Origin of the sequence: Rossellomorea sp. GCM10028870, assembly GCF_042666755.1 — a bacterium.
Classification (GTDB): Bacteria; Bacillota; Bacilli; order Bacillales; family Bacillaceae_B; genus Rossellomorea.
Map to the genome: position 1 here is coordinate 575,044 of NZ_JBHTGN010000001.1, position 56,653 is coordinate 631,696.

Consider the following 56,653-nt stretch of genomic DNA (forward strand, 5'->3'; position numbering starts at 1 on the left):
ATTTTCTGAGTGAATGACCCAGGAAGGAAGAGGACACCTTAAAGTAGATAGCGAACACTTGAAACGGATTATTTGCATCACCACACTATTCTTGTTAGATTGAAATAGAGTGCGAGAAATAGTTTTTGAAAAACGGATCAACTGGAGTTTCCTACATAATGTTGATAGTTTAAAAAGAAAAAACCAGTATTCTATAAATGAAAGGATGTTAATGGCATGTCTCAAGAAATTGGTGTTATCGGTTTAGCCGTAATGGGTAAAAACTTAGCTTGGAATATTGAGAGCAGAGGGTACTCTGTTTCTGTATATAATCGTTCCCGTAAAAAAACGGATGAAATGATAAGCGAATCTAAAGGAAAGAATGTCGTTCCTACATATACGATTGAAGAATTCGTTAATTCTCTAGAAAAACCTAGAAAAATCCTCTTGATGGTGAAAGCAGGAAATCCAACTGATGCAACCATTGAACAATTAAAGCCGTTCCTGGAAAAAGGGGACATTCTGATTGACGGAGGAAATACGTTCTTCGGAGATACGCGCCGCCGCAATCACGAATTAAGCGAATTAGGCATTCACTTTATCGGAACGGGTGTCTCCGGTGGAGAAGAAGGTGCACTTACTGGTCCTTCTATCATGCCTGGTGGACAGAAGGAAGCGTACGAACTTGTCGCTCCCATCTTGAAAGACATTGCAGCGAAAGTCGATGGAGACCCTTGTACGACGTATATAGGTCCTGATGGCGCGGGTCACTATGTGAAAATGGTGCACAACGGCATCGAATACGGAGATATGCAGTTGATCGCTGAGTCCTACTTCCTGATGAAAAATGTCCTTGGCTTAAGTGCCGAGGAACTGCATGAAGTGTTTGCCGACTGGAATAAAGGTGAACTTGATAGTTATCTCATCGAAATCACAGCAGATATCTTCACGAAGAAAGATGAGGAAACAGGAAAGCCGATGGTCGATGTCATCCTGGACAAAGCAGGACAAAAGGGTACAGGCAAATGGACAAGCCAGAGTGCGTTAGACCTTGGTGTGTCCTTACCGATTATCACCGAGTCTGTCTTTGCCCGTTTCATTTCAGCCATTAAAGATGAACGTGTGAAAGCAAGCAAAATGCTAAAAGGACCTGACACGAAACCATTCCAAGGCGATAAAAAAGCATTGGTTGAATCCATCCGTAAAGCTCTTTACATGAGCAAAATATGTTCCTATGCTCAAGGATTTGCGCAAATGCGCTCTGCATCTGATGAGTACAAATGGGATCTTCAATACGGGGATATCGCAATGATTTTCCGCGGAGGTTGCATCATCCGTGCTCAATTCCTGCAAAAGATCAAAGAAGCTTATGACCGTGAATCAAATCTTTCAAACCTTCTATTAGATCCTTATTTTAAAGAGATCGTAGAAAGTTACCAATATGCACTTCGCGAAGTCATCAGCGCAGCCGTCCAAAATGGTGTACCGGTACCTGGCTTCTCTGCGGCACTGTCTTACTACGATAGCTACCGTACAGAAACACTGCCTGCAAACCTGATCCAGGCTCAGCGAGATTACTTCGGTGCCCATACGTACGAGCGCGTGGACAAAGAAGGTACTTTCCATACTGAGTGGATGAAATAATCGAATAAGTATAGCCCCTTTCCTATTAGGAGAGGGGTTTTTATTTTGAAAGGATATATATTAAAACAAATAATAATCATTTATCGGAATTTCATCGTATGAGATAGATATGGTATGTTACCATAATATTACATAAGTAAAGCAGTTAAGGAGTGGTTTTCAGTGCCTACCATTGAAATAAGAAGACCAGGAATAGAAGATCAGGAAGAACTGAATCAATTTTTTTCTACAGTCATAAAGCATACCTTTTACAGTGAAGGGATATCGGAAATGGTTGATGACATTGAAAATGAAATTGCAAGCAAAAAACGTTATTTAAAGAGTGACTTGGAAAGCAATGGGAAGGATCGGTACTTTCTAATCGCTTCGGAAAAGGGTGGAACCGACATTATGGGAACCATTGAATACGGTCCTGCCAGTGAACTGATTCGCACCTGTACAGATGGAGCACTGAATGAGATATATGAAGTCGGAACGGTGTTTGTGCATCCCGATTATCAAGGACGCGGGGTAGGGACATTACTATTAAACGTCATGTTCCTTACTTTTCTAAACAGGGGAATCCAGGAATTCTGTTTGGATAGCGGATACGCCCTTGCACAGAAAATATGGAAGGGGAAATTTGGTGAACCTGACTATTGGCTGAAGGATTATTGGGGTATCGGGTCTGATCATATGATATGGAAGAAATCGATGAATGATGTTTCTATCAACTTTAAATGGTGAGCTTACTAGAGCCAGAACAAACTTTAATAGAACGATGGGGGTTACGGTTACGATGAAACCACAAATGATCAACATGCAAAAGCGTATGAAAGAGTATGGTGTAACGGGATTAAGCATGGCAGTCATTGAGGGTGGCTCCATCAGTAGCACGGTATGCTGCGGTATACTGGAAGCAGGAACGGATATACGGGTGGAAAGTGATTCCATTTTCAGTGCTTGTTCAATTAGTAAATTTCTAACCTCGATGTTGGTGATGACATTGACGGAACAAGGCATTCTGGATTTAGATGAGGATGTGAATAATGTGCTAACATCCTGGAAGGTCCCTTTACATGAATATAATGGAAACGTTACCTTAAGACATTTACTTAGTCACCAATCGGGGATAGTCGATCCTGAAGGAAGCTTCAACGAACTTAATTCGAAGTTTGGTACTCCGACGATGGTTAACCTGTTAGAAGGGAAATCCCCTTATTGTAAGGTCCCTATTGAAGTGAAATATGCCCCTGAAAGGGACTTTCACTATTCTGATGCAGGCTTCTGTATCATACAACTGTTGATAGAAGATGTCACTGGGAACCCTTTTTACGAAGTTATGAGCGAACATCTTTTTCATCCATTACATATGAAAAATAGCACATTTGATCCTTCATCTCAAAATGCCTCTTGTGGTCATATGAGTGATGGAGAAGTAGTGGAAGGCAAATATCCAATCTATCCGTATCCTGCTGCTTCCGGACTGTGGACAACCCCAACAGATCTAGCACTTGTAGTGGTAGAACTCATGCATGCGTTAAAAGGGGAAAGCAAACTCAGGCTTTCGTCAAGTAAAGCAGCTGAAATGATCCATTCACAAGGCGGTAAGGAATGGACCGGACTAGGGGTCTTCCTGGATCAAAACGACAAGGGAATCGAAATATCATCACTTGGCTGGGGCGTTGGTTTTCAATGCATGGTGGTGGCCTATCCTCAATTGGAAAGTGCTTTGGTCATCATGACCAATACAGACTTAGGTGTTCATCAATTAAAAGGGATCATTGGGGACGTGTACAAGGCTTATTATTTTTATATGAGTGACTAGAGCACAAGGATTTACAAAGGAAACATTAAGAAACTATATATCTAAGATAAAAGAGAATCTATAGATTGAGTTTAAACTATGAATTGGAGGTCCATTCATGACAAGATTAGTCATCATGACCGTCGGTAAAACCCATAGCGGAAAAACAACCTTTGCCAAGAGTCTGGAAGAACAATTGTTGAATTCCGTTGTAATCGACCAGGATAATCATGCTGAATTCATCAACACCTTTTATAGGAGCCTGCTTCCAATGGAAGGACCAAATGCGCTCAAATATGCCATCAGTCAAACGATTGTGGATTATGCCATGAATGAGACATCACACCATCTCATTCTTTGTAATTCGAATCTGAGCCGCAGTGGACGGTTGAAGCTGTTGGAGCATTTCAATCAGAAGGGATTGATTACGATCCTCGTCCATTTGGATATCGCCGAACGGGTTCTTCAAGCCAGAGTAGCAAACAGTGAGCGGAGTACAACCATCTTCAGGAACGCTACTACTTTTGAAGAAGTGCTGAACCGTCAGCAGACTGACTGTTACTTCAAGGATGTAGCGGCACCTGTTGAAGGGGAAGCCGATCATTTATTTGTCATCACACATTCGGATGAAGTCCAGAATGTCATTGGGAAGATTATTAATGTTTCTTATAGTATATGAGTTTTGAATTAACAATTTAATAAGAATGCTATGTGTAAAGTGTGATTTCGCAGAGAAAATAGGCATACTTCTTAACAAATCAAAAAAAACGACTCCCTAGTATACTAGGGAGTCATTTTCGGATTTCAGCCAATCAATTCATCAAATAACAACACACGTGCAGGTGACGCATCGGTGTTTTCGATTTTAAGTGGAGCGGCAACCATGAAGTATTGGCCTGCTTCAATGTCTTTCAGTTGAAGTCCCTCCATGATGATAACGCCGCTTCCCATTAAGCTGCGGTGAGTGGGGTGGCCTTCCTGTGCTCTTTCAATACCCAGAGCGTCGATTCCAACACCTGAGATTTTCTTGTCTGCAAGGTGCGCTGCTGCATCTTCTGCCACATAAATGAATTCAAAGTTGAATTCGGTATCCCATGAATTCTTCGTTTTGAAGAGAATGAAGTCATTTTCTTCAATATCTAATTCTTCGATATCTTTAAGACTGATTTTCTCATCGACCTTTGTTAAATCAAAAACTTTTACAGGACGAACGAGCTGTTCGATATCGATGGTTTCGATTGTTTCACCGTCGTTGATCATGTGAAGTGGAGCATCAACATGTGTTCCTGTATGAACATCCATTGAGATGCGGGACTCTGTTACATGACCATTCGTATTTGTGTCGATGGTAGGTTGTTTTTCCGGTTTGTTCTTATAAACCGGCATTCCGTTAAAGATTGGAGCTGTTACATCATAAATTTTCATTGTTTCCACACCTTCCTTAGCATTGGTCTACGTCTAGATTCGCAATTGGCCACCAGTAGAAGCCATCTTTAGCCAGCAGGTTGTCGGCTGCTTTCGGACCCATTGATCCTGCTTCGTAGTTCGGGAATTCTCCATCACGCGTTTGTTCCCATACTTCAGAGATCTTATCGACGAATGCCCAGGACAGCTTTACTTCATCCCAATGAGTGAAGTTGGTTGCATCCCCGCGCAGGCAATCGAATAGAAGCTTTTCGTATGCTTCCGGCGTGTTCATCCCGTCTACACTGGTGTTGGCAAAGTTTAGTTTTACTGGAGTCGTTTCAATGTTTTGTCCGGATTTTTTCACGTTTAGGTGCAGAGTAATTCCTTCTTCAGGCTGAATGTGAATCACCAATAAATTCGGTGCCAGTGGCTTGTCCGGATTGTAATACAGGTTCATTGGAATATCTTTGAATTGAATGACGATTTTCGTTGACTTTGTTTCCATTCTCTTTCCTGTGCGGATATAGAACGGAACCCCAGCCCAACGGAAGTTATCGATCATCAGTTTTCCTGCAACATAAGTCTCGGTATTGGATTGATCATCAACGTTGTCTGCTTCGCGATAACCTGGCAGATCCTGATTACCGGTTGTTCCAGAACCATATTGACCTCGAACGAAATAATCTTTCACTTCTTCATGTTCAAACGGACGCAGGGATCGTAATACACGGACTTTCTCGCTGCGGATTTCGTCTGTCGTCAATTTGATCGGAGGCTCCATGGCAAGTAAAGCAACCATTTGAAGCAGATGGTTTTGAACCATATCGCGGAGAGCCCCACTTTTTTCGTAATAGCGTCCACGATCTTCAACACCCAGCTCTTCGGAGGAAGTGACCTGGATGTTAGAGATGTAACGATTATTCCATAGGGGTTCAAACATCGCATTGGCGAAACGGATGACTTCGATGTTCTGAACCATTTCTTTCCCAAGATAGTGGTCGATACGGTAAATTTGGTCCTCAGAGAATGATTCCCTGATTTGGCTGTTCAGTTTTTCGGCTGAAGGGAGGTCGTGACCGAATGGTTTTTCAATGACAAGTCGCTGGAAACCTTTTGTATCGGTTACACCTTGATTCTTCAGCTGTTCTGTAATCGTACCGAAGAATTCAGGAGCCATCGCTAAGTAGAAAATGCGATTCCCTTCTAGTTCATACGTTTCATCCAGCTCATCAGAAAGATTCTTCAACGCTTTGTAAGAATCGCTGTTTGAAACATCATTCGGCTGATAGTAGAAATGAGAGACGAACTCATCTATGTTTTCGTTGCTGCCTAACGCTTTATGTACCGATGTTTTTACATGTTCCTGAAACTCTTCATTCGACCATTCACGTCGAGCTACCCCTACAACGGCAAAACGCTTTGAGATTTTCCCTTTACGGAACAAGTGATAAAGAGATGGATAAAGCTTTCTTTTTGCTAAATCACCAGTCGCCCCAAAAATCGTAATGAGAGATGATGGTGTAGTTGAATTATTCAATGTCATGACCTCACTTTATCTTGTTGCTAGCATTTTTAATGTATGTCTTCTTATTTAATATCCTATACAATTACTTAATTTTAAAGACTTATGGTTCAATTAGCAAATTATATGCTGATGACTTTTCTGATGGGAGAAATGAAAGCGTTTTATGAACAAACATCTTCGTCATTATGTTGGCTTTAATTCTCATTCTTATAACCCAATTGTTTAACTGAGCATAATAATCCCCCATTCTCTTGGGAAGGAAAAGGTAAATAAGCGTAGGATGTGCTAAAATAAAGGCAGCATAGCTCATTTTAGGAGTGAATAAGTTGGAACTATTATTTTTAGGAACTGGGGCAGGAGTACCCGCTAAACTCCGAAATGTAACCAGTATTGCTTTGAAATTATTAGAAGAACGCGGTGCGGTCTGGCTTTTTGATTGTGGGGAAGCAACGCAGCATCAAATTTTACATACTAGCTTGAAACCAAGAAGAATAGAGAAGATTTTCATCACCCACTTACACGGGGATCATATTTATGGGTTGCCAGGATTATTAGGCAGCCGCTCCTTTCAAGGTGGAGAGTCCCGGCTTACGGTGTATGGACCCAAGGGAATCAAGGAGTATATCCACGTGTCTCTATCAGTCAGCCGGACGCATCTACTATATCCCCTTGAAGTGATCGAGATCGAAGAAGGGACCGTCTTTGAAGATGAAGGATTTTTCGTAGAGGCGAAGGAGCTGGATCATGCCTTGCCTACCTTCGGATACCGTGTGGTTGAAAAAGATAAACCGGGTGTTCTTCAAGTTGATCAATTAAAGGAAAGAGGTATTCAACCTGGACCCGTCTACAGGCAATTGAAATTGGGTGAATCCGTCAAGCTGGAAGACGGCACTGAACTTAATGGAGAGGACTTTCTTGGACCTTCGATTCCAGGACGGGTTGTCACGATTCTTGGAGACACCAGGGTTTGTTCGAGTGCTGTCGATTTAGGAAGGTCAGCAGATGTACTCATTCATGAAGCGACCTTCAATCGTGATCAGGAGGAAATGGCCCGTGAGTATTTCCATTCGACGACAAAGCAAGCAGCAGAGACAGCTTCAGATGCAGGGGCTAAATTGCTGTTTTTAACCCATATTTCCTCTCGATATGCAAAAGAGTCATGGGAAGAGTTGGAGAGGGAAGCAAGGGACGTGTTTCCCGATACGTATATAGCCAGGGATTTTATGGAATATGTCATACCTTTAAAGAAGTAGGGGGGGGGAAGGGATGAAGACGATTTATATCGTACGTCACGCGAAAGCGGAAGGGCAGCCGTTTCATGCGCCTTTAACGGAAACAGGGGAAAATCAAGCGAACCAACTGGCTGCTTTTTTAAAAAAACGAACCATTCAAGCGATTTATTCCAGTCCTTTTGTGAGAGCCATTGAAACAATCGCTCCCTTTGCAAGTCAGTCGGGACTAACCATAAAGGAAGATGAACGTTTAGGAGAAAGAATATTAAGTGATCAGGATCTTCCTGATTGGATGGAAAAATTAAAAGACAGTTTTGAGGATTTTTCCCTTGCGTTACCAGGCGGAGAGTCGAATGATCAGGCAACGGAGAGAGCAAGGTCATTTATAGAAGACGTTTTAGAAAAAGAAGAAGATCATGTTGTTTGCGTGAGTCATGGAAACTTAACCACGCTGCTTTTGAGGTTGTTTGATGAGAAATACGGATATGATGAGCTGTTCGCCCTTTCCAATCCTGATGTGTATGTAGTAAAAGTCGAAGAAGACGGGGCAATTGTTCAACGGATCTGGGAGTAAGTTCATAGAGGAAAAGGGGAGTACGAATGAAGGAAATCACATTTGAGCATATCTATAATCCAGGACATGAAATAGGAGAGAATGATCTCTATAAACATATTCATTTTCCAGAAATGTTAACAAGGTATGATAGTAATTTTCTTGAATTCAAAAAACATCCAACGTTGGCTGAATTTAAAGAGGCTGCTCACTTTTTAAGAGAATTTCATCAATCAAAGGGGCAAAAGCATGTGAAATTTTATTTTCCCCAGGATACAAAACTAACAGAGGAATTAATGGATTATTTTACACGTGAAGGATATGAATCAGGATTTAATGAACTATACAGTATAGAAACTGGTCAATTTCCTTCTATAGACGATAATTCTGATATTGAAGTGAAAGCGGTGACCGACAGTGAATTGGATGCGTACCTGGCATTTCAATATAGTCAGGATTTAGAGTATGGTGAAGCCTTTGCAAATCAAAAGGTCGACATGCATAAGAGGAATTTCCAAAATCCCCGTTTGATGCAGCTCCTCGCTTTCTATAAGGGGACCCCGGCAGGATCCGTGGATGTGATCATTGAAGATCATACAGCAGAAATCGATGGACTGATGGTTCATGAATCGTTTCAAAAAAAGGGGATAGGTGCAAGGCTTCAACAATTTGTGATGAAGCAATTCCCTGATAAGACCGTGATATTGGTAGCGGATGGGGAAGATACACCGAGATTGATGTATCAAAAACAAAACTACCGTTATTTAGGGTTCAGGTATGAGGTCCAAAAAGTGTATGAATAGAAAAGAGAGTTGCATGCCCGGCGGCATGCAACTCTCTTATTAAGTCTGACAAAACATTTCTTACCAGCCGCGATCATACTGCTTAGGCGCCTCAATCTCAACACCCAACTCTTTGGCTGCCGTTCTTGCCCAGTATGGGTCACGAAGCAATTCACGAGCAAGTAAGACGAGGTCAGCACGCTCGTTTTGCAGAATTTCTTCGGCTTGTATACCTGTTGTAATCAGTCCGACTGCACCTGTATCGATCTTCGCTTCTTTTTTTATGGTCTCGGCAAGTTTCACCTGATAGCCCGGGAACACTGGAATTCGCGCAGGTACAAGAGCACCGGAGCTTACGTCGATTAAATCGACTCCTTGTTCTTTCATCCATTGGGCGAACACAACATAGTCTTCTACGTCCAATCCTTCTTCATGATAATCTTTGGCAGAAACACGAACAAGGAGAGGTCCGTCCCACACTTGTTGAATTCCATCAATGACTTCATGAAGGAAGCGGTAGCGGTTTTCTGCTGATCCGCCGTATTCGTCGGTACGTTTATTGGATAGCGGAGACAGGAATTCGTTGATGAGGTATCCATGTGCCCCATGAATTTCAATCACATCAAATCCCGCTTTCTTCGCTCTTTCTGCACCTTTGATGAATGCCGTTATGGTCTTTTTAATATCATTCGCCGTCATTTCAACGGGCGTTTTCATCTCTTCATTAAATGGAATCGCAGATGGGGCAAGGATGTCTCCTTCAAGGACGGCTTTTCTTCCTGCGTGAGCAAGCTGGATGCCGGTCTTTGCGCCCTGTTCCTTAATCAGGCCCACTAACTCTTTTAATCCTTCGATATGTTCGTCATCCCAAATCCCTAAATCTTGGGGGGAGATTCTTCCTTGGGGCGTGACAGCTGTAGCTTCCTGAATGATGAGCCCGACGCCACCCACTGCACGGCTTGTATAGTGAGTACGATGCCAGTTTTCGACTTTTCCATCTTCGTTATGGGAAGAATACATGCACATAGGTGCCATTACAATTCGATTCTTCAGTTCTACATCTTTAAGCGAATATGGTTGAAATAGCTTTGCGTTCATTTTAATCACCTTCCATGACGTGGTATTTATTTCGGGTTGCTAAATAGTGCTACACATGAATTATAACAACACCTTTTTTGTTCGGAAAGAAATGTGCTTTACTTCCTTTTTCGCTTCAGTTCCTTAAACGAATAAACTGTTCCACGCCATTCGATTCCGCCTCGTTTATAGGTTAATAACGTAGCTCGTCCGATATAATAGATAAATAACATGGCGGTGAAAGGTAACGCAAGAAAAAGGAGGGGAGACTCCTTCGTCATTTGCTTTATTACCTTTAAATACGTGATGCCAATGAGAAGCAGTATCAACATACTCACGATTCGAATGGCCGGCTCCATTGAAAAAATTGTGAAGAAAGGGAGCACAGTAGAGGAGAAGACCCCAAACATGGCAAACAAAACGAGAAGCATGGAATAATGCAGACCCGCAAATGTGTTTTTTTCCAATCCGTTGAAGGCTTCCTTCAAGGAACGATACCATTCCACTTCTAGAGAATTAAGGGCGATGAGGAAGAACTGCTTTTTATGGTGTTTCTTTAGCTGGACCCCTAGTTGCAGATCATCATCGGGCATATGCTTAATCTCCTCGTGAGTACCGATCTCCTCATAAGCCGATCGTGTGATGAGATTGAAGGCGCCGATGCCCATCCCTACCTTAGAAGAGGGATCGTTTGCTTTCCAAGGTCTCTTATAAAAAGAAAAACCGAATAAGAAAAAAGCAACGAAGCTTTTTAACCAGAAGGATTGTGATTTAATATGTGGAGCCAGTGTCAGGTGATCCAGCTTCTGTGTTCGAAGCAGGGACACTGCTTTTGTCAGGATACTCGGATCGTTAAATATGACGTCGGCATCTGTGAAAAGGATGAGTTCTCCTTCTGATACCTGATACCCTTTATATAATGCCTGATTTTTCCCTAGCCATCCCTTTTCAAGTGAGTCGATATGAACTACGCTGATTCGCCTATCCATTTCGGCTAATTCTTCGAGTCTTTCCGTAGTCCCGTCCGTTGAACGATCATTGACGAGTATCCATTGGATCTGTTGATAATCCTGCTGCAGCTGAGATAGAATGCTGTCTGTAATCGTTTCTTCTTCATTTCTAGCTGGAACAATCACGGATAGGAGTGGTCCATTACTTGTTCTATGGGAAAGCTCATCAATGGAAGAGATGGTAGATACACCCCTCCACACAGCCATCCCGATAAAAATCCAGACAATAAGAACAGCGCATAGTAGAAGTAGTAGGAGGATCATTTGTCGACCTTCTTTTTTGCTTTGATTTTATCAATGAATAATGAAAATTGCGAATCATGGTGGGTTATAGCTTAGGACTGCTTCTTTAATTCTTTACCAAGTACCTCAGAACGGTTTTTCGCTGAAGAGACACATTGGAAAAACGCCTCTCTTACCTGATGGTCTTCCAATTTAGTGATCCCTGCCTCAGTCGTTCCACCTGGACTGGTCACGTTTCTCCTTAATTCCCGGGCTTCCAATCCGGATTCTTCCAGCATCGCACTTGCCCCTGCAATCGTTTGGTTAACGAGGCTTTTTGCGAGTTCCTCCTGCAAACCTAACTCTACTGCCGCATTCTTAAGTAATTCCGCGACATAGTAGATATAAGCAGGACCGCTGCCTGATAGGGCCGTTATAAGGTCTAATTGTTCTTCCGCTACTTCCACTGCTGTTCCGACGGATTGAAATAGTGTTGTCGTCCATTCTTTCTGGGAGTCAGAAAGGTTCCGGTTGAACGATACTGCCGTAGCTGATTTTCCCATGGCAGCACTCGTATTGGGCATGGCTCTTGCAATGGCTCCGTTAAAGGTGAGTTTGTCGCTAATATGTTCCATGGTGATCCCTGCTAAAACTGAAATGACCATCGTATTCCTTGAAAGGTGGGTCTTAATAGAATCTGCAGCCTCATGAAAGTCTTTTGGTTTCATGGCCAGAATGACGACGTCGTATGGTGAATCATGTTCTACATGACGCACACCGAATTCGTGCACGATTTCGTTTAATCGCTCTTGGTTGGCCCGATTGGTAACATGCACTTTTTCATTCTTCAGGACCCCTGATTTCAGTGCTCCACTCATTAGAGCGTAAGCCATCGATCCTGCTCCAATAAACAATGTCTTCATTCGTTCATTCCTCCTCCATTTTTGAAAAAAAACAGACCCTCTCATCCATAAAGGACGAAAGGGTCTGCTTCCGTGGTACCACCTTGTTTTGTTCATTCCAATGGACGAAATGAACACACTTCACTTCCATGTAACGCTGGAAAAACGTTCTGCTTTAAGACGCTCAAAAGGCAGGTTCACAAATAGAGGGGATGACGGTGCCTTTCAGCCGGTGGGCACCGATCTCTGACATCATCTATTCATTACTAGTCTTTATCATCGCTTTTTCTTTTAGTGTTATGTAAAATGATTTACCGATAGTAAACGTATATTATAGGTGATTATCATAGAAAGATAGCTTATTTGTCAAGTGTTTATTTCAGTCTATTCAATCATTTTAAAAATGACATTTGTTAGGAAAAAATGTACACTATTAAATGAAGAGTCATTCATTTTCTATTAACGTAAGAGTAATGAATTTCTAGACGGGAAGGGCACGTCGGTCCGATCTTCGCTGCCTCCCCTTTTTATTATGAAGAATGTGGTGAAAATATGACAACCTTAGTGAATAATATCGCAAAAATTACGCTGTCCACTCCTTTTGCCGTAGGGGATGTGAATGTTTATTTAGTGAAAGGGGATGCCTTGACCTTAGTGGATGCAGGGCCTCTTACAGAATCGGCCTGGGTACAGCTGACCGAGCAATTGTCCCTTTTGGGGTATACACCTCAAGATATTGATCAAATCGTTTTGACCCATCATCATCCGGATCATGCCGGCTTACTTGATCGGTTCTCTCCCTCTGTTAAAATTTTTGGGCACAAGTATAACAAGTTTTGGCTGCATCGTGATGACTATTTTCATGAAGTGTATGATCGCTTTTTCCTTCAATTGGGGATCGAATCGGGATTACCTCAAGAGTATCTCCAGTCAATTCATAAATTTAAGAGTCCTTTGAAATTTATGGGGAATCGAAAATTAGATAATGAAATAAGAGAAGGGGACGCCATTCCTGGAATGGAAGATTGGACGATCATTGAAACGTTAGGACATGCTCAGAGTCACTTATCCTTTTACCGGGAGAGGGATGGTGTTTTGATAGCCGGAGATCATATACTCGCGACTATTTCCCCTAATCCGTTAATTGAACCACCGTTTGAAGGGGAAACCGAGCGTTCAAAGCCATTGCTGCAATACAATGATTCCTTGAAAAAGTTATTGGATATTCCCATTTCCCTTGCCTACACAGGTCATGGGGACAATATTAAGGATGTTCACGGGTTAATTCCGAGGCGATTAGGGAAACAGGATGAAAGAGCACGGGGTGTTCTGGAAATGATCAATGGTAACCGGCTGACCGTATTCGACATATGTAAGACATTATTCCCTTCCGTATATCGAAAAGAACTTGGTCTGACACTATCTGAAACAATCGGACAATTAGACTACCTGGAATCCCTTCACTACATAAAGAAAGAAATGGATGATGGAATCTATCATTATTTTACCTAGAAAGATGTGACGATAAATGAACAGTAGAATAAAAGGAAAAACCATTGTGATTACCGGTGCCTCTGGAGGAATCGGAGAACAAATGGCCATCAAAGTTGCAGAAAACGGCGGAAATCTTGCCTTGATTGCACGCCGTGTCCATTTGCTTGAAGCATTAAAAGAGAGGCTTATAACCGAATACAATTGTAAGGTGGAAGTGTATCCGTTAAATGTAACGGATTACGACGAAATCCCCCGTACATTCCAGGCCATCCTGAAAGACTTTGGCCCGATCCATGCATTGATCAATAACGCAGGGTATGGAATATTCCAGGAAGCACATGAAACATCATTTCAGGATGTGAAGGGAATGATGGACGTGAATGTTCTTGGACTCATGGCATGTACGGGAGAAGTCCTTCCCTATATGCGTGAACAAGGTTCTGGTCATATCATTAACATTGCCTCTCAGGCAGGTAAGTTCGCTTCACCAAAGTCGAGTGCGTACTCTGCCTCTAAGCATGCTGTGTTAGGATATACAAATAGCCTGAGAATGGAAGCCAAAAGATACGGGGTAAAGGTGACAGCGGTTAATCCTGGGCCGATTGCCACAGATTTTTTCTCCATTGCCGATGAATCCGGGACGTATGTGAAGAATGTAGAAAAGTTTATGCTTGATCCTGCATACGTCGCTCAAAAAGTCGTGGAAGCCCTTTTTACCAATAGGAGGGAAATCAATTTGCCACGATGGATGAATATGGGGAGCGTCATTTATCAACTATTCCCATCTTTTGTCGAAAAAGTAGGAAATAACCTTTTCTTCAAAAAATAGTGAAACCAAACTATACTCTCATTCGTCTAATCTAATAAGGGGGGAGTCTATGAAGAAGTGTTTGCCTGTTCTGATCATTTGTTTCTGTTTTCTATTTACCGGTTGTGGTCCTTCAACATCTGTAAGTACATCTCAAGCCAGCGCAAATTTCATAGGCTTTGTCACCCAGCTTGAAAGCGATCAAGTGCTTATTAATGATGTTTGGTTTTCTTTCAATGACCAAACCCTCATGAAGACAGACAAAGATAAAAAACTACATAAAGATGACATAGAGATAGGCAAAAAAGTGAGTGTGACGTTTGATGGTGAGCTCCAGGAGTCCTACCCCCGAAGAGCTTCTGCAGATCAATTGGTTTTTCTGACGGATCAACAAAGTAAAACCGAGGGTAGTGCGGTCAGATTAGTCATGAAAGATCCCCGGTTTTCACAGGTGGTCATCCAATCCGTTGAAAAAAATCCCACCGGCTTATATTCATTACGATTCAAAGATCTTTCCATCGACAGAGATGTCCATGTCATTGTGAATGTGGACAATAACCGGGTGATTGTGCCCATACATACATCTACAAAATGACAAAGAAGAAAGCATTGGTTTATAGACCAATGCTTTCTTCTTTGTGATCAAATGTTTTTATTTTCCCCAGCTGATCCAGGATCGCTATCGTTACGAGAGACGGATTCTCCATGTAAATGCGCTGACCTTTCGTATGTTCAAATTGTTAAAACGTCTTGTCAATCATCTTCATGATCCATTCTTCATATTTTCACCTCACCTTGAGGTTATACCGGACAAAATAAGGGTATGCATCATGGAGCGGGAAATATTTATGATTTTCTAGCCTAAACGGCTAGAATTTTTGTTTCGGAGGAAAACTATGACTATTGTTGGAAAAAGGATGTGGATGTATGATAGGGATTCTTTTGGCCCTGATCCCCGCAGTAGCATGGGGAAGTCTTGTGTTTGTAAGTGTAAAACTTGGAGGGAATGCTTATAGCCAAACGGTTGGAATTACCATTGGTTCCTTGCTGTTTGCCATAGGCATTTTCTTCATCAAATCACCGGAATTGACGTTATTTGTGTGGGGGATCGGCTTCATTTCAGGCGTCTTCTGGGCAGTCGGTCAAGTCAATCAGTTAGCGAGTGTAAAGTTCATCGGAGTTGCGAAAACCGTTCCGATTTCAACGGGAATGCAGCTGATTGGAACGACTCTTTTCGGCGTTCTAGTGTTTAAAGAATGGAAAACAACAGAGACGATCCTCCTCGGAAGCGGGGCCGTTTTAGCTCTTATTATTGGTGTTGTATTAACCTCATTCACTCAAAAATCCGAGGGTGATGATCAATCTCAGCTTAAAAAGGGTTTACTAACTTTATTGCTATCCAGCTGTGGATACATAGCCTATGTCGTCATTTTAAGATGGTTTGATATTGACGGCTGGGAAGCCATTTTACCACAGGCGATTGGAATGTTTATTGGGGCGGTTGTCATTACTTTCAGGCATAGGCCCTTTACAAAATATACTATACGCAATATTTTAACCGGTCTTATGTGGGCAACGGGGAATCTGGGATTGCTTCTGGCTCTTCCACGGATCGGAGTGGCTACAAGCTTTTCCCTATCTCAAACGGGAATCGTGATTTCTACTCTTGGAGGTTTGTTTTTCTTAGGTGAAAAGAAATCCAAAAAGCAAATCCTTCTCGTCATTGCAGGGTGTGTTCTTATCATTATCGGCGGTGTTCTATTAGGCTTTACGAAAGATTAAGGAGGAATGGATATGTATTCAGATCTGACAGGTAAGGTTGTCATTATAACCGGAGCTGCTACAGGTATAGGAAAGGCGATTGCTAAACGATTTGCCAGTGAAGGCTGCAAAGTGGTCATTAATTATTTCAAAGAAGATGAAAATCCGGAAGAACTAGTGAGGGAAATCGAAGAAGCAGGGGGAACAGCCTCCATTATTCAAGGTGATGTGTCAAAAGAAGCAGACGTTCAGGGCTTTGTCCATTTTGCGCACGACACGTATGGCCGTCTTGATATCTACGTGAATAATGCGGGAATCGAAAATGAAGTTCCGTCTGAAAACCTGCCTATTGAAGATTGGCAAAGGGTCATCAACACGAACTTAACAGGTACATTTCTCGGATGCCGTGAAGCTGCGAAATACATGCTCGATCATAACATCAAAGGATCGATCATCAATGTTTCTTCTGTTCATGAAATCATTCCGTGGCCTCACTTTGCGCACTATGCAGCCAGTAAGGGTGGGGTGAAATTATTAATGGAAAGTCTTGCGTTAGAATTCGCACCCGATGGAATCCGGGTAAACAATATTGCTCCCGGGGCCATTGACACTCCCATCAATGCCGAGAAATTTTCTGATCCTGAAAAGAAAAAAGGAGTGGAGAAACTCATTCCAATGGGCTATATCGGGGAACCCGAACAGGTGGCTTCCTGCGCAGCTTTTCTAGCCTCGGATCAGGCAAGCTACGTCACCGGAACGACACTCATCGCCGATGGGGGCATGACGAAATATCCAGGATTCCAAGCCGGGAGAGGTTGATGGGAAAATGGCCAAAATCACACGTTGATTTTGGCTTTTCTTATTTTTGGCAGAGTAAGTATTCTTAATCGACTATGGTGATAATCGGTGGTTTCTCTAAGTATTTCATGAAGTTCGGAACATCGTCTCCAACCGCTTTCCATTCTTCAGAATTAAACGCTTCTTTCATATCTGCTTTGTTTTCAAATTCGATCTCCGTTATTAAGTAGAGTGACAAATCCGTATTTTGATTGGATAACACCCGCTGTACATTCGCATTTTTTACATGAGGAACCTTTCCAGCTATCGGCATATGGGTGTTGAAGTAATATTCCTCGAACCCTTCCTGATCCTTTGGCTTTTCATACATCACAATCACTTTCGCCATGTTACTCCTCCTCGCCCTGACAATTTGTGTTCATTTGAATTTTAGCAATTATAGGAAAATGCGACTATGAATTTCATAACAAAAATATCGACAGAATTTGACTTTGGTGTGACCCTGATTGCTTGTCGCCCCAGGGCGAGCCCCTTCCGCTTTTCTTGATCCAGCTGCAGGGCTTAGAGGCTCGAGGTCATAAGTCAAACATACCAAAAAGGCAAAGAGCGCCTTTCCGGTATGTTCGCCTTATGCTTGTCGGTCCTGCTCAAGCCGCCTCCGGTTTTCTTGTTATTCTCTCCATTTCCATTTATTTAAGTTGAAAGGGAACGTATATTCGGTTAGAATCATAGATATACTATATGAGAACGTTTGTTCTATTTTAGGTAAAATGGAGGACGAGGATATGACTGTCGATTACAGTGTGCTGCCACACCACAAGATTCTGTGCATCGATATGAAGAGCTTTTATGCTAGCTGTTCGGCTGTCATGCTGGGTCTTGATCCCCTTGAATGCCATTTGGCTGTAGTAGGGGATAGGGACCGCCAAGGAAGTATTGTGTTAGCGGCATCACCCAGGTTGAAGAAGGACTTTGGGATCAAAACGGGCTCGCGGATGTTTGAAATCCCAAAGGATCCGCGCATCCGGCTTGTAGAGCCGAAAATGGCGACGTATGTCAGGATATCGACTGAATTGACCCGGTTATTCCACCGCTACGTACCGAAAGATGCCATTCATACGTATAGCGTGGACGAAAGCTTTATCAAGATTGATGGAGCGACGAATCTCTGGGGAGATGCCACGACTGTTGCACGTAAAATCAGAGATGATATGGAAAGGGAGTTTCAGCTGCCGTGCGCCATAGGAATCGGTCCCAATATGCTGTTGTCTAAGTTGTGCCTGGATCTTGAAGCAAAAAAAGAGGGTATTGCCGAATGGACCTATGAAGACGTTCCGGAAAAGCTGTGGCCGCTATCGCCTTTACGTGAAATGTGGGGGATTGGCGGGCGCCTCGAAAAGACGCTCAATCGCATGGGGATTTTCTCTATTGGCCAATTGGCGCAGTATGACCTGGAGAAGCTGGAGGCCAAGTTCGGCGTTATGGGAAATCAACTCTATTACCACGCATGGGGAGTTGATTTATCTGAAATAGGAGCTCCGATCATGGATGGTCAAATCAGCTTTGGCAAGGGGCAGATCCTGCTTCGCGATTATAAGGAGAAAGAGGAAATCAAACGTGTCATTTTAGAAATGTGTGAAGAAGTCGCCAGACGCGCCCGCACCCATCGCAAGTCGGGGAGAACAATAAGCTTTGGCGTCGGTTACAGTCACGAAGAATTTGGTGGAGGGTTTCACCGGTCGCGGACCATCGAGGAGCCGACCAATATCACCATGGATTTATATCGTGTATGCCTGGAGTTATTCGAAGAGAATTACAACGGGAAAACTGTACGGAAAATCAACATCGCTCTTTCAAATATTGTAGATGATGGAGCCTTGCAGATTTCTTTGTTCGAGCCGAATCGATGGGAGAAGCGGGAGCTAGGGTATGTAGTGGACCGCATCCGAAATAAATATGGATCGGCAGCCCTTCTCCGGGCCGTATCCTATACAGAAGCAGGAACAGCAAGGCATCGTGCCCGCCTGGTGGGTGGACATAAATCGTAATAAATATAGGAGGTGAGAGAGTTGATCCGCGATCGAGGAAGAATCAAATGGACATCTATGATGCTGCCGGAGCATGTGAAGCTCCTAAGGGATTGGGCAAAGGAAGATACGCACGAGAAGAGGATCGAACTTGACGAGCAGGAACTGGTCAGGATGAATGAAGTCGTGTCAGAGGCGATGGAGTTTGGCAAATTGGTGTCGATTACTCACTATGTAAAGCACCGTCATCAATTATCGATTGGAACCGTTCACCACGTCGACTCACTGGAAGGGAAGCTGCACGTCGTAGACAGGTTCGAAGACGTACACTATATTCCACTTGCAAGCGTTGTGGACATTCGCTTTTTCGATTGACAGCCCCATGAAAAGAGAGACTTCACAAGGGTGAAGTCTCTCTTTTCATTCCATTTACTCTTCGTCCAATACTTTTTCTGCCCGCACACATGATTCGAATTTTCCTTTATGAGATGCGTCACAAAACGGCATGTTTGTAGATAAGCCACAACGGCAAAGGGTAAACACTTGTTTCGTTGGAAATACATTTCCGTCAGCGTCAATTAGCTCCACGTCACCGCTTACACGAAAAGAACCATTATCATTCACTTTAATTTGAGCTTTTGCCATGAAAAACCACCCTTTCTAGAAAATACAAAAGAATCCCCCTTATCGATAGTAAATTGAAAACAGGAAAAATGCAATATTCTAAAGGAAACAAATGAAATGTGATAGGATAAGGGATAGAGGAGGTCGTCGAATGAAAATCGAACTAACGAACGAAGCAACCCAAAAGATTCAAGATAGAATAGGGACCCAAAATGGTCACCTGAAATTGAAATACGATACAGAAGGCTGCGGCTGTGTTGTCAGCGGTATTCCTACCTTATGGTTTGTCCATCACCCTGTTGAAGGTGAAGATATAAAGATAGAAACGAACAGCTATCCGATCCTCGTAGAAAGATCAAAGATGGTTTTCCTCGATGAAAAACTGAAAATTGATTTTTCTTCACAAAGTAACACATTTCAATTAAAAAGCCCTGGGCAGATCATTAATGGGAGAATGAACTTTCTATTGTTTCCAGGGGAATAAATAGAAACGAAGCTGACTCTTAGGAGAATTTAAGGGTCAGCTCATTCTCCTTCATCAATTCCTCAAACATTCGGGCCAATGAAAGCCCAGTCGTCCATCCACCCATCGCATCCTCTACAGACCAGCACGCAGATAGGACCGAGTGACAAAACCCGTATTGAATCAACCGTTCATAAGAGAGGGAAAGAAGGGAAGCGATTGTCCGGGTCCTGTATTGAAGCAGTTCTAATGGCACATCCCATTTCTTCCATTCATTCAACATGAACTGAATGCAGTCATATTCTCTCTCGCCGATAAGCCCTTTAGGATCGATGGCCGTCCAGCCGGAAGATTCCGAGTAGAGAATATTTCCATGATGCAGATCACCGTGTAGAAGAAAGAGATCTGTGGAAGTACTGAGCAACTCAGGAAAGAGGTTTTCAGCTTTTAAGACGAGCTCTTCAGGTAAGGGTCCACTTCCTCCGTTGAATTTTTCACGCAGCCGCCCAATTCCATTTGACCAGGATTGAACGGTAGGGTATGCGTGAAGGATCGCGGGCTTATGCCATAAACGATGAGCAACACGGGACAATACATGCAGGACCTCTTTTTCATCCTCAACGGAGTGAAGGGAAGTGCCCGGTGTGAGGCGATCTAACAGGATCCACCCCTCTTCCTTATGAAAATCTATGACCTCCACCATGCCCTTCCCTTGGAAATCCTGAAGCGCATGAAACTCATTGGAAAAATCGTTGTTCGGATACCCGACCTTTAGAACGGCATCCCGTTCACGCCCGATCTGGACCGGCACCACAAAGTTATAGCTTAATGAAAAAGGCTCACTGAAGGTTAAATGGAACCGATTTTTTAAAGACTTCAGTAGATCTTCCACGTTCGAAATCCACACTGCACCTGAATCGCCATACATGGTTTGCATTTTTGATCTGAAATCAGTTGGAATCAAGAGACATCATCCCTTTCATTTAATACAAATTGGTGAAGAAACCGTTGAATCACTTGTTCATATTCCTCAGGGTTGTCATTATACGATTGAGCATGAGTGCCCCGAAAATCGAGAAACAGTTCTTTAGGTCCCTGTTTTTTTTCAAATAAATCCTTTGTCATTTGAGGAAGGATAAAGTCATCATTTGTGCTGTGGAGAAACAACACGGGTTTTCTGATGTTTTGAACAACCGATATCGGTGATAGATCCTTTAATGTGTAACCTTGTCGCAGCTTTAGGGTGCCGCCAACGAGGGGTAGGAGAAATTTTGCAGGCATCTTCACTTCTACGCTCATACGATAGGCAAGCTGTTCACCAAAGTCGGAAAAAGGGCAATCGGCAATATAAAAATCTGCCCGATCTTCCACACTGCCTGCATATAAAAGCAGAGTAGCTGCACCCATGGACTCCCCGTGGATTCCGAAGAAAACGTCCTCGCCTTCCCGTCGGATCAACTCATCCACAACAGCCTTTAAATCATATTTTTCAAAATATCCGTAACTTGTCGTCTTCCCACCGGACTCCCCATGCCGGCGATGGTCATAAATCACAGCATTGAATCCTTGTTTGATGAAAAGGTTCATATACTTGATCGAATTCCACTTGTTTTCTGTAACCCCATGGGAAAAGATCATGAATTTTTTATGGGGGTGAGGCTTCACAAAAATCGCTTTAATGTCATATCCGTATTGTGAAGGGATCAGCACCTCTTCTTTAGGAAGTGAGGCATAATCCTCTTCTATCAGCCTGGTCGATCCTGTTTCACGAGACCGGATAAAGTCATCTCCCTTTTTCGGTAAGTACATAAAACGATTCGTAATGTAAATCCCAAGCAGCCCTATGGACGAAAGGGTACCGCCAAGGATGGCAAGTTTCTTTCTCATCTTCATCACCTCAAGCAAAATCATTCATACTCATATTGTAGCAAAAGGAGGAAAAAAGAGGAATTTTTGAACAGGGGAATACAAAGAAAAAGTGTCCCTTAAGAAGAGACACTTTCATGAATGGCTACTTACGATTTAGCATTTTGACCTTTAGTAGGATGAATGGCTTTTTCAAGTTCTTCCTTAGCCATCGGGTTAGAAACCGTATCTGAGTTAGGTTTGCCCTTTTGGCTGAAGCCTTTATCGCGTTTTTGACTCATGAACTCATCTCCTTCAAGTATTATCTACTTTAGAATGCTCGAAGGAGAAAGGTGGTATTCATGATTGATTCAATTCATGCAGACGGTAGTAACCGCTTTCAATGGGGCGGCTGACATGGGGCTTCACCAGCTGGATGGCAAGAGCCAGCTTCCCTAAATCAATTCCTGTGGAGATTCCCATTTCTTCTAACATATACACAACATCCTCAGTCGCTACATTCCCAGTTGCACCAGGAGCAAAAGGACAGCCCCCAAGTCCGCCGGCGGAAGTGTCAAAGCGGTCAACTCCCGCTTGTAATGCGGCAAAGATATTAGCCAGGGCCATCTTCCGTGTATCATGAAAATGTGCAGTAAGTAACGTATGAGGCAATTCCTGCTTCAGCAAAGCAAACAGTTCATGGGCTTCTAAAGGGTTAGCCCGACCAATCGTATCAGCGACGCTTAATTCGTCCACCCCTAAAGAAACAAATTTCTTACATAGAGAGAGGGTGTCCTCCGGTAAGATTTTTCCTTCATATGGACAGTAGAAAGCGGTAGAGATACAGGCTCTTACGAAGTAGCCCCGCTCTTTTAGCTCTGATATAAGAGGAGCCAGTCCTACAAGGGCTTCATTCGTTGTCTTGTTAATGTTTTTCTGATTAAAGGTGTTACTCACGCCTACGAATACTGCCACGGATCGGCAGCCTGTTTCATAGACTCGTTCAATCCCTCTTTGATTAGGAGCAAGGACAAAATCCCTGGAATCGATTGTCATGCAGGAGTCGACGATTTCACTGGCATCCTGCATTTGCGGAACCCATTTTGGAGAAACGAACGAAGTCAGCTCCATTTCCTTGATTCCTGATTGCTTCAGTCGGAAAATAAAATCCTTCTTTACATCAGTCGGAACAAAGTTCTTCTCATTTTGCAACCCATCTCTAGGGCCAACTTCAATAATCGTTGCATTTTTAGGTAAATTCATAATTTCCCTCCCTCTTTCATTTTAAGAAAATTTCGACAGATAAATCAATATAAAAATTTTTTGACGAATTTAGAGGGATTTAACCGCTTACATAGAATGAGTTAAAGTGGAACTGTTTTTAAAGGTAAGTAACATGCAGACTAATCAGTCAGAAGAGAAAGGGAGGAAGAAAGATGTCAAATGAAGTCGTCATTGTGAGTGCTGTCCGAACAGCCATCGGAAGCTTTAACGGATCTTTAAAAGGTATTTCAGCTCCGGAACTTGGAGCTATTGTGATTAAAGATGCCTTAGAGAAGGCTGGACTGAATGCAAGTGATGTAGATGAAGTGATCATGGGGAATGTATTGCAGGCAGGGTTAGGTCAAAATCCGGCTCGCCAAGCATCCATTAAAGCGGGACTGCCTGAGCAAGTACCTGCTATGACCATTAACAAAGTGTGTGGATCAGGATTAAAAACGGTTCACCTGGCAACCCAGGCAATCCTTGCAGGAGACGCGGATATTATTGTTGCAGGTGGAATGGAAAATATGAGTCAAGCTCCATATTTACTAAAAGGAGCAAGAGAAGGATACAAAATGGGAGACCAGAAAGTAGTCGACAGCATGATTTCCGACGGCTTATGGTGTGCCTTTAATGATTATCATATGGGTGTAACGGCAGAGAATCTTTGTGACCGCTACTCCCTTACACGTGAAGAACAGGACGAATTTGCGGCCTGGAGCCAGCAAAAGGCAGCTTCTGCGATTGAATCCGGCCGTTTTGAAGATGAAATCGTCCCCGTTTCTATCCCGCAGCGAAAAGGAGACCCTATTGTATTCAAACAGGATGAATTCCCCCGTAAAGGGTCGACTGCCGAGAAGTTATCCGGTCTACGGTCAGCCTTCAAAAAAGATGGCAGCGTGACAGCAGGTAATGCATCAGGTATCAATGATGGAGCCGCTGCAGTGGTCGTCATGTCGAAGAAGAAAGCCGACGAAATGGGCATTACCCCTCTAGTGACGATTAAAGGGAATGCCAATGCAGGTGTAGATCCGAGCGTCATGGGAATCGGACCTGTTGCAGCAGTGAAAAAAGTGTTGGAAAAAACAAAGCTGACAATTGAAGATATGGACTTGATTGAAGCAAATGAAGCATTTGCTGCCCAATCATTAGCAGTAGATAAAGAACTTCAATTTAAGAAGGATGCCCTGAATGTGAATGGGGGAGCCATTGCATTGGGTCACCCGATTGGAGCAAGTGGAACGCGTATCCTAGTTACACTGATTCATGAGATGAAGAAGAGAGACGTTCAGAACGGTTTGGCTACACTTTGCATCGGTGGTGGACAGGGCGTTGCGACTGTCGTTGAGCTCCACAAATAAATAAAGACCGCGAAAACTAGATTCGAGGAGGGAATACAATGAAAGAGGTATACACTTCATATGACGAAGCGGTGGCAGACATCCATGATGGAGCCACTTTAATGGTTGGAGGATTCGGTTTATGCGGAATCCCTGAAAAACTCATTCTGGCCCTTGTAGAAAAAGGTGTTAAAAATCTTACCGTCATTTCAAATAACTGCGGTGTAGATGACTGGGGTCTCGGCTTACTGCTCAAAAATAAGCAGATTGATAAAATGATTGGTTCTTATGTAGGGGAAAACAAAGAATTTGAAAGGCAGGTTCTATCTGGTGAGCTGGAGGTTGAATTGGTTCCTCAAGGTACGCTTGCTGAGAAGATCCGTGCCGGGGGAGCAGGAATTCCTGCATTCTACACGCCGGCAGGAGTCGGAACACCGGTAGCCGAAGGGAAAGAAACACGCACGTTTAATGGAAAAGAATATTTGCTGGAAGAAGCTTATACTGCAGACTTTTCCCTGGTTCGTGCGTGGAAGGCCGACAAGATGGGAAATCTGATCTACAACAAAACGGCGCAAAACTTTAACCCGATGATTGCGGCTGCTGGGAAAGTGACGATTGCTGAAGTAGAAGAGCTTGTTGAAATTGGGGAAATCAACCCGAATGAAGTGCATACACCAAGCATATACGTGCAGCGACTGATTCAAGCAGAGCAGGAAAAACGCATTGAAAGAAGAACAGTGAAACAATCATAGAAGGGAGAGTGGAACGGGATGGATCGTGCCAAAATGCGTGAAAGAATAGCAAGAAGAGCGGAAAAGGAAATTGAAGATGGTTTCTATGTCAACTTAGGAATCGGGATGCCTACACTGGTAGCCAACTACATTACAGAAAACAAACAGGTTGTTCTTCAATCTGAAAATGGATTACTTGGAATCGGACCTTATCCAGTTGAAGATGAAGTCGACGCTGACCTCATCAATGCAGGAAAAGAGACCGTTACGGCGATTCCAGGCTCCTCATATTTTGATAGTTCGGAGTCATTCGGAATGATTCGCGGAGGGCATATCAATATCGCCATCCTCGGTGGAATGGAAGTTGCCGAAAACGGGGACCTTGCCAACTGGATGATCCCAGGGAAGATGATCAAAGGAATGGGCGGAGCGATGGATCTCGTTCACGGAGCCCAGCGCATCATCGTCATCATGGAGCATGTCAATAAAGCAGGAGAGAGCAAAATCCTGAAAGAATGCACCTTGCCTCTGACAGGAAAAGGCGTCGTGCACCGCATCATCACGGATCGCGCTGTGATGGATGTCACGGATGAAGGGTTACTGCTTCGTGAAGTAGCGAACGGCTTCTCCGTGGAAGATATCCAATCATCAACAGATGCGACATTGATCGTAGGGGAAGATGTGAAATTGGAAGCCTATTGAGTAGACAGAGCTGGTTAGAAGGGGCGAGTACCCCTTTTGACCGGCTTTTTTTGAGCCTGACTTTTGACTAAAATCATAAAAAGATTTATAACTATGACAGATAGGGGGAATCAGTACATGTCCAAGAAAAAGAAACAGGAAGCAGAAATGACCTTAAAGAATTCGATCAACCAGGATCTATTCGAACAATTAAAGCAGAAGAAGAAAGAGCTTGAAAAAGTAGAATCTGTGAAAAAGGAAGAAGAGCGTCTTAAAAAAATAGAAGAGAAAAAGCAGCGGGAAAAGAATAAGAGCTTTGAAGAGCTGCTGAATGAAAGCAGCATGGATTGGAAGAGTTACAAGGATTGATGAGGGATGTAAAAGTAGTACCTCATCAATCAGACTGGAAAGAAAAATTCGAAACAGAAAAGCGATCACTGGAAAAGATTCTCCCGGATTCAACCATCCATCATATCGGCTCGACGTCGGTGCCTGGCTTAGCGGCTAAACCGATTATCGATATCCTAATAGAAGTCCCTGACCTTGAGAGCATTGATGACAGGAAAGAAGAATTCAGCCAACTGGATTTTGTGGGAAAAGGGGAGAATGGTATCCCGAACCGTCGCTACTTTTATAAGGGAGAAGGGAATGAGAGAGCCGTACATCTTCATATTTTCCCTTATGGAATCGATCATGTGATCAGACACTTAGCGTTTCGTGATTATTTAAGAGAACACGAAACGGAAGCCCGACAATATGGTGAACTAAAATCAAGGCTTGCAAAAAAATTCCCACATGATATGGAAGGCTACATTCAAGGGAAAGATCAATTTGTGAAGGACTTGGAAAAAATGGCGGTAAATTGGTATAAAAAAAATAAGCGGGAAGGGAATTAAGAACCCTGACCCGCTTATTTTTTTGTTCACTCAATCCCTATGTTGCTCATACCGTGATAATTTAGTTAAGTGTTTAAGCATTTCCAGCGCCTCAGTAGATAGAGGGCTCGCATTGACAGCATCAATATTCTCCTGAAGCTGCTGAACAGAACTGGCTCCCGGAACCACGGCTGCAACCGATTGGTGGGAAAGAATATATTGGAGGGCAAGCTCATTCATTTTGCGCTGGTCTCCCATTTTGCTATGAATGGATTCGATCGTTTCTTGAAGCTCTTGATAAGAATAGTCCAGATACCCACTCTCTTTCATTTTCGAAGAAGCTTTGGAAAGCATTTTCTCAGAAAGAAGTCCTTTTGCCAAAGGCCCCCGAACCACGATATTCACCTTATTCTCATTCAATAGGTCCATCCATTCTTCCGGCCGGCGATCCAGTAAGCTGTACTGCATCATCACGCTCTCTATGGAAGAACTCTTCAGGAATCGCTTAATGACATTCGGGCGGATGGAGGAGATTCCATAATGGCGGATCAAACCATCACTCTTTAATTCTTCAAATGCTTCGATCGTTTCATCAAAATGATCTTCAATGGTCCCGCCATGAAGCTGATAAAGATCGATATAGTCCACTTTCAGGCGGGATAAGCTATCCTTGACGGCAGACTTGATATAGGATTTGGAAGGATCCCAGCGCCAGCCATCTTCCACGTCATCCCAGCGATTTCCTACCTTTGTGGCAAGAATAATGTCGTCTCGGACCCCGTGGATGGCTTTACCCACAATTTCTTCATTTTGACCAAAGTCATATAAATCAGCGGTATCAAGATAATTGATCCCATTCTCTAAAGCGTGTTGTACAATTTCCTTGGCAGCTGTCTCTTCGGTTCCAAGTGACATACAACCGAGTCCCATCTTTGATACAAATAAATCGGAGTTTCCTATTTGTCTTTTTTCCATTGTATCCGTCCTTTCGACATTAGTACTCTCTATTATATTAACGAAAGTGGGGACGAATAAACAAAAGATACGGCTGGTTTCAACGATTGGCTTCGATCCATTCCTTCACCGTGGAGTAGGTTTGATTATATTGCTTCAGCTTCTCCCTGATTTCCCATGCTTTACCTACCAGGATGATCCGGTCTTTTTCAGCAATCACCTTCAAGGGGTTTCACCTCGATCCTCGAATGGGATATGGTAAAATGTATGAGGACAAGGTCAACGACAGAACAAGGAGAGTTGAGCGGATGAAAAAATTTGAAGAAAAGACGATTAAAACGGAAACCATCTATCAAGGGAAAATCATTGATCTTCAGGTGGATGAAGTAGAGCTTCCCAATGGAAAGACTTCCAAGAGAGAACTGATTAAGCATCCTGGGGCTGTTGCTGTTATTGCGTTAACACCAGAGGGGAAGCTTGTCATGGTAGAGCAATATCGCAAAGCGTTGGAGAAATCCATCATCGAAATTCCTGCAGGGAAGCTAGAGCCTGGGGAAGAGCCCGGTAAAACAGCCCTTCGTGAATTGGAAGAGGAAACGGGCTACGGATGTGGGAACCTGGAGCATTTGATTTCGTTTTACACGTCTCCAGGATTTGCAGATGAGCTGGTTCACTTGTATATCGCTCACGACCTTTATCCCATTCAGGAATCGAAAGAAACGGATGAAGATGAATTTGTAGAGTTGATTGAAGTAACAGTCGAGGAAGCGGCGCAGCTTATAAAAGAACAGCGGATTTACGATGCAAAAACGGCTTATGCCGTTCAATATCTGCAACTGCAAAATAAGAGTTAAGGTGAAGGAAGCTGGACTCCTAAGGAGAAGGAGGCCAGCTTCCTTATTTTTTGATAAATTCTGGTAAAATACGCATATAATGAAAAATTGACGCAATTACGACTGATTGTGACGCAATTACCCCGGATTTCGACGCAATAAATAGCAAATTGGCGCAATCGGCCATCACTTCCAGTTTTCGAAGCGCCAATCCCCAGTTTTGAGATCATATTTCACTCTCTAAATGGACTAATAATGACTGAACTGCCATACGATTCGTTATTCAGTAGTGGAATGTTCATGAATTCATAAGCTTTGTAACCCAATCAATCTCCAAGAATATCAAATCTTAATTGAGGTCTGCTGGAATCAGAGAATAAACACATGTATCACGTGCGTCTGTCCCATTTTCATCAAGATGATCATGACGAATAATGCCTTCTAGCGTAAATCCCAGTTTTTCAGGTACTCTTTTGGAACCTGCATTTCTATCATCGCAGCGAATTTCCACCCGCTTGCAGGAGAGTTCGTTTAAGGCGAAATGTGTCAACGCGTTTACCGCTTCAACGATATACCCTTTTTTTGTGTGCTTCGTGTGAAGCCAATATCCGATCTCCACTTTTGGCACGTCCCAGTCGATGCGGTGAAACCCTGTAGACCCAATGAATCCATCAGTATCTTTGAGATAAATATGTAGTCGAATGTCGGTCTTCTTTATGAATTCTGCATAGGAATCCCGGACCCCGGCCTCCACCTCTTCAAGGGTTTGTGCTTTCCGGGCGAAGGGAAGCCACTGCTTCAATTCGTTTCTGGATTCCTGGATGGCATTAAAGACGTCAGGACCGTCCCCGGGCATGCATGGTCTAATGTAGAGGCGGGGTGTTTCAATCCTATCAGGAAACTCGATTAAACTTGTTTTGTCCAAAATATGTCCCTCCACTTCCATAATAAGGTTTCTATGATTATACGTTTATCTCCATGGAACTTCAATAGAATAGAAGAGAGGAGAATAAACGTGTCCCTCCCCACATATAGATTAGTAATCGATATCTAGGAGGAGCACTGTGATGCGCAAAAAAATATCAAATTCAAATCCACTCGTCCAACATGTACAAGCACATTCCTCAATCTATTTATTTATCATTACGTTGTTTTTAATGGGGATTATTTTTGGAGCAATCGTGGTTAATTCATTGTCTTTTGCCCAAAAGGAAGACCTCTATTTCTATTTAAGTAAGTTCTTTAGTGAAATGGAAGATGGGAGTATGACATCAGCAGAAGAACTGTTCCGTCAGAGTTTCCTTCATAATGTAAAGTACCTTGGGTTGATGTGGTTACTGGGAATCTCTATTATTGGACTCCCCCTCATCTTCGTTCTATTATTTATGAAGGGTGTAGTGGTCGGATTTTCGGTAGGTTTTTTGGTGAATCAAATGGGGTGGAGCGGATTTTTATTATCCTTTGTAAGCGTCTTACCGCAAAATATCATCATTATTCCGGCGTTTATTTTCATCGGAGCGATCAGCGCAAGTTTCTCCCTAACGTTGATTCGAAAGATTTTCATGAGGCAGACTTCATCCATGCAGTTTCAAATGATTCCGTTTTTATCCAGATACGTGATTTTCTTAGTGGTAGCAATCGGAATTGTCACAATTGCAGCCAGTATTGAGGCTTATCTTTCCCCGAATTTAATGGAAGCGGTTATTTCGAAAATAAAATAAAACGATTCTTATATAAGAATCGTTTTATTTGTTTAATTATAATAATTTTATTTTGCTTATTCCTCCCTTTTTGATATAATAGTAAAGACATTGACGAGGGAGGAGAGGACCATGGAAAGCCGTATTGAACGAATAAAAAAACAACTTCATTCTGCCAGCTACAAGCTTACGCCACAGCGCGAAGCAACGGTACGCGTGTTATTAGAACATGAAGAAGATCACCTAAGCGCCGAAGATGTATACCTCCTCGTTAAGGAAAAATCTCCGGAAATTGGACTGGCAACCGTATATCGTACGTTGGAATTGCTATCTGAACTGAAAATTGTGGATAAAATCAATTTTGGCGATGGTGTATCCCGTTATGATCTCAGACAAGAAGGGGCAGCCCACTTTCATCATCATTTAGTATGCATTGAATGCGGAGCGGTCGATGAAATTCAAGAAGATCTCTTAGAAGACGTGGAAACGATTGTTGAACGAGATTGGAAGTTTAAAATAAAAGATCACCGCCTTACCTTTCATGGCATTTGTTCGAGATGCCAGGATAAAGAAGAGGACCCAGAAGAATAATATGATGCCTGAAAGCCTTAAAGACTCCTGTCGTTGTTTCTCTTTTGAAACATCCCATACATACTCTTTAAGGCTTTTTTACATACTCGAACAGAATTTTTTACAGTTTATAACTCCATAAGGTATAAAACAGTTTAAAAACGTCATAGCTTGTATTAATAGGAGTTAGTACCGATGTATATGGAGGACGACAGGATGATAAAAGGAATTCAAATGGTATGGCAGACCATTAAAGTGTTTATTTTGTTTACCGGATCAACGATTTTGTTTTACTATGGTATTATGTGGATCAGTGAAGAATACGAAGGCTATCACAGATATGATGAACCAGAGGGAGCAGCAGTCAAGGTGTATTCTTCTGTGACGGATGAAGAAAGCCATTGGTATGATCGGCTATTATTTTTTTATATGAACGGGGAGTAATGTAGTGTGGAAGACCATATTCAAGATTTCATGCACTTTTTAATAGTAGAAAAAGGACTGGCCAAAAATACGATAGAGTCGTACCAGCGTGACTTAAAGAATTATGCACTATACTTAGCGAAGGTGGAAGAAATATCGGAACTGAACGCCGTTTCGAGAATGAACATAGTCCAATTTCTAGGCCACTTAAAGAGTCAGGGGAAATCTTCAAAGACAGTTGCACGTCATGTTGCATCAATCCGATCCTTCCATCAATTTTTGTTAAGAGAGAAAGCGACGGAACAAGATCCGACTGTGCATATCGAGACACCGAAAACAGAGCGGACGCTTCCAAAGATATTAAGCATCGTCGAAGTGGAAGCTTTACTCGAAGCCCCTGAGGAATCTACACCACTTGGGATGAGAGATAAAGCAATGCTTGAAATCCTTTATGCGACTGGTATCAGGGTAAGTGAACTCATTCAACTAAAATTGGATGACGTCCATTTGACCATGGGATTTGTACGATGTATCGGGAAAGGGAACAAAGAGCGGATTATCCCCATCGGACAGACGGCAATGAATGTTCTTGAGAAGTACCTGGAAGATGCCCGGTTGAAATTAAGAAGCAAGAAGCACCGCGATGATCACCTGTTTTTGAATCATCATGGTAAAGGCCTGACAAGACAAGGTTTCTGGAAGAACTTAAAAGCTCTTGCGAAAAAAGCCAATATTGAAAAGGATCTGACTCCTCATACACTCAGGCACTCATTCGCGACCCATTTATTGGAGAATGGGGCAGACCTAAGGGCAGTTCAAGAAATGCTCGGTCATGCAGACATTTCCACCACACAAATCTATACACATGTAACGAAAACACGCTTAAAGGATGTATACTCACAATTCCATCCTCGAGCTTAAATGATGAAGAGAGAGATCTTAAAGAAAATAGAATTCTTTAAGGGATCTCTCTTGTTTTTTTGGAAAGGGAAAAGTAGAATATAGATGTCAGACTTCTGACGTTAAATCCTGTCGATTGCTATAATGCAGATAAGGGTAAGATACGATTATAGATCAAAAATGTAACCGCTTTTTTAAATAAGGAACACATATAGGAGGTTTACTTGAATGAGTAACTATACATACAAAAGAGTTCATTTAATCGTCATGGATTCAGTAGGAATTGGTGAAGCGCCTGATGCTGAATTATTCAATGATAAAGGAACGGATACGATTGGACATATTGCTGAACATATGAATGGACTGAACATGCCCAATATGGGAAAACTAGGGCTTTCCAATATAAAAGAAGTGAAGGGAATTGAAAAAGCTGACAAGCCGTTAGCATACTTCACGAAAATGCAGGAAGCTTCTGTCGGAAAAGACACGATGACTGGGCACTGGGAGATAATGGGTCTAAATATTGATAAACCGTTCAAAACGTATCCAGATGGGTTCCCGGAAAAATTGATTCAAAAGCTTGAAGCAGAGACAGGCAGAACGATCATTGGAAATAAGCCTGCAAGTGGAACTGAGATTATTGAAGAATTAGGAAAAGAGCACATGGAAACTGGAGCTCTTATTGTCTACACTTCCGCTGACCCTGTCCTTCAAATTGCAGCTCATGAAGAGATCATTCCGATTGAAGAGCAGTATAAAATTTGCGAAATCGCCCGTGAAATCACGAAAGAAGAGGAATACCTTGTAGGTCGTGTAATCGCTCGTCCATTCGTAGGTGAACCAGGCGAGTTCAAACGTACATCCAATCGTCACGACTACGCATTGAAACCTTTTAACCGTACCGTAATGAATGAACTGAAGGATTCCGGGTTTGACGTGGTCGCCATTGGTAAAATATCAGATATTTTCAATGGCGAAGGAGTGACCGAATCTATTCGTACGAAGCATAATATGCACGGAATGGACGGACTCATTAAATCTTTCGACCAAGACTTCACAGGCTTAAGCTTCCTGAATCTTGTCGATTTCGATGCTTTATACGGACATCGTCGTGATCCAGTAGGATATGGAAAAGCGTTAGAGGAATTTGATGCCCGCCTGCCTGAAGTATTCGAGAAAATGACAGAAGACGATCTTCTTATCATTACAGCCGATCACGGGAACGATCCAACGGCTCCAGGAACAGACCACACGAGAGAATACGTTCCACTTCTCGTTTATTCAAAACGCTTTGACGGAGGGAAAGAGCTACCTATCTCTGAAACATTCGCAGACATTGGCGCTACCGTGGCAGACAACTTTAATGTGACCATGCCTAAGTTTGGTCGAAGCTTCTTATCACAATTGAAATAAATATTCCGAGTGAAAAAATATTGAAAGGGAGAGGGATGGAGGTGCAGGAACATCAGCCCAATTCCTCCTCTTTACTTTGAATGATAATAAAAGGAGTAATGAACATGAATTACGAAAACATCCAAAATGCAGCAAATCACTTAAAAAATCAATACACTGGGCAACCGAAAATTGGACTCATCCTGGGATCGGGATTAGGCGTCTTAGCCGATGAAATCCAAAACTCAGTAAAAATACCGTACAAAGAAATCCCTGACTTTCCTGTTTCTACAGTGGCAGGTCATGCCGGCCAGCTTGTTTTTGGTCAACTGGCAGGAAAAGAAGTTGTCGCCATGCAAGGGCGCTTTCATTATTATGAAGGGTATGGATTCGATAAAGTCACATTCCCCGTCCGCGTTATGAAAGAACTGGGCGTCGAAGTTTTGATCGTGACAAATGCTGCCGGCGGAGTAAATGAAAGCTTTAAGGCAGGAGATTTGATGCTGATTTCTGATCATATTAATAATATGGGTGGCAATCCACTAATTGGGGCAAACGATTCACGCTTAGGACCAAGATTCCCGGATATGTCAGAAGCCTATTGTAAAGTACTGCGTCAAAAAGCGAAAGAAATCGCGGAGAAGCTTTCTATTGAAGTTCAGGAAGGTGTCTACGTGGGGAATACAGGCCCTACATACGAAACGCCTGCTGAAGTTCGCCTTGCTCGTACGCTTGGTGGAGACGCGGTTGGAATGTCGACTGTACCTGAGGTGATTGTCGCTCGTCATGGAGGAATCAAAGTTCTCGGTATATCTTGCATTTCAAATATGGCTGCAGGTATCCTTGATCAACCTCTTTCACATGATGAGGTGATGGAGACAACTGAAATGGTACGTGCAAACTTCTTAGCATATGTGAAAGAAATTGTGACGTCTATCTAAGCGATGGAAGGTTCAAAATGATAACTAACTAAAGGGGAGGCCCCTTTGGCTAATACTATAAGAGCGGGTGAATACAATGAGAATGGTTGACTTAATAGAGAAGAAGCGTGAAGGTAAAGAACTTTCTACAGAAGAAATTAAATTTATCGTTGAAGGATATACAGATGGAAGCATCCCTGATTATCAGGTAAGTGCCCTGACAATGGCCATCTTCTTTAAAGATATGAGCGATAGAGAAAGAGCCGACCTGACAATGGCAATGGTCGAATCAGGAGATCAAATCGATCTGTCGGCGATTGAAGGAATTAAAGTAGATAAACACTCCACAGGCGGTGTGGGTGATACAACCACCCTCGTTCTCGGACCACTGGTTGCTTCCGTTGGCGTACCAGTAGCGAAGATGAGTGGAAGAGGTCTTGGACACACTGGAGGAACAATCGATAAGCTTGAATCCGTCGAAGGCTTCCATGTGGAAATTGAAAACGATGAATTTATCCGATTAGTGAACAAGAATAAGTTAGCCGTTATCGGACAAAGTGGTAATTTGACACCGGCTGATAAAAAGCTTTATTCACTACGTGATGTGACGGCAACGGTCAATAGCATTCCTCTCATCGCAAGTTCCATCATGAGTAAAAAAATAGCTGCTGGTGCGGATGCTATCGTACTTGACGTAAAAACGGGTGCCGGAGCTTTCATGAAAACACTGGACGATTCAAAAGACCTTGCCAAAGCAATGGTGAATATCGGAAACAACGTCGGCAGAAAAACAATGGCGGTCATTTCGGATATGAGTCAGCCACTGGGCTTCGCGATCGGAAACGCACTTGAAGTAAAAGAAGCGATCGATACGTTAAAAGGTGAAGGTCCAGAAGACTTAACAGAGTTATGCTTAACGCTTGGAAGTCATATGGTATACCTGGCTGAAAAAGCATCAACATTGGAAGAAGCGAGAGAGCTATTGCAGAAAGCAATTGAAAATGGATCAGCTCTTGAGAATTTCAAAGTATTCCTTGAATCACAAGGTGGAGATCCATCCGTTGTGGATGATCCTTCAAAGCTTCCACAAGCTCAGTACAAGATTGAGCTTGAAGCGAAAGAAGATGGCTATGTATCTGAAATTGTTGCAGATGCAGTAGGAACGGCTGCTATGTGGTTAGGGGCTGGCCGTGCGACGAAAGATTCTGTTATCGATTTAGCGGTTGGTCTTGAACTTCGCAAGAAAATTGGCGATTCGGTCAAAGCGGGAGATTCCCTTGTGACCATCTACAGCAATGAAGAGAACATTGACAATGTAAAAGACAAATTATATGAAAGCATAAAAGTTACATCTGAAAATGTGAAAGCACCTACGTTGATTCATACAGAAATCACGGGTTGATTTTTAATTTTGATCGAGGCCTTTGCCAAGAGGATTATTTCTCTTTGGCAGGGGCTTTTTTTTAAGAATTTGTAAGGAAATGCGAATACCGTATTATGGACAAATCAGCAATTGCAAGTGTGGAAGACGCAATTAACGTCCAGATTGACGCAATTCCACCCCAAACAGACGCAATAAATCGAATTTTGACGCAATTATTCGTGAAAATGACGCATCGAACTTTCAATAGCACACTCTCGAACTCAAAAGAGCTGATTTCACCAGACAAAAATGCTGCATCTCAGTGATCTTGATGTTTCATCCTTTATTTGAAGAATCCCCCTTTGAATTTAGCCATCTTTCAACCACTTACAACCTATCATCCATGAACCAACCCCACTTTTTTACCAATGTTTGTATAAAAATGATGCAGTTGGAAAAAATGGGTCTATGAGTATTGATTAAAAACGAGATTTGATTGGAGGACAGTTGGATGAAACGTTTTGCGTATATAGTAGTGACATTTGTTTTAGCAGCTTTTTTATTTCCTTCAATGGGGTTTGCCCAGGAGAAGAAATCGGAATTAGCTGAAGTAGCGAAATCAGCTATTTTGATTGAGCGGGATACTGGAACGGTGCTATATGAGAAGAATAGTCATGAAAAGCTGGCACCAGCATCCATGACCAAGATTATGACAATGATGTTGATCATGGAAGCCCTTGAAAAAGGTCAAATAAAGTGGGAAGACCAGGTTCGTGCAAGTGAATATGCCGCTTCGATGGGTGGATCACAAATCTTCCTGGAGCCCGGTGAGAGCATGTCTGTTGAAGAAATGCTTAAGGGAATTGCGATTGGATCTGCCAATGATGCATCAGTAGCCATGGCCGAGCATATTTCAGGAAGTGAAGAAGCCTTTGTCGAGAAGATGAACAAAAAGTTACAAGAGCTTGGGTTAAAAGACACTCATTTCAAAAACCCGACAGGCTTACCGTCCAAAGATCATTATAGTTCGGCACATGACATGTCCATGATGGCCAAAGAACTTCTAAAATATGAAGGAATCACCAAGTTTACAGGCAGCTATGAATCGTACTTGCGTGAAGATACGGATAAAAAATTCTGGTTGGTGAATACGAATAAATTGGTTCGTTTTTATGACGGAGTAGACGGGCTGAAAACGGGATTCACAAATGAAGCGAAATACTGTTTAACGGCAACGGCAAAGAAAGATAATATGAGAGTCATTGCTGTTGTGTTCGGAGCACCGACTCCTAAAGAGCGAAACAACGAGGTAAGTAAAATGCTGGATTATGCCTTCAATCAGTATTCAACCAAACCTCTCTTCAAAAAGGGGGACTCCCTGGCACAAGTGAAAGTATCGAAAGGGAAACAAAACAGAGTGGATGCAGTGACGGAAGAGCCGATCTCCCTGTTAACCCAAAAAGGTGAAAAACTGGATAAAGTGGAACAGAAGATAACACTTTCTAAAGACCTTAAGGCCCCTATCAAAAAAGGAGATAAAGTCGGGACCCTTGTCATCATGAACAAAGGGGAAAAAGTATTGGAAAGCACTCTCGTTGCAAAGAAAAGTGTGAAAGATGCAAGCTGGTGGGAGTTATACAAAAAATCCTTTGGACTTTTCACTAAAGTCGGAAAGTAAATCCACGACTCCTGATAAAAATAACCTCTAATTATGACGAATTCCTTCTAGTTTTGTCATGGAGAAGGAATTTATTAAAAGAATAGCGAAATGACTCACTATACGACAGAGAAGGAGGCTTTCTGATAGTGAGTCTTGCTATTAACTTAGAAGTCAAAAAAGATGTTTTGTGTGTCCGTTTAAGTGGTGAGTTGGATCATCATACTGCTGATGAGCTTAGGGAAAAAGCTTCGAATCTGATTGAAAGTGAGAATGTGAAGCATATCATTTTGAATTTAGAGGAATTAAGCTTTATGGATAGTTCAGGTTTAGGTGTGATTTTAGGCCGATACAAGCAGATCAAACAAAAGCACGGAGAGATGGTTGTGTGTGCGATTTCCCCTTCTGTAAACCGATTATTTGAAATGTCAGGGTTGTTTAAGATTATCCGTCTTGAGCCGTCTGAAGAAAACGCATTACAAAGATTGGGGGTCGCATAACATGAGAAATGAAATGAACATACAATTCAGTTCTTTAAGCCAAAATGAGTCCTTTGCCAGAGTTACCGTTGCTTCGTTTATTGCACAGTTAGATCCGACTATGGATGAATTGACTGAAATTAAGACAGTCGTATCGGAGGCCGTGACAAATGCCATCATCCACGGATATGAAAACAGACCAAATGGTACCGTTTATATTTCTGTCATTATGGAAGAGGATGGCTTCATAGATATGACCATTCGCGATGAGGGAATCGGGATTGGTGACGTAGAGGAAGCCCGTCAACCATTGTTCACGTCCAAGCCAGAGCTTGAGCGTTCTGGCATGGGCTTTACCATTATGGAGAATTTCATGGATGAAATAGAAGTGTCATCACACCCAGGTACAGGCACCACGGTAAGACTAAAGAAGCACTTGACCAATAGTAAAGCGCTATGCAATTAAGGAGTCGTGCCCATGGATGTCGAAGTTAAAAATGAAAAGGAACAGACCTTCTTGAAGGATCATGAGGTGAAAGAGCTCATAAAGCAGAGTCAGGACGGTGACCAAAGTGCCAGGGACTTAATTGTCCAAAAGAATATGCGCTTGGTTTGGTCTGTCGTCCAGCGCTTCCTCAATCGGGGATATGAACCTGATGATCTCTTTCAAATAGGCAGTATCGGGTTGCTGAAATCAGTGGATAAGTTTGATTTAAGCTACGACGTCAAGTTTTCAACTTATGCTGTACCGATGATCATCGGGGAAATCCAGCGGTTCATCCGGGATGACGGAACTGTAAAGGTAAGTCGTTCTCTGAAGGAGATGGGAAACAAGATTCGTAAAGCCAAGGATGAACTTTCCAAGAAATTTGGGAGGGTTCCGACGGTGAGTGAGCTTGCCGAACATCTGGAGTATTCGGTTGAAGAGGTGATCATGGCTCAGGAAGCAAGCAGGGCCCCTTCTTCGATTCATGAAACCGTTTATGAAAATGATGGAGATCCCATTACCCTTTTGGATCAGATTGCGGATAATAGCGATAATAAATGGTTTGACAAAATCGCCTTAAAAGAAGCCATAAGGGAACTGGATGATCGGGAACGGCTGATTGTGTATTTAAGGTATTACAAAGACCAAACCCAATCGGAAGTAGCAGATCGACTGGGTATATCCCAGGTCCAGGTATCGAGACTGGAGAAGAAGATATTACAAACAATGAAAGATCATATGCATACAGAATCTTAGGCAAAATAACCTTGTTGTTTCAAAGAATCATGTTGAAACGACAAGGTTATTTTTAATTTGTGAAGTGAATACAACATTTGAATATATATTGACCCCACAATCTCCCTTTGAAATTGTTGCCATTTTCAAAAGCTCCGAACCTACAAAATCTATACTGTTTCTCACTTCCTCCTCCATGCATCTCAACTGGCCACTTGCAGCCATTACATAAATTATATCCGTTAATCCATACTATTGGTACGAAGAGAAAATCATGTTTTCAGGAAGTGAACTGCATGGAAGGTATTTTGTATATACGCTTACGTCATCGAGTGCAGGTAAGGGAAGAGAGTACAGTCAAGCTTGGACAGCTTGCTCAAATCATAGCACCTGAAAATATTCTAGAAGAATTAAAGCAAATCCCGATCCATCAAGTGACGGCATCTGATAAGAATATCATTGTGGTCGATGTGATGAGGGTGATAAGAGAAATATGCAAGGACTTCTCAGATCTTGATATTCAAACGATTGGACCCACACAAAGTATTATTGAAGTGATCTATGAGAAAAAGAAAATCTCTCTTCCGCTCTTCATTGGCGTTTGGTTACTATTATTCATCGGTGCAGCCCTAGCAATTATGAATTTTCATGAAGATGTAAGTATGAGGGAGGTTCATCAGAGGCTGTATCATTTTGTAACTGGGGATGAGGATCCGCATCCATTATTATTTCAAGTTCCCTATTCATTCGGTTTAGGCCTTGGGATGATCTTATTTTTCAACCATGTGTTTCGAAAAAGACTTAATGAAGAGCCGAGTCCACTAGAAGTTGAAATGTTTAATTACCAGCAGGATTTAGATCAATATGTCATCATGCATGAAAATAAAGAAAGTCAGAAAAAATTAGATGACCATTAGCGTATTGATTACAGTATTTATTGGTTTTGCTGGTGGACTGGCAGTCGGTTCCGGGTTCGTAGCTTTTCTAACCGTATTAGGAATCATCCCAAGGTTAACTCAGTTAACAAAAACAATGAAAATGATTCACCACTATGAACTGGCCGTCATTACAGGTGCACTGGCAGGAGGATTTGTCAGCTTAAATAATTATACGCTGCACTTTTCCCCATTCGTTCTTATGCCCATCGGTTTAGCGAGCGGAGTGTTCATCGGGCTGTTGGCGGCTGCATTAACAGAGGTATTGAATGTGTTCCCGATCCTCGCAAAGCGGATTGGGATTGAAGGTCAAATCGTCATTCTCATTATGGCGATTGTATTTGGGAAAATTGTCGGCTCACTTTTTCATTGGCTCTACTTGGTTCATCAATAAACAGCAAGAGGCAGGGGTTCATATGGACGACAAAAGAAAAGTGATCCTGATTACAGATGGAGATGAATATGCCAAGCGGGCAATCGAGTGCGTGGCAAAGGAGTATGGAGGACGATGTATCTCAAGCTCTAAAGGAAATCCTTCTGTATTATCAGGACCAGAGGTTGTGAAATTAATCAGAAGTGCAAAGAATGACCCCGTCTTTGTGATGTTTGATGATAGTGGATTTATTGGAGAAGGTGCAGGCGAAAGGGCACTAAAGTATGTTGCGAACCACCCTGGCATAGACGTGCTCGGCATTATTGCGGTAGCCAGTAAAACCAGGCAGGCAGAATGGACAAGAGTGGATGTATGCATTGATAAATTTGGTGAATTGACTCCATATGGGGTAGATAAATTTGGTGTACCTGAAATGGATTTGGGAAGATTAACGGGAGATACGGTTTATTGCCTTGATGAGCTGGATGTTCCCGTTATCGTCGGGATTGGTGACATAGGCAAAATGGCCAAAAGGGATCACTACTCACAAGGTTCGCCCATTACGAAAAAGGCTGTTGAAATCATCTTGGAAAGGAGCGGATATCATGCCTGAGAAAACGAAAGAAATACCAATATCAAAAGATTTAGCTGTTATAGAAGAGTACATGAAGAATCATGTAGGATTAAACAAAAGCTTTGATTTAGGTGTCCGTAAACTCATGATTTTGAAAAAAGGAGTGCACATCTATTATATTAACGGGTTGACTGATGCTTCCTACATTATTCAAATAGTGGAGGAACTCGTTGAGATCAATGATCATGAGCGTGCAACGAGCCGATTATATGAGATTGTACATAATCGCCTTGTTCATCAATCGGTTGAGCCGGTTAAAACGATTGAAGAAGCAGTTGACGAAGTGCTATCAGGATTAATAGCAGTCTTTGTCGAAGGGTACGACGAGGCAATCATTGTTGATGTTCGTAGTTATCCCGGGCGACAGCCTTCAGAGCCTGATACTGAAAAGGTAGTACGTGGTTCCCGAGATGGTTATGTAGAGAATATTATTGTGAATACCGCTTTAACAAGACGAAGAATCCGGGATCCACGATTGAGGTTTGAAATATTTCGTATCGGGGAACGATCTAAAACTGACATTTCCATTGCTTATATAAATGATGTTGCAAATCCGAGCTTAATTGAAGTCATCAAGAAAGAATTGAAGAGTATTAAGATCGACGGATTAACGATGGCGGATAAAACGGTTGAAGAGTTCCTTGTGAAGCAAGGGTATAATCCATATCCTCTCGTTCGATACACTGAAAGAGCAGACGTCGCAGCCACTCACTTATTAGAAGGACATGTTCTTATTTTTGTTGATACTTCGCCGAGTGTCATCATTACACCAACGACATATTTCCATCACCTCCAGCATGCGGAGGAATATAGACAATCACCGGCTGTCGGGACCTTTGTCAGATGGACCAGATTCCTAGGGATATTAGCATCACTGTTTTTACTCCCGTTATGGTACCTATTTGTATTGGATCCTTCCCTCTTACCTGAAGTGATTAAATTCGTAGGGCCAAATGAGCAAACGAATATTCCTGTTATTGTACAGTTGTTCATAGCGGATTTCGGGGTTGAAATGTTCAGGGTGGCCGCCATTCATACTCCAACCCCATTATCCACTGCAATGGGTCTGATAGCGGCTGTCTTAATTGGACAAATAGCCATTGATGTAGGGTTATTTCAACCTGAAGTCATCCTGTATGTAGCCGTTGCATCCATTGGAACGTTTGCTACACCAAGTTATGAATTGAGTGCTGCGAACAAGATGGCCAGACTGTTCCTTCTAATTGCAGTTGCCTTCTTCCATATCCCTGGCTTGATGGTGGGTACAACACTTTTTATCTTATTCGTTACAAATATAAAATCTTTGAATACACCTTATCTGTGGCCGTTGATGCCATTCAGTCCTAAAGCATTCATGCAAATCCTGATTCGCCGCTCTATGCCGGGAGCAAAAATCAGACCTAGCATTGTGCAGCCGAGAAATAAGTATAAGCAACCTGCGAAATCTTAGAAATATTGCAACAACTCTCATTCTGTGGTAAATTACGTTTAATTAGAAGAGCATTAAAGAGGGGAATGAGACGTTTCATGTATCTTCATGGATCAGCAGAAATACAAAACGGTCATCTTACCATAGGCGGGGTGAGTACCACAAAGTTAGCAGAACAATATGGTACTCCCCTTTACGTTTATGACACAGCACTTATTAGAGAACGGGCAAGAGGATTTAAAGAGACGTTTGATTCCCTTGGAGTGAAGGCAGAAGTTGCCTACGCAAGTAAGGCATTTTCATGTATCGCGGTCTTTCAATTAATGAAAGAAGAGGGATTATCACTGGATGTGGTTTCAGGGGGGGAGTTATACACTGCGTTAAAGGCAGAATTTCCTCCTGAACGCATCCATTTTAATGGGAACAATAAGTCTAGGGAAGAACTGATGATGGCCATTGAAAACAAAATAGGCTGTATTGTCGTTGATAATTTTTACGAACTGGAACTTGTGAATGAAATTTCACTCTCCTCTGAACAAATGACAAAGGTTTTGTTAAGAGTGACGCCTGGGATTGAAGCCCATACTCATGATTATATACTAACCGGACAAGAGGATTCCAAATTCGGATTCGATTTGGGTAATGGCCAAGCTGAGGAAGCTATGAAAAAGGCGATGAGCCATGATGGGATTGAATTGTTGGGGTTGCATTGTCATATTGGATCCCAAATATTCGAAACAACAGGCTTCATTCTTGCTGCTAAGAAAATTATTGAGAAGGTAGCTCAATGGAAATCACAATATGATTTTGACCCTAAAGTAATCAATTTAGGCGGTGGCTTTGGTATTCGATATACGAAGGATGATGACCCGCTCCCGCCTGCTCTATATGTGAAGGAAATGATTTCTGCTGTAAAAGAGGAAGTTAAAAGATACAATCTCGAAATGCCGGAAATCTGGATTGAACCAGGTCGTTCCCTTGTGGGCGATGCAGGCACCAGCCTTTATAAATTGGGTTCAAGAAAAGAAGTACCAAACATCCGGAAGTACTTAGCGATTGATGGAGGAATGAGTGACAATATCAGACCCGCTCTCTATAAGGCGAAATATGAAGCCTTGATTGCGAATAAAGCAGACCAAACCCCGGAAGAAATTGTATCGATCGCTGGTAAATGCTGTGAATCAGGTGATATGTTGATCTGGGATTTACCCCTTCCTGATTCAGAAGCCGGTGACATTCTTGCCGTGTTCTGTACAGGTGCTTATGGATATTCCATGGCGAATAACTATAATCGTATTCCCCGTCCGGCTGTCGTGTTTGTAGAGAATGGAGAAGCCAGGTTAGCCGTTCAAAGAGAGACGTATGGGGATATGATTTCACTTGATGTAACGTTTAAATAAGCTAGAAAAGTAGTCTTTAAGTATATCGTACTTAAAGACTACTTTTTTATATACTGAATAACATACTTTAACAAATATTGATTTTACTATACAATAACAATGATATATAAAGGTGAATATAGTATAGACAAAGGAGTCATTTATGAAGATCAGCAATAAGGGGTTGTTTTTGTTTTTATTAGTAGCCGGCATAGTGTGGGGCGTCATCTACTGGATGTTCCTGGCTGGGAATTGATTGGTTAAAGTTGATTAATAAAAGTAAATTTAGTAAGATATATAAACATTCATATCAATTAAATTTCTAGTTTTTGTCTAAAATAGGAAATAAATAGATTAGGCATAAAACATAACGAGGGGTAAATATGTTAATTCGGTATAAAAAGGCGTTTGAAAAGATCGCAATGGGATTATTATCTTTCATGCCAAATGAAAAGGATTTGAAGAAGCTTCAACAGACGATGAAGCAATACGAAACTGAAGACAATTGGCAGCTCTTTTTATGGAAAGAAGAGGACATAGTAGGCTTGATTGGAGTCTTCAAGACAGATAGTACATTAGAGATTCAGCATATATCAGTAAACCCATCCCATCGCCATGAAGGAATTGGGAAATCAATGGTGAAGCAGTTAAGAGACATGCATTCAGAGTATGAAGTGAAGCCGAATTCAGACACCGCTTCATTTTTTGAGAAGTGTGATGAGATTGAAGAAGAAGTAAAGGACGAGAAGCAATAAAGAGGACGGCCACCTTGCTTAATAGGTGGTCAGCCTCTTTTTTTTCGTTCTAATGCATTTTTACGCTCCAAAATCACTTCTGTACGGTCTCGTAAGGAATGACGATGAATGAGATCATTATTCGTTAAATCACTTGGAGAACACCATGAGTACCCATTGTCCTTACACAGTGATTGAACTTGCTTAAGGAGAGAAGTCTCCGTGAGGGGAATATTTATGCTCTTATAGGGCTGATTTGTACTTAGTTCATGGCCGGTATCAACAAGCATGTCTTGGAGTTCAGCTGCATGGATTCCTAAGTGAGAGAGTTGTTCCTGATTCACCTCAATATTTTGGATGGCTTTCTTAAATGTTCGGGCTGCTCCAGGAAGATTACCTCTTCTGTAATGGTAAAAACCTACAGCTATCTGGATTAACCCCACCCAGTGGGAAGAGCGGTTCTTAGGGTCCACTTCTTTCCAATATTCTTCTAACACTTCATGACATTCGAAGTAATCACGATTTCCGTGGAAATACATTAAGAATTCTATATAAGGTTTAGGATAAACCATGTGATACCTCCTTTCATATTTTGAGTGTCTGAGTATTTAAAGTGTAGCACATTCTACGTCTTTGCTAAAACGACAGGTACATACTATATAAACAAAAACTTTCTATTGGAGAATAGTGGTCAATCTACTATACTATTAAGTAGCTATCAGGAATGACTGTAATTAGAAATTTGGTGATAAAGTGGAATACAATGTGAAAATTGACGCTTTTGAAGGTCCACTAGACCTTCTTTTGCATCTGATTAACTCGTTGGAAATTGATATATATGATATTCCTATGGCTCAAATTACTGAGCAATATATGTTATATGTACATACGATGAAGAATTTGCAGCTTGATGTTGCCAGTGAATACTTAGTAATGGCTGCTACGTTATTAGCCATTAAAAGTAAAATGCTTCTACCGAAACATGATGAAGGACTTCTAAACGATGAGATTGAATTTGAAGAGGAAGATCCACGTGACGAATTAGTTGAACGATTGATTGAATATCGTAAATTTAAAGAAGCGGCAAATGAGCTGAAGCATCGTGAGGAAGAACGGGGACAAGTGTATACGAAGCCTCCAAGTGATCTTTCGGAATTCACTGAAGAAGTTGATTTGAAGAATAGTGAAGTTCAAGTGTCTTTATATGATATGTTAGGAGCTTTTCATAAATTATTGAGGCGTAAGAAGCTGCAAAGACCCGTTCAAACCAGAATTACCAGACAGGAAATATCCATTGAGAAAAGAATGAATGACATTCTTCATAGTTTACGGAATATCAAAGTGCGTACATCATTTACGAGTCTTTTCCCAACCGATAATAAAGAACATCTCGTAGTTACTTTCCTTGCTGTGCTGGAATTAATGAAACGGAAGCAAATCATTGTCAATCAAGAAAAAAACTTCACAGAAATATTTGTTGAAGCAGGAGAGGAGGTAGGACTTGTTGAATAGCAGTAATTGGAAGGGGATACTGGAAAGCTTATTGTTTGCAGCCGGAGATGAAGGTCTTTCACTCAAGCAAGTCTGTTCCGTATTGGAAATCGGGGAGCAGGAAGCGATGGATGTCATTGAAGAGTTAAAGATGGATTATGAAAAGGATGTCAATCGTGGAATTTATATGATTGAGATAGCTGATACCTTTCAATTAGTTACCAAAAAAAGCAACGCCGATTATTTAAAGAAATTGGTTGAGTCACCAAATGTAAGCTTTTTATCTCAAGCAGCTCTTGAAACACTGGCGATTGTTGCTTATAAGCAGCCTATCACCAGGATGGAGATCGAACAAATCAGAGGTGTTAAAACCGAACGTCCCATTCAGACCCTGACGTCAAAAGGGCTGGTCAAGGAAGTTGGTAGGGCAGAAGGTACGGGTCGTGCCTATTTGTTTGGTACGACGAAAGAATTTCTGGACTATTTCGGACTAAAGAGAATAGATGAACTTCCACCCTTGCCTGAGAATATAGAAGACGAATTCATGCAGGATGAAGCGGATTTATTCTTTGAGAAATTTCAGGAAACGATGGATTCGAAAGAATAGGATAAAATCATATGTAGATAGTGAATAGGCAGGAACTCGGCTATATAATTGGAGGTCCTGCCTGTTTTCATGAGTCCATTGTTCTGAAAATTTTGACGAAATAGAATTTTCAGAACGATGGATTGATAAAATGGAACTAGCAGGGGAAATATGGAGGGGAATAGATGAACGATTTTATTGTGAAAACTCAGGTGCAAGACATACAACCCTTTCTTGAAAATACGATTATTAAATTTGAAGGCTATTTAAATACCGTTACCATACAAGATCTATTAGAGGGGAAACATGGAGATAAAGCTTATTACGAAGGGCTGCTTTCAAATTTAAGAAGACTTCTTGTCTATTGTGAAGAAGGACTGGATGCTTGTACAATCATTGTTCAAACTGAACCCTTCCAGAAGCTGGTTGCCGAAAGAATCCTTTATAAAATCTATCATAAATGCATAGAGGAATATTATTCCCCGCGATATAATCTATGGTTTGAAGATCGTCGTATTACCTATCCCGATCGCAGTGCAATCCGGTTTCGACAAGAACCTCCCGGCTGCTTCGCTACCTTATTAAGAGGTGTGGAAGGAGAGTTTCATAGCATTCGGGAGGAATTAATCGAATTCGAGGTCGAGTATCGAAACCAAAAGCTGCAATCCAAAGAATAGAACATGGAAAACACAGCTGAAAGACTCAGCTGTGTTTTTGTGTGTTTCAGTTTTTTCAAGTTGTACTGTGTTGGCATTTCCAGATTTTCATTCATATTACCCCTTGTCCTGCATAAACTTGTACAAACACGTTAGAACCAAAGGAGTAGATGGGTGTGAATCTAAAGAAAGTGAAATTTTACATAAATTATTTCCTTATCTTTACTTTATTGTTTGTAGTCGTTTCCAATGAAGTTCAGGCCGCACCTTCTGTCAGTTCACAGCGGGCAATTTTAATGGATCAGGAGACGGGGAGGATTCTTTATGAAAAGGATGCTCACAGTCAAAGTCGAATTGCCAGTATTACAAAGATTATGACAGCAATTCTGGCAGTCGAATCCGGAAAGATGGGTAAGGAAGTAACGGTTTCTTCGAATGCAGCTGGTACGGAAGGGTCTTCGCTATACTTAAAAGCGGGGGAGAAGATAAAGCTGGAAGATCTGGTGTATGGGCTTATGCTAAGATCCGGGAATGATGCAGCGGTTGCCATAGCAGAATATGTGGGCGGAAGTCTGGACGGATTTGTTTATATGATGAATGAAAAGGCGAATGAAATCGGAATGGAAAATACTCATTTTTCCAATCCCCATGGTCTTGATGATCATGAGGACCACTATTCAACTGCGTATGATATGGCAGTACTAACGAGATATTCAATGGAGAACGAATTATACAAGAAGATTGCAGGAACTAAGGTTCATACTGCGCCAAATCCAGAAGAAAAATGGGATCGTAAGTGGAAGAACAAAAATAGATTATTAACAGAATTATATAAACATAGTACGGGTGGGAAAACCGGTTACACAAAACGAGCCAAAAGAACGCTTGTGTCCACAGCTTCTAAGGATGGAGAGAATCTCATTGCCGTTACACTCAATGGTCCCGATGATTGGAATGATCATATTGGAATGTTTGAATTCGGGTTTAAGCAATATGATTATAGAATCGTCCTGGAAAAAGGAACGATTGATAAAATGGATGACGAAATATACAAAGATCATGCCTATCTTAAACGTGAATCCGTCCTTACCCTTCAAGATGGTGAAGTGGATGATGTGAAGGTAGAGTATAAAATGTTAAAGCCTAAAGAGGAATGGTTAAAGAATAAAAATGTACCTGAAGTAGTAGGAAAGGCTGTCGTGTATTTAGAAGACGTAGAAGTAGACACTCTTCCCATTTTCTTTAAAACAAAGGGTAAAACAGAAGAAGAAAAAAGCTGGTGGAAGTTCTGGGCATACTCCTTCGAGTCCTTTATAGGAGTCCGGGATCATGGTTAATCTCATTTGGGTCGGGATGACCATCATCGGTTTAGTATTCGCCATTATAAATGGGAAAATGGAAGAAGTAAACGAAGCCATTTTCACATCTGCCAATGAAGCCGTTACCCTCTGTATAGGATTGGTCAGCGTATTGGTGTTTTGGTTGGGAATCATGAGGATTGCTCAAGAAGCGGGTTTATTGGATAAACTGGCCAGGCTGTTCAGACCCTTTGTCACCAGGTTGTTTCCTGAAGTGCCGGATAATCATCCTGCTATGGGATATATATTATCAAATATGATGGCCAATATGTTTGGCCTTGGAAACGCAGCAACACCTCTCGGGATCAAAGCGATGGAGCAATTAAAGGACCTTAATGGAGGAAAAGACTATGCCAGCAGGTCGATGATTACATTCTTAGCGATCAATACGTCAAGTCTTACCATCATTCCCACAACGGTCATTGCGATCCGGATGAAATATGATTCAGCTTCTCCAACTGAAATTGTAGGACCAACCTTAATTGCCACAATGCTATCGACCATCGGAGCCATACTGATAGACCGTTATTTTCATTACAGACGTACTCGTCGTGAGGTGAAATAGATGCAATGGATATCCACCATTTCATTATGGTTAATCCCTATTATGATTGGCTTCATATTGATCTATGGCACCCTTAAAAAGGTACCAACGTATGAAGTGTTTGTAGATGGGGGAAAAGAAGGCATTAAAATTGCCGTATCGATCATTCCTTTCCTCATTGGAATGCTTGTAGCGATTACCATTTTTAGAGAATCAGGAGCACTTGAGTTCTTTGTGAATCTCATCCGTCCGGGATTGCTTGCACTTGGTATACCGCCTGAAATTGTGCCACTTGCCATTATCAGGCCCATTTCAGGAACAGCTGCCCTTGGTATGATGAGTGATATTGTCGCTACCCACGGGCCAGATTCCTTTATCGGAAGACTTGCATCAACCTTACAGGGAAGTACCGATACGACCCTTTACGTATTGACCGTGTACTTCGGGGCAGTAGGGATACGTAAGATGGGAGACGCGCTGAAGGTCGGATTACTAGCCGACGTCGTCGGAATCGTAGCCGCCATCTTCATCGTCACGATTATGTTTTAAGGATTGGCATCTATTAATAATGGAAACAATGAGGTATAAAGAAATCGACTGAAAAGGTCGATTTTTCTTTATACCTTTCTATTTTGCCTGGATTGTGTAATAATTCATGAAGACAAATGTATTGAAAATTAAATGAGGTGAAATACCGTGGAACGATTACAAAAGGTTATTGCTCATAGTGGAGTAGCGTCTCGACGAAAAGCTGAGCAATTAATTATAGAGGGTAAAGTAAAGGTCAATGGTGTAGTAGTGAAGGAATTGGGAACAAAGGTCTCTAATTCAGATAGAGTTGAAGTGACAGGGATTCAGATTGAAAGAGAAAACAAAGTATATTATATGCTTTACAAGCCAAGAGGGGTAATTTCGGCTGTGGCTGACGACAAAGAGCGTCAAGTTGTAACGGACTTCTTCCCTGAAATCCAAGAAAGAATCTATCCTGTAGGAAGACTGGACTATGAGACGTCAGGTATTCTTCTTTTAACCAATGACGGAGACTTCGCTAACTCCCTGATGCATCCAAGTAACGAAATTGAAAAAACATACGTAGCAAGATTAAAAGGCATCCCGCCTAAATTTAAAATCAGAGAACTTGAAAAAGGGATTAAACTGGAGGACGGCATGACTGCTCCTGCAAAAGTGAAAGTGTTAAGTATTGATAAGAAACAAGGGAAATCCATCGTAGAAATCACCATTCATGAGGGCAGAAACCGTCAAGTGCGCAGGATGTTCGAAGCGATTGGGTATCCGGTACAAAAGCTGAAACGGGAAAGATATGCATTCCTGTCTCTCCATGGCTTGAACGCAGGAGAAGGAAGAGAACTTACTCCGCATGAAGTGAAACAGCTGAGAACACTGGCTGAAACAGGAAATATCCGATAAAGAATAGGTTGGAAAGTGTCACATATCCTTCATATAATTTACACTATCTCTAAAGTGATAAATGATATAATGGGAAAGGAATTTTACCCTGAAATCCAAGGGATATTTCCCTGCTTATTATGAAGGAATGGACATTACATTATGGCAGGGACTGATCTCATAAGGGTATTCTTATGACATCAGGCCCTTTGCTACTGTAAAGAGAGAAAAATCATTTCCATTCTTGAGAACGATTTCAATATGGGAGGCACACGTACATGAATAAGAAAAAACGCAGATTACTCATCCGGACAATTATTCTCATTGTGCTGACTTCTGCGGTTGCATATACTCTGTATGCAAACTTTACGAAGGATGAAAGAGGGAGGTTAAAGGTGGGAGATCAAGCGCCTGACTTTGTATTACAAGATATGGAAGGGAATAAACATCGTTTGTCCGACTATGAGGGCCAAGGGGTATTCCTGAATTTCTGGGGAACATGGTGCAAACCATGTGAAAGAGAGATGCCATATATGAATAATCAATATGAAAAATATAAAGATCAAGGTGTACACATATTGGCAGTCAATGTGGGAGAATCAGATTTCCTTATCAATCGATTCGTGTCTAAACACGGGTTGGAGTTCCCTATTTTAGTAGACCAAGAAGAGGAAGTTCAAAATGCGTACGGTATAGATCCGTTACCGACTACATTCCTCATTAACCCTCAAGGTGAAATTGAAAAAATCATTACAGGTACGATGTCAGAAAACGATATCATAGAAGATTTAGAGAGCATCAAGCCTTAGCTCAGCAGTTTAACTTGATATAAGGAGTTTTAACATGAAAGAAATCAAATGTGAATGCGGTCATGTAAATCCTAACGGTACCGTTTTATGCGAATCCTGTGGACGGGCTTTAACGGATGAAGCGAAGAATGAGAAGCTTCATGACATGCGTTATGAGGGTAGTGCAAGGCGTTCCCAAACGTATAACAGATCGATTATCGACAAGATTTGGAATTTCTTTTCATCTGTTAAGGTTGGCGTATGGTTAATTGTCATCACACTTATCGCCTCTGCAGTCGGCACGATTTTGCCCCAGGAACAATATATTCCGAATGGACAGCCAGCAAATGAGTACTATGAAGATGTATACGGCTTTTTTGGAGAGTTATATTACACGTTAGGTTTCCATGATTTATATAGTTCATGGTGGTATCTACTATTAATCGCATCGATTGGAGTTTCCCTCGTGATTTGTAGTCTTGACCGGGTAATTCCCCTCTATCGTGCCCTCAAGAATCAACGTGTTTCCAGACATGTTGGTTTCCTGAAGCGCCAACGAATCTATGGGAAAACAGAATTGGTCGACATCAATGACTCTATAAGTAAAATAAAAGAAAAATTAACACAAAAAAAATATAAGATCCGTGAAGAGGACGGCAACATCCTTGCAGAGAAAAATCGTTTTTCTAGATGGGGTCCCTATGTGAATCATATCGGTCTCATCATCTTCCTATTCGGGGGTATGTTAAGATTCGTTCCTGGAATGTATATTGATGAAACCGTGTGGATCCGTGAAGGTGAGACGAGAGCCGTTCCTGGTACGAAACAAGAATATTACTTAGAAAATAAAGGGTTTACGTTAGAGACATACGATAAAGAAAAAGACAAAGAAGTGTTTGGGGAAGCCATTGATAAGAATGGAACCATCGCCAAGAATTTCCAGTCTGACGTGGTACTGTATAAAGAATCCGGAGATAAACTTCCAGGACAAACGGCTGACCGGGAAGTGGAAAAAGAGGATTCGATCAAAGTAAATCATCCTTTGAAATTTGGAAACTTTGCCGTATACCAAACAAGCTACAAGCTGGATGAATTTAAATCAATGTCCTTTACATTTGATAATAAAGGGTCTGGGGAGAGCTTCGGCAAATTCACCGTCGATCTATTCGATCCTCAAGATACCTACGCATTTGAAGAAGGTTATAAAGTAGAATTGATGGGATATTATCCTGATTTCTCTGGATTTAATGAACAAGGGGAGCCGCAAACCAAGTCTCCTTTACCGAATAATCCTGCATTCCTTTTCAAATTGTTCTCGCCTGAGAAGCCCGATGGTGAAGTGAGCTTTGTAGGGATCCAGCAAAACCTGGAACCGCTTGGTGACAATGAATATAAATTGTCATTTGCAGGTGTGGAGACAAGAGATGTATCTGCTTTAACCGTTCATAAGGACCTCACTCTTTGGATCTTAGCCGTTGGTGGAGCCATCTTTATGATAGGTGTCGTACAAGGTGCTTATTGGCACCACCGAAGAATCTGGATCAGGCGGAGTGAAGATGGAGTCATCGTAGCCGGCCATACGAATAAAAACTGGCATGGATTAAAAAATGAAATCAACTTCGTTTTGGAAGGTACTGGAATACAGGAACCTGAAGATCAACAACAAAAGGACGAAGCAAGGAGGAATGAAGATGTCAACGCTAACAATGGCAGCGTGGAGTAGTAATTTACTCTATGTATCCTTCATGATGTATTTGATTGCTACGTTGTTTTTTGGTGGGAGCATTCGCCAAAAAAATACAACTGAAACGAATCAACAAAAGTGGGGATTAATTGGGATAGTTTTAACCCTTATTGGATTTGCCGCTCAAATAGGTTACTTCTTTTTAAGATGGGGAGCAGCAGGACACGCTCCGGTAAGTAATTTGTTTGAATTTACAACCTTTTTCGGAATGATGCTTGTCGGAGCCTTTATCATTCTTTACTTTATGTATAAGACAACGATACTTGGTGTCATTGCGTTACCATTTGCACTTTTGGTGATCGCCTATGCCAGTATGTTTCCTAAAGACATTAGCCCATTGATTCCTGCTCTTCAAAGTGATTGGTTGAAAATCCACGTCACAACTGTTTCAGCAGGGGAAGCGATTTTATCCATCAGTTTTGTGGCAGGGTTAATCTACTTATTGAAATCAGTGCAACATACAAAAGGAAGCAAGCAATCGTTTTGGCTTGAAACCGTCATGTATTCTTTAGTTGTCGTATTAGGGTTTGTAGTGGCATCAACTGCCTTTACCCTGGGGAATTACGAAGCGAACTTTCAATATGTAAATCAAGAAGGGACAGAAGCGGTTTCTGAATACACACTCCCGGCTCTTGTCGGACCGAATGAAGGCCGACTATTAACCGACAACGTAATGGAGCCGCTTGTAGAAATGCCAGCCCTTATTAACGCTAAGAAACTAAATACCGTTATTTGGTCGTTTCTGATTGGAACAGGTATTTATCTACTATTACGTTTAATCTTCAGAAAGCGTATTGCTGCAAAATTACAGCCATTGGTGAAAAATGTGAATCTGGATCTAATGGACGAAATTGGTTATCGCTCCGTTTTAATCGGTTTTCCAGTCTTTACACTTGGCGGACTCATCTTCGCCATGATTTGGGCGCAAATTGCCTGGACGCGATTCTGGGGTTGGGACCCTAAAGAAGTGTGGGCATTAATTACATTCTTATTTTATGCAGCCTTTCTGCACCTACGCCTATCTAAAGGATGGCACGGTGAGAAATCCGCGTGGTTAGCCGTGATCGGGGTTGCCATTATTCTTTTCAACCTGGTGGCCGTTAACCTTATTATCGCAGGGTTGCATTCATATGCTTAAATAATGAACGGGAGGGAGCTGACGATAGTGAGAATGATATTCTCTTTGAGTCAGCTTCTTTTTTCATATAAAATATAGGATAATATGGTTTAATTAGACAAAAGGGGGATATTACCCATGGAGGAAAACATTAGAATTTTAGTTGTTGATGATGAAGACCGGATTCGTAGACTTTTAAAAATGTATCTTGAAAGAGAAAACTATGAAATTGATGAAGCAGAGAATGGAGAAGAAGCATTAGCGCTTTCTCTCGAGAATAATTACGACTGTATCTTACTGGATATCATGATGCCGGGGATGGATGGGATCGAAGTATGTCAGCATCTTCGTGAAAAGAAAGCGACTCCCGTGATCATGCTCACTGCTAAAGGAGAAGAAGTGAACAGAGTGCAAGGGTTCGAAGTTGGAACAGACGACTACATAGTGAAACCTTTTTCTCCTCGCGAAGTGGTTTTGAGAGTGAAAGCGCTATTAAGACGTTCTTCAAAGACGAGCTTTATTCAAACAGACGCGAAGACGAAGGACCTGATCGTTTATCCTCATCTTACCATCGATAATGATGCCCACCGGGTAACTGCTGATGGAAAAGATGTGAACCTGACACCGAAGGAATACGAATTGTTATATTTCCTTGCCAAAGCTCCAGACAAAGTGTTTGACCGTGAGCACCTGCTCAAGGAAGTATGGCATTATGAATTTTTCGGAGACCTGCGCACAGTTGATACTCATGTAAAGCGATTAAGAGAAAAACTGAATAAAGTTTCTGAGATGGCTGCAAAAATGATTGTGACCGTATGGGGAGTAGGATACAAATTCGAGGTAACCAATGAATGAGGCTCTGGCGTAGTGTTGTAGGAAAGCTATGGCTAACGATCCTGCTCTTAGTTTCCTTTGTGTTATTTATCCTTACGATTCTTTTACTGGAATTCTTTCAAAACTATCACGTCGATGTGGTTGAAAAAGAATTAACCCATACGGCTGAAAAAGTGGCGAGGGTCATTCAGAATCATAAAGACTTGGAGCTCGGGATGGAACTGGGTAAAGAAATCATTGATGACCCGATAAACATCATTATCTCCTTAGATCAAAATGAGTCACTTTATTCACAGGATTCTACAGAATTTCAAAAGAATATTCACGACTATATTTCAGAAGATGAACAACTTCAATCAGTGAAAACAAAAGAAATTACCGTCAAGAAAGAGATTGAATTATCCTCGGAAATGTCATCGAACCGTTATGAAAACGTCATTATTGTCGGGACGCCCTTGCATATCAATGAAGAAGATGGAGCTGTGTATCTCTATCAGTCCCTTGGTGTTATTAAAGATACTACTCGTCAAACAACGAAACTGATTTTGCTTGCTGCCGGGATTGCCATTATTTTAACAACCATTTTTGCTTTCTTCCTTTCTACGCGTATCACCGCACCATTAAGGAAAATGCGGGAAGCAGCCTTTGAGGTAGCAAAGGGTAAATTTGATACAAAGGTTCCGATTTTGACGAAGGATGAAATCGGTGAACTTGCAACAGGGTTTAACCAAATGGGTAGGCAGTTAAAGTTTCACATTAACGCACTGAGCCAGGAGAAAGAGCAGCTTTCCTCGATATTAAGCAGTATGGCTGATGGCGTCATCACCTTTAATCGGGACGGCACGATCTTAATTACCAATCCGCCGGCGGATAGATTCCTGCAGCATTGGTATTATGAGCAAAGCGAAAGCAGTGAGGAAGCCATCCCTACTACTGTAAAAGAATTATTACAAAGCGTGGTCGTGACAGAAATGGAACAGACCGGTGAACTGAGTCTGCAAGGACGTTCGTATGTGGTGATTATCAGTCCTCTTTACAACAACAACAACATCAGAGGAGCAGTGGCGGTCGTCCGCGATATGACAGAAGAGCGAAGATTGGATAAGCTTCGGAAAGATTTTATTGCAAATGTATCCCATGAACTCCGTACGCCAATCTCTATGCTTCAAGGATATAGCGAAGCGATCGTTGATGATATTGCTGAAACTGAAGAAGAAAAGAAAGAGATAGCCCGAATTATTTATGATGAATCATTGCGCATGGGCCGTTTGGTCAATGACCTTCTGGATTTGGCTCGTATGGAGGCGGGGCATATCACTCTTAATAAAGACGTAATAGGTATCATGCCTTTCACCGAAAGAGTGACCAATAAATTTATTGGACTGGCCAAAGAAAAAAAGGT

General features: G+C 41.9%; 66 protein-coding genes and 1 other annotated feature (2 of these 67 running past the window's edge). Of the genes, 51 read left to right on the top strand and 15 right to left on the bottom strand.

Annotation, left to right across the window (positions count from 1 at the left end; all coding sequences use genetic code 11):
• From ACFQWC_RS02905 to ACFQWC_RS02925, 5 genes are all read left to right on the top strand, one after another.
• Positions 1–17, top strand: the final stretch of a protein-coding gene (locus ACFQWC_RS02905; RefSeq protein WP_299738233.1) for a DNA polymerase IV. It extends 1,237 nt beyond the left edge of the window; only the last 17 of its 1,254 coding nucleotides appear in the window; the start codon falls outside the window, past its left edge; it ends in the stop codon at positions 15–17.
• A gap of 199 nt (positions 18–216) precedes the next feature.
• Positions 217–1,623, top strand: a complete 1,407-nt coding sequence (gene gndA / locus ACFQWC_RS02910) for an NADP-dependent phosphogluconate dehydrogenase (protein WP_377106000.1) — start codon at positions 217–219, stop codon at positions 1,621–1,623.
• A gap of 162 nt (positions 1,624–1,785) precedes the next feature.
• Positions 1,786–2,349 carry a GNAT family N-acetyltransferase gene (locus ACFQWC_RS02915; protein ID WP_299738210.1) on the top strand — a complete coding sequence of 188 codons (564 nt, stop codon included), beginning with the start codon at positions 1,786–1,788 and terminating at the stop codon, positions 2,347–2,349.
• A gap of 52 nt (positions 2,350–2,401) precedes the next feature.
• On the top strand, positions 2,402–3,430 hold the full coding sequence (locus ACFQWC_RS02920; protein ID WP_377107222.1) for a serine hydrolase domain-containing protein: 1,029 nt from the start codon (positions 2,402–2,404) through the stop codon (positions 3,428–3,430).
• Between the two features lie 97 nt (positions 3,431–3,527).
• Positions 3,528–4,088, top strand: coding sequence for an ATP-binding protein (locus ACFQWC_RS02925; protein ID WP_299738208.1), 561 nt, complete (start codon positions 3,528–3,530; stop codon positions 4,086–4,088).
• Positions 4,089–4,213: 125 nt separating this feature from the next.
• Here ACFQWC_RS02925 and ACFQWC_RS02930 read toward each other — a convergent pair whose 3' ends face one another.
• A complete protein-coding gene (locus ACFQWC_RS02930; RefSeq protein ID WP_299738206.1) occupies positions 4,214–4,834 on the bottom strand; it encodes a cyclase family protein in 621 nt (206 codons plus the stop codon).
• 16 nt (positions 4,835–4,850) lie between these two features.
• Positions 4,851–6,353, bottom strand: a complete 1,503-nt coding sequence (gene zwf / locus ACFQWC_RS02935; RefSeq protein WP_377106003.1) for a glucose-6-phosphate dehydrogenase — start codon at positions 6,351–6,353, stop codon at positions 4,851–4,853.
• Positions 6,354–6,667: 314 nt separating this feature from the next.
• On the opposite strand from zwf, the gene rnz reads away from it, so the two are divergent.
• The 3 genes from rnz to ACFQWC_RS02950 are packed head-to-tail and all read left to right on the top strand — an operon-like array spanning position 6,668 to position 8,929.
• Positions 6,668–7,594, top strand: coding sequence for a ribonuclease Z (gene rnz / locus ACFQWC_RS02940; RefSeq protein ID WP_299738203.1), 927 nt, complete (start codon positions 6,668–6,670; stop codon positions 7,592–7,594).
• Positions 7,595–7,607: 13 nt separating this feature from the next.
• On the top strand, positions 7,608–8,147 hold the full coding sequence (locus tag ACFQWC_RS02945) for a histidine phosphatase family protein (protein ID WP_341356569.1): 540 nt from the start codon (positions 7,608–7,610) through the stop codon (positions 8,145–8,147).
• 26 nt (positions 8,148–8,173) lie between these two features.
• On the top strand, positions 8,174–8,929 hold the full coding sequence (locus tag ACFQWC_RS02950) for a GNAT family N-acetyltransferase (protein ID WP_299738199.1): 756 nt from the start codon (positions 8,174–8,176) through the stop codon (positions 8,927–8,929).
• A gap of 60 nt (positions 8,930–8,989) precedes the next feature.
• On the opposite strand, the gene namA is transcribed toward ACFQWC_RS02950, so the two are convergent.
• From namA to proC, 3 genes are all read right to left on the bottom strand, one after another.
• The gene (namA, locus tag ACFQWC_RS02955; protein ID WP_299738197.1) at positions 8,990–10,006 is read right to left on the bottom strand and encodes an NADPH dehydrogenase NamA; all 1,017 of its coding nucleotides are present in this window, start codon (positions 10,004–10,006) and stop codon (positions 8,990–8,992) included.
• A 98-nt stretch (positions 10,007–10,104) separates the two neighbouring features.
• Positions 10,105–11,259 carry a glycosyltransferase gene (locus tag ACFQWC_RS02960; RefSeq protein ID WP_377106006.1) on the bottom strand — a complete coding sequence of 385 codons (1,155 nt, stop codon included), beginning with the start codon at positions 11,257–11,259 and terminating at the stop codon, positions 10,105–10,107.
• A 71-nt stretch (positions 11,260–11,330) separates the two neighbouring features.
• Complete coding sequence (gene proC, locus ACFQWC_RS02965; RefSeq protein WP_377106008.1) at positions 11,331–12,140, bottom strand: pyrroline-5-carboxylate reductase; 810 nt, start codon at positions 12,138–12,140, stop codon at positions 11,331–11,333.
• A gap of 47 nt (positions 12,141–12,187) precedes the next feature.
• Positions 12,188–12,408: a binding site (T-box leader), on the bottom strand.
• A 263-nt stretch (positions 12,409–12,671) separates the two neighbouring features.
• On the opposite strand from proC, the gene ACFQWC_RS02970 reads away from it, so the two are divergent.
• The 5 genes from ACFQWC_RS02970 (at position 12,672) to ACFQWC_RS02990 (ending at position 17,001) form a co-directional block, all read left to right on the top strand.
• The gene (locus ACFQWC_RS02970; RefSeq protein WP_299738191.1) at positions 12,672–13,631 is read left to right on the top strand and encodes an MBL fold metallo-hydrolase; all 960 of its coding nucleotides are present in this window, start codon (positions 12,672–12,674) and stop codon (positions 13,629–13,631) included.
• 16 nt (positions 13,632–13,647) lie between these two features.
• Positions 13,648–14,442 carry an SDR family NAD(P)-dependent oxidoreductase gene (locus tag ACFQWC_RS02975; protein WP_299738190.1) on the top strand — a complete coding sequence of 265 codons (795 nt, stop codon included), beginning with the start codon at positions 13,648–13,650 and terminating at the stop codon, positions 14,440–14,442.
• Positions 14,443–14,491: 49 nt separating this feature from the next.
• Positions 14,492–15,016 carry a DUF3221 domain-containing protein gene (locus tag ACFQWC_RS02980; protein ID WP_341356566.1) on the top strand — a complete coding sequence of 175 codons (525 nt, stop codon included), beginning with the start codon at positions 14,492–14,494 and terminating at the stop codon, positions 15,014–15,016.
• A gap of 335 nt (positions 15,017–15,351) precedes the next feature.
• Positions 15,352–16,203, top strand: a complete 852-nt coding sequence (locus ACFQWC_RS02985) for a GRP family sugar transporter (RefSeq protein ID WP_299739592.1) — start codon at positions 15,352–15,354, stop codon at positions 16,201–16,203.
• 12 nt (positions 16,204–16,215) lie between these two features.
• Positions 16,216–17,001: a glucose-1-dehydrogenase gene (locus ACFQWC_RS02990; protein WP_299738186.1), complete on the top strand. Its 786-nt coding sequence runs from the start codon at positions 16,216–16,218 to the stop codon at positions 16,999–17,001.
• A 64-nt stretch (positions 17,002–17,065) separates the two neighbouring features.
• On the opposite strand, the gene ACFQWC_RS02995 is transcribed toward ACFQWC_RS02990, so the two are convergent.
• Positions 17,066–17,368, bottom strand: coding sequence for an EthD family reductase (locus ACFQWC_RS02995; RefSeq protein WP_341356565.1), 303 nt, complete (start codon positions 17,366–17,368; stop codon positions 17,066–17,068).
• A gap of 397 nt (positions 17,369–17,765) precedes the next feature.
• Here ACFQWC_RS02995 and ACFQWC_RS03000 point away from each other — a divergent pair, with 397 nt between their 5' ends.
• Positions 17,766–19,028 carry a Y-family DNA polymerase gene (locus ACFQWC_RS03000; protein WP_299738182.1) on the top strand — a complete coding sequence of 421 codons (1,263 nt, stop codon included), beginning with the start codon at positions 17,766–17,768 and terminating at the stop codon, positions 19,026–19,028.
• A 21-nt stretch (positions 19,029–19,049) separates the two neighbouring features.
• Positions 19,050–19,382 (top strand): YolD-like family protein, encoded by a 333-nt coding sequence (locus ACFQWC_RS03005; RefSeq protein WP_299738181.1) that lies wholly within the window; start codon positions 19,050–19,052, stop codon positions 19,380–19,382.
• A gap of 54 nt (positions 19,383–19,436) precedes the next feature.
• Here the strand turns inward: ACFQWC_RS03005 and ACFQWC_RS03010 are convergent, their stop codons facing one another.
• On the bottom strand, positions 19,437–19,652 hold the full coding sequence (locus ACFQWC_RS03010) for a CDGSH iron-sulfur domain-containing protein (RefSeq protein WP_113967576.1): 216 nt from the start codon (positions 19,650–19,652) through the stop codon (positions 19,437–19,439).
• A 130-nt stretch (positions 19,653–19,782) separates the two neighbouring features.
• Here ACFQWC_RS03010 and ACFQWC_RS03015 point away from each other — a divergent pair, with 130 nt between their 5' ends.
• Entirely contained in the window at positions 19,783–20,115 is a 333-nt protein-coding gene (locus ACFQWC_RS03015; protein ID WP_299738174.1) for an iron-sulfur cluster biosynthesis family protein, read from the top strand.
• A gap of 19 nt (positions 20,116–20,134) precedes the next feature.
• Here the strand turns inward: ACFQWC_RS03015 and ACFQWC_RS03020 are convergent, their stop codons facing one another.
• From ACFQWC_RS03020 to ACFQWC_RS03035, 4 genes are all read right to left on the bottom strand, one after another.
• A complete protein-coding gene (locus ACFQWC_RS03020; protein ID WP_377107225.1) occupies positions 20,135–21,031 on the bottom strand; it encodes an aminoglycoside phosphotransferase family protein in 897 nt (298 codons plus the stop codon).
• Between the two features lie 23 nt (positions 21,032–21,054).
• The gene (locus tag ACFQWC_RS03025; RefSeq protein WP_299738169.1) at positions 21,055–21,981 is read right to left on the bottom strand and encodes an alpha/beta hydrolase; all 927 of its coding nucleotides are present in this window, start codon (positions 21,979–21,981) and stop codon (positions 21,055–21,057) included.
• 128 nt (positions 21,982–22,109) lie between these two features.
• The gene (locus ACFQWC_RS03030; protein ID WP_258549516.1) at positions 22,110–22,241 is read right to left on the bottom strand and encodes a hypothetical protein; all 132 of its coding nucleotides are present in this window, start codon (positions 22,239–22,241) and stop codon (positions 22,110–22,112) included.
• A gap of 58 nt (positions 22,242–22,299) precedes the next feature.
• Positions 22,300–23,202, bottom strand: a complete 903-nt coding sequence (locus tag ACFQWC_RS03035) for a hydroxymethylglutaryl-CoA lyase (protein WP_299738164.1) — start codon at positions 23,200–23,202, stop codon at positions 22,300–22,302.
• A 173-nt stretch (positions 23,203–23,375) separates the two neighbouring features.
• On the opposite strand from ACFQWC_RS03035, the gene ACFQWC_RS03040 reads away from it, so the two are divergent.
• The 5 genes from ACFQWC_RS03040 to ACFQWC_RS03060 all read left to right on the top strand — a co-directional run bounded on the left by ACFQWC_RS03040 (position 23,376) and on the right by ACFQWC_RS03060 (position 26,850).
• The gene (locus tag ACFQWC_RS03040; RefSeq protein ID WP_299738162.1) at positions 23,376–24,563 is read left to right on the top strand and encodes an acetyl-CoA C-acetyltransferase; all 1,188 of its coding nucleotides are present in this window, start codon (positions 23,376–23,378) and stop codon (positions 24,561–24,563) included.
• Positions 24,564–24,601: 38 nt separating this feature from the next.
• Positions 24,602–25,294, top strand: a complete 693-nt coding sequence (locus ACFQWC_RS03045) for a CoA transferase subunit A (protein ID WP_299738160.1) — start codon at positions 24,602–24,604, stop codon at positions 25,292–25,294.
• 18 nt (positions 25,295–25,312) lie between these two features.
• Complete coding sequence (locus ACFQWC_RS03050; protein ID WP_299738158.1) at positions 25,313–25,975, top strand: CoA transferase subunit B; 663 nt, start codon at positions 25,313–25,315, stop codon at positions 25,973–25,975.
• A gap of 117 nt (positions 25,976–26,092) precedes the next feature.
• Positions 26,093–26,323, top strand: a complete 231-nt coding sequence (locus ACFQWC_RS03055) for a YqkE family protein (protein WP_149157685.1) — start codon at positions 26,093–26,095, stop codon at positions 26,321–26,323.
• Positions 26,302–26,850 (top strand): GrpB family protein, encoded by a 549-nt coding sequence (locus tag ACFQWC_RS03060; RefSeq protein ID WP_299738152.1) that lies wholly within the window; start codon positions 26,302–26,304, stop codon positions 26,848–26,850. The genes ACFQWC_RS03055 and ACFQWC_RS03060 overlap by 22 nt, the downstream gene beginning before the upstream one ends.
• Positions 26,851–26,880: 30 nt before the next feature.
• Here ACFQWC_RS03060 and ACFQWC_RS03065 read toward each other — a convergent pair whose 3' ends face one another.
• Together ACFQWC_RS03065 and mciZ are read right to left on the bottom strand one after the other, a co-directional pair.
• Positions 26,881–27,804: an aldo/keto reductase gene (locus tag ACFQWC_RS03065; RefSeq protein WP_299738150.1), complete on the bottom strand. Its 924-nt coding sequence runs from the start codon at positions 27,802–27,804 to the stop codon at positions 26,881–26,883.
• A 79-nt stretch (positions 27,805–27,883) separates the two neighbouring features.
• Entirely contained in the window at positions 27,884–28,009 is a 126-nt protein-coding gene (gene mciZ, locus ACFQWC_RS03070; RefSeq protein ID WP_113967592.1) for a Z-ring formation inhibitor MciZ, read from the bottom strand.
• Positions 28,010–28,091: 82 nt separating this feature from the next.
• Here mciZ and ACFQWC_RS03075 point away from each other — a divergent pair, with 82 nt between their 5' ends.
• Positions 28,092–28,637 carry an NUDIX hydrolase gene (locus tag ACFQWC_RS03075; protein WP_299738146.1) on the top strand — a complete coding sequence of 182 codons (546 nt, stop codon included), beginning with the start codon at positions 28,092–28,094 and terminating at the stop codon, positions 28,635–28,637.
• 328 nt (positions 28,638–28,965) lie between these two features.
• Here the strand turns inward: ACFQWC_RS03075 and ACFQWC_RS03080 are convergent, their stop codons facing one another.
• Complete coding sequence (locus ACFQWC_RS03080) at positions 28,966–29,541, bottom strand: GNAT family N-acetyltransferase (RefSeq protein WP_299738144.1); 576 nt, start codon at positions 29,539–29,541, stop codon at positions 28,966–28,968.
• Positions 29,542–29,683: 142 nt separating this feature from the next.
• On the opposite strand from ACFQWC_RS03080, the gene spoIIM reads away from it, so the two are divergent.
• From spoIIM to ACFQWC_RS03165, 17 genes are all read left to right on the top strand, one after another.
• Positions 29,684–30,337 (top strand): stage II sporulation protein M, encoded by a 654-nt coding sequence (spoIIM, locus tag ACFQWC_RS03085; RefSeq protein WP_113967595.1) that lies wholly within the window; start codon positions 29,684–29,686, stop codon positions 30,335–30,337.
• A 111-nt stretch (positions 30,338–30,448) separates the two neighbouring features.
• On the top strand, positions 30,449–30,907 hold the full coding sequence (gene fur, locus ACFQWC_RS03090) for a ferric iron uptake transcriptional regulator (RefSeq protein ID WP_044340109.1): 459 nt from the start codon (positions 30,449–30,451) through the stop codon (positions 30,905–30,907).
• A 195-nt stretch (positions 30,908–31,102) separates the two neighbouring features.
• Positions 31,103–31,330, top strand: coding sequence for a YqzK family protein (locus ACFQWC_RS03095; protein WP_113967599.1), 228 nt, complete (start codon positions 31,103–31,105; stop codon positions 31,328–31,330).
• Positions 31,331–31,336: 6 nt separating this feature from the next.
• Positions 31,337–32,230 (top strand): site-specific tyrosine recombinase XerD, encoded by an 894-nt coding sequence (gene xerD, locus ACFQWC_RS03100; RefSeq protein ID WP_299738133.1) that lies wholly within the window; start codon positions 31,337–31,339, stop codon positions 32,228–32,230.
• 207 nt (positions 32,231–32,437) lie between these two features.
• The gene (gene deoB, locus ACFQWC_RS03105) at positions 32,438–33,622 is read left to right on the top strand and encodes a phosphopentomutase (RefSeq protein WP_341356560.1); all 1,185 of its coding nucleotides are present in this window, start codon (positions 32,438–32,440) and stop codon (positions 33,620–33,622) included.
• 104 nt (positions 33,623–33,726) lie between these two features.
• Positions 33,727–34,542, top strand: coding sequence for a purine-nucleoside phosphorylase (locus tag ACFQWC_RS03110; RefSeq protein ID WP_299738129.1), 816 nt, complete (start codon positions 33,727–33,729; stop codon positions 34,540–34,542).
• A gap of 76 nt (positions 34,543–34,618) precedes the next feature.
• Positions 34,619–35,923, top strand: a complete 1,305-nt coding sequence (locus ACFQWC_RS03115) for a pyrimidine-nucleoside phosphorylase (RefSeq protein ID WP_377106019.1) — start codon at positions 34,619–34,621, stop codon at positions 35,921–35,923.
• 472 nt (positions 35,924–36,395) lie between these two features.
• Positions 36,396–37,562: a D-alanyl-D-alanine carboxypeptidase family protein gene (locus ACFQWC_RS03120; protein ID WP_299738125.1), complete on the top strand. Its 1,167-nt coding sequence runs from the start codon at positions 36,396–36,398 to the stop codon at positions 37,560–37,562.
• Positions 37,563–37,690: 128 nt separating this feature from the next.
• Positions 37,691–38,041 (top strand): anti-sigma F factor antagonist, encoded by a 351-nt coding sequence (gene spoIIAA / locus ACFQWC_RS03125; protein WP_044340116.1) that lies wholly within the window; start codon positions 37,691–37,693, stop codon positions 38,039–38,041.
• 1 nt (position 38,042) lies between these two features.
• Positions 38,043–38,486: an anti-sigma F factor gene (gene spoIIAB / locus ACFQWC_RS03130; RefSeq protein ID WP_044340117.1), complete on the top strand. Its 444-nt coding sequence runs from the start codon at positions 38,043–38,045 to the stop codon at positions 38,484–38,486.
• A 12-nt stretch (positions 38,487–38,498) separates the two neighbouring features.
• The gene (gene sigF, locus ACFQWC_RS03135) at positions 38,499–39,263 is read left to right on the top strand and encodes an RNA polymerase sporulation sigma factor SigF (protein ID WP_299738117.1); all 765 of its coding nucleotides are present in this window, start codon (positions 38,499–38,501) and stop codon (positions 39,261–39,263) included.
• A gap of 275 nt (positions 39,264–39,538) precedes the next feature.
• Entirely contained in the window at positions 39,539–40,159 is a 621-nt protein-coding gene (locus tag ACFQWC_RS03140; RefSeq protein ID WP_299738115.1) for a stage V sporulation protein AA, read from the top strand.
• Positions 40,149–40,571 (top strand): stage V sporulation protein AB, encoded by a 423-nt coding sequence (locus ACFQWC_RS03145; protein ID WP_299738113.1) that lies wholly within the window; start codon positions 40,149–40,151, stop codon positions 40,569–40,571. The genes ACFQWC_RS03140 and ACFQWC_RS03145 overlap by 11 nt, the downstream gene beginning before the upstream one ends.
• A gap of 22 nt (positions 40,572–40,593) precedes the next feature.
• Positions 40,594–41,163, top strand: coding sequence for a stage V sporulation protein SpoVABEA (spoVAEA, locus tag ACFQWC_RS03150; protein WP_299738110.1), 570 nt, complete (start codon positions 40,594–40,596; stop codon positions 41,161–41,163).
• Positions 41,156–42,634, top strand: a complete 1,479-nt coding sequence (locus ACFQWC_RS03155) for a spore germination protein (RefSeq protein WP_299738108.1) — start codon at positions 41,156–41,158, stop codon at positions 42,632–42,634. The genes spoVAEA and ACFQWC_RS03155 overlap by 8 nt, the downstream gene beginning before the upstream one ends.
• A 77-nt stretch (positions 42,635–42,711) precedes the next feature.
• A complete protein-coding gene (gene lysA / locus ACFQWC_RS03160; protein WP_377107227.1) occupies positions 42,712–44,013 on the top strand; it encodes a diaminopimelate decarboxylase in 1,302 nt (433 codons plus the stop codon).
• Positions 44,014–44,375: 362 nt separating this feature from the next.
• Positions 44,376–44,747: a GNAT family N-acetyltransferase gene (locus ACFQWC_RS03165; protein ID WP_299738105.1), complete on the top strand. Its 372-nt coding sequence runs from the start codon at positions 44,376–44,378 to the stop codon at positions 44,745–44,747.
• Positions 44,748–44,776: 29 nt separating this feature from the next.
• Here ACFQWC_RS03165 and ACFQWC_RS03170 read toward each other — a convergent pair whose 3' ends face one another.
• Entirely contained in the window at positions 44,777–45,298 is a 522-nt protein-coding gene (locus ACFQWC_RS03170) for a DUF309 domain-containing protein (RefSeq protein ID WP_299738102.1), read from the bottom strand.
• 181 nt (positions 45,299–45,479) lie between these two features.
• Here ACFQWC_RS03170 and ACFQWC_RS03175 point away from each other — a divergent pair, with 181 nt between their 5' ends.
• From ACFQWC_RS03175 to ACFQWC_RS03230, 12 genes are all read left to right on the top strand, one after another.
• Positions 45,480–46,238, top strand: coding sequence for a segregation/condensation protein A (locus ACFQWC_RS03175; RefSeq protein ID WP_299738099.1), 759 nt, complete (start codon positions 45,480–45,482; stop codon positions 46,236–46,238).
• Complete coding sequence (scpB, locus tag ACFQWC_RS03180; RefSeq protein WP_377106024.1) at positions 46,231–46,824, top strand: SMC-Scp complex subunit ScpB; 594 nt, start codon at positions 46,231–46,233, stop codon at positions 46,822–46,824. The genes ACFQWC_RS03175 and scpB overlap by 8 nt, the downstream gene beginning before the upstream one ends.
• 164 nt (positions 46,825–46,988) lie before the next feature.
• Positions 46,989–47,480, top strand: coding sequence for a DUF3907 family protein (locus ACFQWC_RS03185; protein WP_377106026.1), 492 nt, complete (start codon positions 46,989–46,991; stop codon positions 47,478–47,480).
• Positions 47,481–47,629: 149 nt separating this feature from the next.
• Positions 47,630–48,796 carry a D-alanyl-D-alanine carboxypeptidase family protein gene (locus tag ACFQWC_RS03190; RefSeq protein ID WP_377106028.1) on the top strand — a complete coding sequence of 389 codons (1,167 nt, stop codon included), beginning with the start codon at positions 47,630–47,632 and terminating at the stop codon, positions 48,794–48,796.
• The gene (locus ACFQWC_RS03195) at positions 48,789–49,382 is read left to right on the top strand and encodes a nucleoside recognition domain-containing protein (protein WP_299738090.1); all 594 of its coding nucleotides are present in this window, start codon (positions 48,789–48,791) and stop codon (positions 49,380–49,382) included. The genes ACFQWC_RS03190 and ACFQWC_RS03195 overlap by 8 nt, the downstream gene beginning before the upstream one ends.
• Positions 49,383–49,910, top strand: a complete 528-nt coding sequence (locus tag ACFQWC_RS03200) for a spore maturation protein (RefSeq protein WP_299738088.1) — start codon at positions 49,383–49,385, stop codon at positions 49,908–49,910. It abuts the gene before it with no gap.
• 147 nt (positions 49,911–50,057) lie between these two features.
• Positions 50,058–50,789: a pseudouridine synthase gene (locus tag ACFQWC_RS03205; RefSeq protein WP_299738086.1), complete on the top strand. Its 732-nt coding sequence runs from the start codon at positions 50,058–50,060 to the stop codon at positions 50,787–50,789.
• A 257-nt stretch (positions 50,790–51,046) separates the two neighbouring features.
• Positions 51,047–51,577 (top strand): thiol-disulfide oxidoreductase ResA, encoded by a 531-nt coding sequence (resA, locus tag ACFQWC_RS03210; protein WP_341356556.1) that lies wholly within the window; start codon positions 51,047–51,049, stop codon positions 51,575–51,577.
• 34 nt (positions 51,578–51,611) lie between these two features.
• Positions 51,612–53,279 (top strand): cytochrome c biogenesis protein ResB, encoded by a 1,668-nt coding sequence (resB, locus tag ACFQWC_RS03215; RefSeq protein WP_299738082.1) that lies wholly within the window; start codon positions 51,612–51,614, stop codon positions 53,277–53,279.
• Positions 53,263–54,438: a c-type cytochrome biogenesis protein CcsB gene (gene ccsB / locus ACFQWC_RS03220; RefSeq protein WP_299739588.1), complete on the top strand. Its 1,176-nt coding sequence runs from the start codon at positions 53,263–53,265 to the stop codon at positions 54,436–54,438. The genes resB and ccsB overlap by 17 nt, the downstream gene beginning before the upstream one ends.
• 117 nt (positions 54,439–54,555) lie before the next feature.
• A complete protein-coding gene (locus ACFQWC_RS03225) occupies positions 54,556–55,272 on the top strand; it encodes a response regulator transcription factor (protein WP_299738080.1) in 717 nt (238 codons plus the stop codon).
• Positions 55,269–56,653 carry the 5' portion of an ATP-binding protein gene (locus tag ACFQWC_RS03230; RefSeq protein ID WP_299738078.1) on the top strand. The gene runs 382 nt beyond the window's last position, so 1,385 of the gene's 1,767 nt are visible here — the first part of the coding sequence; it begins with the start codon at positions 55,269–55,271; its stop codon lies beyond the right edge, outside the window. The genes ACFQWC_RS03225 and ACFQWC_RS03230 overlap by 4 nt, the downstream gene beginning before the upstream one ends.

Coding starts and splice junctions, on each gene's coding strand:
- ACFQWC_RS02960 (WP_377106006.1), bottom strand. CDS start 11,259: ATGATCCTCCTACTACTTCTACTATGCGCTGTTCTTATTGTCTGGATT.
- ACFQWC_RS03185 (WP_377106026.1), top strand. CDS start 46,989: ATGAACGATTTTATTGTGAAAACTCAGGTGCAAGACATACAACCCTTT.
- ACFQWC_RS03020 (WP_377107225.1), bottom strand. CDS start 21,031: ATGCAAACCATGTATGGCGATTCAGGTGCAGTGTGGATTTCGAACGTG.
- ACFQWC_RS03040 (WP_299738162.1), top strand. CDS start 23,376: ATGTCAAATGAAGTCGTCATTGTGAGTGCTGTCCGAACAGCCATCGGA.
- ACFQWC_RS03065 (WP_299738150.1), bottom strand. CDS start 27,804: ATGGAAAAAAGACAAATAGGAAACTCCGATTTATTTGTATCAAAGATG.
- spoVAEA (WP_299738110.1), top strand. CDS start 40,594: ATGGACGACAAAAGAAAAGTGATCCTGATTACAGATGGAGATGAATAT.
- ACFQWC_RS03115 (WP_377106019.1), top strand. CDS start 34,619: ATGAGAATGGTTGACTTAATAGAGAAGAAGCGTGAAGGTAAAGAACTT.
- ACFQWC_RS03025 (WP_299738169.1), bottom strand. CDS start 21,981: ATGAGAAAGAAACTTGCCATCCTTGGCGGTACCCTTTCGTCCATAGGG.
- ACFQWC_RS03055 (WP_149157685.1), top strand. CDS start 26,093: ATGTCCAAGAAAAAGAAACAGGAAGCAGAAATGACCTTAAAGAATTCG.
- ACFQWC_RS03165 (WP_299738105.1), top strand. CDS start 44,376: ATGTTAATTCGGTATAAAAAGGCGTTTGAAAAGATCGCAATGGGATTA.
- proC (WP_377106008.1), bottom strand. CDS start 12,140: ATGAAGACATTGTTTATTGGAGCAGGATCGATGGCTTACGCTCTAATG.
- ACFQWC_RS02950 (WP_299738199.1), top strand. CDS start 8,174: ATGAAGGAAATCACATTTGAGCATATCTATAATCCAGGACATGAAATA.
- resB (WP_299738082.1), top strand. CDS start 51,612: ATGAAAGAAATCAAATGTGAATGCGGTCATGTAAATCCTAACGGTACC.
- ACFQWC_RS02980 (WP_341356566.1), top strand. CDS start 14,492: ATGAAGAAGTGTTTGCCTGTTCTGATCATTTGTTTCTGTTTTCTATTT.
- ACFQWC_RS02930 (WP_299738206.1), bottom strand. CDS start 4,834: ATGAAAATTTATGATGTAACAGCTCCAATCTTTAACGGAATGCCGGTT.
- ACFQWC_RS02970 (WP_299738191.1), top strand. CDS start 12,672: ATGACAACCTTAGTGAATAATATCGCAAAAATTACGCTGTCCACTCCT.
- ACFQWC_RS02995 (WP_341356565.1), bottom strand. CDS start 17,368: ATGGCGAAAGTGATTGTGATGTATGAAAAGCCAAAGGATCAGGAAGGG.
- ccsB (WP_299739588.1), top strand. CDS start 53,263: ATGGCAGCGTGGAGTAGTAATTTACTCTATGTATCCTTCATGATGTAT.
- ACFQWC_RS03170 (WP_299738102.1), bottom strand. CDS start 45,298: ATGGTTTATCCTAAACCTTATATAGAATTCTTAATGTATTTCCACGGA.
- ACFQWC_RS03075 (WP_299738146.1), top strand. CDS start 28,092: ATGAAAAAATTTGAAGAAAAGACGATTAAAACGGAAACCATCTATCAA.
- ACFQWC_RS03050 (WP_299738158.1), top strand. CDS start 25,313: ATGGATCGTGCCAAAATGCGTGAAAGAATAGCAAGAAGAGCGGAAAAG.
- ACFQWC_RS03015 (WP_299738174.1), top strand. CDS start 19,783: ATGAAAATCGAACTAACGAACGAAGCAACCCAAAAGATTCAAGATAGA.
- ACFQWC_RS03110 (WP_299738129.1), top strand. CDS start 33,727: ATGAATTACGAAAACATCCAAAATGCAGCAAATCACTTAAAAAATCAA.
- spoIIAB (WP_044340117.1), top strand. CDS start 38,043: ATGAGAAATGAAATGAACATACAATTCAGTTCTTTAAGCCAAAATGAG.
- ACFQWC_RS03045 (WP_299738160.1), top strand. CDS start 24,602: ATGAAAGAGGTATACACTTCATATGACGAAGCGGTGGCAGACATCCAT.
- ACFQWC_RS03000 (WP_299738182.1), top strand. CDS start 17,766: ATGACTGTCGATTACAGTGTGCTGCCACACCACAAGATTCTGTGCATC.
- fur (WP_044340109.1), top strand. CDS start 30,449: ATGGAAAGCCGTATTGAACGAATAAAAAAACAACTTCATTCTGCCAGC.
- spoIIM (WP_113967595.1), top strand. CDS start 29,684: ATGCGCAAAAAAATATCAAATTCAAATCCACTCGTCCAACATGTACAA.
- lysA (WP_377107227.1), top strand. CDS start 42,712: ATGTATCTTCATGGATCAGCAGAAATACAAAACGGTCATCTTACCATA.
- ACFQWC_RS02925 (WP_299738208.1), top strand. CDS start 3,528: ATGACAAGATTAGTCATCATGACCGTCGGTAAAACCCATAGCGGAAAA.
- ACFQWC_RS03225 (WP_299738080.1), top strand. CDS start 54,556: ATGGAGGAAAACATTAGAATTTTAGTTGTTGATGATGAAGACCGGATT.
- resA (WP_341356556.1), top strand. CDS start 51,047: ATGAATAAGAAAAAACGCAGATTACTCATCCGGACAATTATTCTCATT.
- ACFQWC_RS03140 (WP_299738115.1), top strand. CDS start 39,539: ATGGAAGGTATTTTGTATATACGCTTACGTCATCGAGTGCAGGTAAGG.
- gndA (WP_377106000.1), top strand. CDS start 217: ATGTCTCAAGAAATTGGTGTTATCGGTTTAGCCGTAATGGGTAAAAAC.
- ACFQWC_RS02920 (WP_377107222.1), top strand. CDS start 2,402: ATGAAACCACAAATGATCAACATGCAAAAGCGTATGAAAGAGTATGGT.
- deoB (WP_341356560.1), top strand. CDS start 32,438: ATGAGTAACTATACATACAAAAGAGTTCATTTAATCGTCATGGATTCA.
- ACFQWC_RS02975 (WP_299738190.1), top strand. CDS start 13,648: ATGAACAGTAGAATAAAAGGAAAAACCATTGTGATTACCGGTGCCTCT.
- namA (WP_299738197.1), bottom strand. CDS start 10,006: ATGAACGCAAAGCTATTTCAACCATATTCGCTTAAAGATGTAGAACTG.
- ACFQWC_RS03145 (WP_299738113.1), top strand. CDS start 40,149: ATGACCATTAGCGTATTGATTACAGTATTTATTGGTTTTGCTGGTGGA.
- ACFQWC_RS03095 (WP_113967599.1), top strand. CDS start 31,103: ATGATAAAAGGAATTCAAATGGTATGGCAGACCATTAAAGTGTTTATT.
- ACFQWC_RS03035 (WP_299738164.1), bottom strand. CDS start 23,202: ATGAATTTACCTAAAAATGCAACGATTATTGAAGTTGGCCCTAGAGAT.
- ACFQWC_RS03155 (WP_299738108.1), top strand. CDS start 41,156: ATGCCTGAGAAAACGAAAGAAATACCAATATCAAAAGATTTAGCTGTT.
- ACFQWC_RS02945 (WP_341356569.1), top strand. CDS start 7,608: ATGAAGACGATTTATATCGTACGTCACGCGAAAGCGGAAGGGCAGCCG.
- ACFQWC_RS02990 (WP_299738186.1), top strand. CDS start 16,216: ATGTATTCAGATCTGACAGGTAAGGTTGTCATTATAACCGGAGCTGCT.
- ACFQWC_RS03120 (WP_299738125.1), top strand. CDS start 36,396: ATGAAACGTTTTGCGTATATAGTAGTGACATTTGTTTTAGCAGCTTTT.
- ACFQWC_RS03010 (WP_113967576.1), bottom strand. CDS start 19,652: ATGGCAAAAGCTCAAATTAAAGTGAATGATAATGGTTCTTTTCGTGTA.
- sigF (WP_299738117.1), top strand. CDS start 38,499: ATGGATGTCGAAGTTAAAAATGAAAAGGAACAGACCTTCTTGAAGGAT.
- ACFQWC_RS03200 (WP_299738088.1), top strand. CDS start 49,383: ATGCAATGGATATCCACCATTTCATTATGGTTAATCCCTATTATGATT.
- ACFQWC_RS03030 (WP_258549516.1), bottom strand. CDS start 22,241: ATGAGTCAAAAACGCGATAAAGGCTTCAGCCAAAAGGGCAAACCTAAC.
- ACFQWC_RS03195 (WP_299738090.1), top strand. CDS start 48,789: ATGGTTAATCTCATTTGGGTCGGGATGACCATCATCGGTTTAGTATTC.
- ACFQWC_RS03190 (WP_377106028.1), top strand. CDS start 47,630: ATGGGTGTGAATCTAAAGAAAGTGAAATTTTACATAAATTATTTCCTT.